The following is a 57,671-nucleotide window of genomic DNA, read 5'->3' on the forward strand; positions in this document are numbered from 1 at the left end:
TACTACAGAAGGATTTGTCAACAAATTAAAGATGATTAAAAGAATGTGTTATGGACGAGGAAGCATAGAACTACTCAAAAGAATGATGATTTGTGTATAAGGCAGCAAAAGTGAACAAGACCCATTCGGATTATATGGGGTAGAAAACCGAAATAGATGCGGTAGTAGTTTCGATTTGGACTAACGGCTTTTGGGGGAATATGACAATAAGGGTAAAGGCGTAAGGAAGAAAATTCCGGGTGGATCTTTTGTCGGATCGGCAAAAGCCCTCTATCTTTGTAAGATTGAAGGAAAAGATATGTCTGAAGGTCGCCGGTTAATAGTAACGATTAATAATCATCCCGTTTTCGGTCCGCTGCTGATCCCGTACCTGGCAAGAGAAGTTTCGCCGGGTGTGCTTGAGGCGGAGGAGAAAGCCACATTTATGGAAGAAGGACGGCTGAATGAGGCCGAGAAAAAGATTATTTCCCTGTCCCAGTGTTATTCCGAAAAGAATTTGATGAATGTGTATTCGAAGGAACGGACCGTGAATGAGTTTCTGTCGAAACTGTCCGACCCTGCCCGTAGAGAGCCCGTGCGGAATTATATCGACCGGAAGCAACGGGAGATTGTCGAGCAGCTTCGGGCTTCATCCATACCTCTGTATATCAGAGAGACGGCTACAAAACTTCTATACGAGCATCACCGGATTTTTATTCCTGTCGCTTTGGCTGAGGCCTCGTTCAGGTTTGAACTGACGGAACAAGTCTTTCGCTACACGGTGGAGTGTGAATTGGAGGGGCGTTCGATTCCGCTGCAAAAGAAGAAACCGGTACTTGTTTTGTGTGCACGGCCCGCCATATTGGTCTTGGGGCGTGATCTGCTTGTCTTCAAACGGATCGAGATGCCGCGGCTGAATCCTTTTCTGGAAAAGACATTTGTGGCAGTTCCCGCTTCAGAGGCGCACCGCTATCTGGAGAAGATCGTCTTGCCGATGATGGTCCGTTATCCGGTCGGTGCTTCGGGCTTCGATATGATAATGGAATACCGGCCCTGTGTGGCGGAACTGTCGGTTTCGCCTTCTGTTTTGGACCGTCCGGTTGTGCAGCTGCGTTTTTATTATGGCGACGCCTGTTTTTCTCCCGGGCAGGCGATGCAACGCTGTTATCCGCGTTTGGAGGAAGAGGAGGGAAAAACGGTAATCCGCTATTTCAAACGTAATCCGGGGAAGGAGCAGGAGTGCCTGGATTTATTGGGCGTCCATGGTTTCGTGCAAGTGGGGGATACACAGTTTTCACGTGCCGGCTGTGTATCGGAATATGCGCTGGTTGAATGGCTTCACGATCATAAAGAGGAGTTGGAGGCTTATTTTACGTTGAATGTCGATGGCGGTTCCGGTATGACCTATTTTGTGGGCGATATTCTTTTGGAACAAGATATTGCGGATACGCCGGACTGGTTCGAAATTCGTATAACCGTCCGGATCGGGGAGTATGTGTTTCCGTTCATCCTTTTCCGGAAGCATATCCTGGAAGGTGACCGTTTGTTCAAACTACCGGACGGGAAGGTGGCTTTGCTGCCGGAAGAATGGTTTGAAAAATATGGCGACCTTTTCAGTTTTAGTAGCGAGCAGGAAGGCAAGTTGCGTGTGCGTAAGGTGTATTTGGGGTTGGTCGACGGGTTGAGAGATAACACTGCTCCGGCCGTTTCGAAAGCGTATGTGGAAAAAGAAGAGATACCGGTCCCTCCCCGGATACGTGCAACGCTCCGCCCTTATCAGCGGGAAGGCTTTACATGGATGGCGCATCTTGCCGCCAATGGTTTCGGGGGCTGTCTGGCGGACGATATGGGATTGGGAAAGACTTTGCAGACCATTACGTTGTTACAATATCTGTATGATCCGTCCGCCCCGGAGGCTGTCCGGCCACAGGAACCGATGCTTCCGTCGTCTTGTCCGGTCGATAAGTTCGGGCAATACGCTCTTTTTGGCGATGAAGAAGAGGAGCTGTCGGCCTCTCCGGTACGGACCGTTGCACAGCCGGACAAGGTGCAAGCCTCTCTCATTGTCGTTCCTGCCTCCCTGCTTCCTAATTGGAAAAGAGAGGTGCAACGGTTCAGCTCTTTGCGGGTATATGAATATGCCGGGGATCAGCGGAGCCGTGAGCCGTGGAAGAAATTCGACCGCTATCCGGTCGTATTGACGACTTACGGGCTGCTGCGCCGGGATATTGAATTGCTGGAAAATTATACCTTCAAATATGTGATACTGGATGAAAGCCAGTATATCAAAAATCCCGACTCGGTCTCTTATCATGCTGTCATGCGTCTTAAGAGCGGCAACCGGTTGGTATTGACCGGAACTCCGATTGAGAATTCGCTGAAGGACTTGTGGGCCCAGTTTAACTTTATCAACCCCGGCTTATTAGGGTCGTTGGCGGATTTCAGGAACCGTTTCATCCATCCGGTTGTAAAAGAAGGCAACGAACGTGCCCGGCAGCGGTTGCAGCAACTGATCCGCCCGTTTTTCCTTCGCCGTACCAAAAGGCAGGTGGCACCCGAACTGCCGCCGCTGATGGAAGAGGTGGTTTATTGCGGAATGTCGGAAGAACAGCAGGATGTTTATACGAAAGAGAAAAATACGTTGCGTAACTCTTTGCTTGAGGAATGGCATAAGAACAAAATTGTCGCTCTGAACGGCATCACCCGTCTTCGGCAGCTTGCCAATCATCCCGGTATGGTTTTCCCGGAATATACGGGAAGTTCCGGGAAGATGGATCAGGTGTTGGAAGCGTATGAGACTTTGTTGAGCGAGGGGCATAAGGTGTTGGTATTCTCATCCTTCGTCACCCATTTGAAACTTTTTGCCGCCGAGTTTGAGAGACGCGGCTGGGAATATGCGTTGCTGACCGGAAGTACGGCGGACCGGGAAGGCGAGATCGCCCGTTTCTCCCGGAATAAAGAGGTCTCCGCCTTTTTTATCTCTCTGAAAGCCGGTGGAGTAGGGCTGAACCTGACTGATGCCGATTATGTCTTTATCCTGGACCCGTGGTGGAACCCGGCAGCCGAAATGCAGGCGGAGAGCCGTGCGCATCGTATCGGGCAACAGAAGCAGGTATTTGTTTTCCGTTTCATCACCTCCGGCACGATCGAAGAAAAAATCCGCCGGTTACAGGAACGGAAAAGCGATCTGTCGGATCGCTTTATCATCGAAAACGATCCGCTGCAACAGTTGACTGATGAGGAGTGGAGGGAACTGATATGAAAAAGCTGCTATTGTTGTTGTGTTTTGTATTCATACGCCAAGTGGTCTATCCTGTTTATTTTAAACATCTTGGTATGAGCGACGGTTTGTCGCAGGTCTCTGTTATGTCGATTTATCAGGATCGTCTGGGACGCATGTGGTTCGGTACGCGTGAAGGTGTCAGCATCTATGACGGGGAACGGATGCGGGTGTATAAAGGCTGGGAGAACCTGGACCCGGAAAGTTCCATAAATGTTTTGCTCGGACATGAATGCGATCATCTCACCGGAAACAGGCAAGGGGATATTTTCTTCAGGACGTGCGATTCGTTGGTAAGGTATGATATCCGGGAAGAGAAATTTTATGTCGTCGGCGGTTGTAAGGCGAAAACGGTTACTTCGGCAAATGGTGACATATGGACGGGCTATGAAGATAGGGTCTGCCGGTATGACGAAAAAGGGGATAGCCTGCAACTTTATGTGAAGACAAACACCCCCGGCATATCCGGCCTGCTGATTTCGGAGAAGAAGATCTGGATCGGGACGTATGAAGGCTTGTATGTGATCGGGGAAGATAAAAAAGTCCGTTGTCTGATTGACGGACCTGAGTTTTACCGCTTATTTGAAAGCTCTACGGGTGAGATATGGGCCGGTTGCCGTACCGGCGGCTTGTACAGGATCACGCAAGACGAGCGGATCACCTGGTATTCGGAGAGCAATCCCGCACCTTTCCATATCGAGAACAGCCAAATACGGAGCTTTGCCGAAGACCGGTTTGGGAATATCTGGTTCGGCACTTTTATGGGACTGCATAAATATAACCCCTACACGGACCGGTTTACGGTATATCAACAGGATCATTTGCCGGGTAGCCTGTCGCACTCTTCCGTTTTCTCTGTTTATATAGATGCGCAGGAAACGATATGGGTCGGTACCTATTATGGAGGTGTGAACTATTTTAATGCCGAAAGGGAAATATTCGCCCATTATACGGATAACCCTTTGCGAAAGGAATGCCTGAATTATTCGTTCGTCGGGAATCTGGCGGAAGATAACGATGGCAACATCTGGATTTGTACCGAAGGAGGCGGATTGAACTTCATGGATCGCAAGACACGAACCTTTAAGTACTTCACTGCCGGCCATCGCAATTCCGTATTGCAGAATAACCTGAAGTGCATCGCGTATGACGGGAAACGGAACCGCTTGTATATCGGCACGCATCACGGAGGACTTACCCGTTACGATATAAAGACCGGTATTTTTCATAACTACCTGGACGATTACAGGGAAGGAGACATAAAGCCGGACGGCATCATCTTCCACACGATGATTCATAACGATAAGTTGTATGTAAGCGCGATGAACGGAACCTTTGTGATGGATCTCGATACGGACCGGTTCCAATGGATATGCAGGAATGCCCAGAGCTTTACGATCGACAGGGAAGAGAATCTATGGATTCTGATCGGGACTTCCTTATACAGGATAGAGCTGGCCCGTCCGGACAATCAGAAACATTATGCTCTGCCCGGTTATGGAATCCGGTTCGAACCGAAACGGATCATGACTACCCGCGACGGGGATATCTATTTCGTGGTTTTGGGAGGCGGGCTGTACCGGTATGACGGACAGACCGATTCCTTTGTCCATTATTCGCAGGAAAGCGGACATCTGTTGAGCAATTATTGTTATAATGTCGCAGAGACCAATTCGGAAGAATTGCTGGTGACCAGTGACAAGGGAGTCACTTTCCTGAATCCTTTCAGCGGAAGTACCCGGTTTGCGACGTTGGGTGCGAACCTGCCGATCACATCCATTGCGGATGGCTGCGGCATTCTGGTGTGCCGGAATAATGAACTTTTTGTCGGAGGAAATGACGGACTGACCTCTTTTTACCGGGAGGATCTCGATAAGACGGAAAAGAATTACTCCTTATATTTTTCAGAGTTGTATATCCATAATAAGAGAATCTATCCGGGAATCGCTTCGGGAGGCATACTGGAGGAGGCTTTTCCTTTCAGCAAATCGATCCGGTTGAACTACAAGCAAAACAATCTGATTATAAACTTCGCTACCACCAATTATATCGATATCCAAAAGAATAATGAATATCAATACCGGTTGGTCGGTTTTGACGATGATTGGGTTTCCACCTCTTCTTCCAGCATTTATTATACGAACCTGGATCCCGGCAAATATACATTGCTGGTCCGTGAAAAGAATCTGTCCCAACATTTGATGAACCGCCGTGAAATTTCTCTGGATATCCAGATCGCCCAACCCTGGTATAAAACGGGTTGGGCGTGGACACTGTATGTCCTGACTGTTTTTACGATCACTTATCTGACTGTACGGATTCTGAATGCCCGGCGCAAACTGGCGCTGTCCCTTGAAAAGGAACGGGAAGAGAAAGAGCGTAACGAGGAGTTGAACCAGGCGAAACTACGCTTTTTTACCAATATCAGCCATGAGTTCCGGACGCCGCTGACGCTTATTATCAGCCAGATAGATATGCTTTTTCAGAGTTCTTCCCTTCCTCCGACCTTGTATAACCGGATTATTAAGATCAGCAAGAATGCCAACCGGATGCGGAATATGATTTCCGAACTGTTGGAATTCCGGAAGTTAGAGCAGAATTATGTCTCGTTGCATGTTTGCGAACAGAACCTGATTCCATTTCTGAAAGATATTTATCTTTCTTATTGCGAGCTGGCGGCACAGCAATCCATTACATTTGATTTTCATCATGCAGAGGAGAATCTGTTGTTATGGTTTGATTCCAATCAGTTGCAGAAAGTGTTTTACAATCTTTTGTCAAACGCTTTCAAATATACGAAGCCGGGAGGTACGATAGAATTGCATGTGTCCTCGGATGAAAATGAGGTCCGTATGAAAGTGATCGATACGGGTATCGGGCTTTCGGCAGATGACGTCTCGCATATCTTTGACCGCTTCTATCAGGCCGAAAACGGGAAACAGGTAGCGGGGGCCAACCCCGGTACGGGGCTGGGACTGGCTTTAAGCAAGAATATCATTCATCTTCATCATGGGGATATCACGGTGCAGAGCCAGGTCGGCTATGGAACGATATTTACAGTCACGTTATTGAAGGGAAAGGTCCATTTTGAAAATGACAAGAATGCGATTCTTCTGGAAAGCCCGGACGAACCGATGATTAAGGAAGAATCTTTGGCGGATTCCATTTCCCCCGAAGAATATGAAGAAATGGATAAAGCTTTTCCGGGTCTGAAAGTCGGCGCTTATAAAGTTCTGATTGTGGAGGACAATGAAGAGCTGCTACAGATATTAAATACGCTTTTTGCCCCTTTCTATCAGGTTATATTAGCCGGGAATGGGGAAGAAGGATTGCGGAAGGCGAATGAGGAAAAGCCGGATCTGGTTGTCAGCGATGTCATGATGCCCTTGATGAGTGGTATGGAGATGTGCATGAAAATCAAGAATAATATCGATTTGTGCCATATTCCGGTCGTCTTGCTGACGGCTCTCGATTCTGTCGAGTATAATATTGAAGGGCTTCAACAGGGAGCGGATGATTATATCAGCAAGCCTTTCCATGCAAAAGTATTGTTGATGCGCTGCAATAATCTGATCCGGAATCGTTTGTTGTTGAAGTCCCGGTTGACAAAACAGGTTGACTTTGATGTGCAGTTGCTGGCTACGACCTCATTGGACCAGCAGCTTTTGAACCGGATTGTGGAGATCGTCGATCAGCGGATGGGAGAACCGGACTTTGATATCAATGCGCTTGCCCGCGAACTGAACATGGGGCGTAGTTCGTTCTTTACAAAAGTCAAGAACCTGACCGGAATGACTCCCAGCGAATTTATACAAAACCAACGCATCAACCGTGCGGCAACCTTGTTACGGGAACGGCCGGATTTGTTGGTGAACGAAATATCGGACCGGTTAGGATTTGCCTCGACTGTCTATTTCAGCCGATGCTTTAAGGCGAAGTTCGGAGTATCGCCTGTTCAGTTCAGGAAAAAAGAGGAGTAAGAACCAGATAAAACTGCTAATAGTTTATATTCAAATAGTTAAATCTTCTATTTGGACTGTGTGTATATAAGAAACGGACGCTTTGTATAGGTTCGTTTGTGTATGCCCGGCTACATTTGCCACCAGAGTTTATCAAAATTTATTAATCTAAATCTACCTATTCATGATGAATGATTTAAACATTCCTTTCTTTAGGAAAACGATGTTTGCAGGAATGGCCACACTGTGCTTGTCGACAGGAGTTACCCAGGCCAATCCGGTTAGTGACGGGGAGGAAGTGACGGAAAAACACGCCGTGGCATTGCCTCAGCAAAAGAAAATGACGATTACGGGAGTTGTGAAGGATGCGCTCGGCCCGGTGGTCGGCGCCAACGTAGTGGAAAAAGGGACCACCAACGGGACGGTTACGGACATGGAAGGCCGTTTCTCTTTGCAGGTATCTTCGAATGCCGTGCTGGTCGTTTCCTATATCGGTTATATAGACCAGACGATTCCGGTGAACGGGAAGAGCTCTTTCACGCTTTTGCTGAAAGAAGATTCACAGGCTTTGGATGAAGTGGTGGTTGTGGGATACGGCACGCAAAAGAAGGTGAACATGACCGGTGCGGTCGCTTCTGTCGATATGAGCAAGATGGTCGACAGCCGTCCGATCACTTCGCTTTCCGCCGGGCTTGCCGGTATGGCTCCCGGTGTTTCCGTAACAGCCGGTAATGGCGGACGGCCCGGTAATGACGGGGCGACGATCCGTGTGCGCGGGCAGGGTACGTTAAACGATTCCAATCCGTTGGTAATCATCGACGGGGTGGAAGCCAGCATGAATAATATCAACCCGCAGGATGTAGAAAGTATTTCGGTTTTGAAGGATGCCGCTTCGTCTGCCATCTACGGTTCCCGTGCGGCAAACGGTGTCATTCTGATCACTACCCGCAAAGGAAAATCCGGTGAAGCGAAAATCTCTTATAACGGTTATGTCACGATGCAGAAAGTGGCGAACCATATCGATTTGGTCTCCAATTATGCCGATTATATGGAATTGTATAACGAAGGGCAGCTCAACAGCGACCTCCCCGCTATCTTCAGCCAGGGGAAAATCGACGAGTGGCGGGCTGCCGGTGACAGTGATCCTGTCAAATATCCGAACTCTGACTGGCAGGACGCTCTGTTCCAGACCGGATGGATGCAGAACCATACGATCAATATCAACGGCGGGTCTGACAAGATTCACTATTATATATCGGGCAATTACATGAAAAATCCCGGTATTATGGAAAATTCCGGATACGAACGTTACAGCGCCCGTGTCAATCTGGATGCGGAAGTAAAAGATTGGTTTACCATAGGTGTCAATGCGTACGGGACGCGTGGAAAAGAGGAGCTGGGATTGTTGAAGACCGAATCGAACGACAATTTCTATACCTATATGCAAGCTACTACGCCGGGTATCTGCTACCAGGCGCCTGATGGCAGGTATGGAGGGGTAAACAACCCGGAAGACGACCCGCAGAGTAGCTCCAACAATGTCTTGAAGATGTTGAACGACGTCAAAGGAAATCGCACGACCAATAACATCGTTTCCCGTTTTTATGCCCAGTTGAGGCCGTTCAAAGGGTTGACGATCGAAGGATCTTGGACCTATGCTTTTTCCGACCAGTTCCTGTACCAGCAACCGGTTTTCCATGATCTGTGGAACTTGTACGACAATACGTTGCAGATTGCCGGAACCGGAGTTTCGAAGGTAATCAACCGCAACAACAAGACTGTCCGTAACAATATGGACGGATTGGTCAGATATGAAACCGACATCGACCGGTTGAATATCCAGGCAACGGTCGGCGCCAGCCAGGAAGCCTATCGTAACAACTGGTTCGAGGCCTCCAAGGAGAAGCTGACCTCTTCGGAACTGACGGAGTTGAATGCCGCCACTGCCAATGCGACGGCGACGGGTACTTACTCCAATTGGTCCATGCGTTCATTCTTCGGCCGGGTCAATTTGAACTGGGACGAGAAATACTTGTTGGAAGCCAATCTCCGCGCCGATGCCTCTTCCCGTTTTGCCCAAAAATATCGTTGGGGCTATTTCCCCTCTTTCTCTTTGGGTTGGCGTATGGAACAGGAAGCCTTCATGAAAGATATCTCATGGCTTAACCAGTTGAAGCTCCGTGCTTCGTATGGTTCGTTAGGAAACAATGCCGTGGGCAACTATGACTATCAGTTGTATTACCAGGCCTCTAATTATGTCTTGAACGACGCCTTGCAGATCGGTATGGCACAACGTGCTCTTTCGAATGCGGCATTGACTTGGGAAACCTCTTATGTCACGAACTTTGGTGTGGACTTCGCCCTGTTCTCTAAATTGAGCGGAACCGTCGATGCTTTCGTCAAAAACACCAAAGGAATTTTGATCGAACTGCCGGCGCCATTGGTGCATGGTAATGCTACCGTTCCTAAATCCAATGCGGCTGAAGTCCGTAACCGGGGGGTCGAGTTGAGCTTGAACTGGAACGACAAAGTCGGTTCTGTCAACTATTTTGTCGGAGGTAATTTCTCATTTGTCAAGAATAAAGTGACGAAGTTCAAAGGTGACGAAATGTCTCTGAACGGAACCAATATGATCCTGGAAGGCGAACCGATCAATGTCCAGTATGTGCTTTCGGTAGACCGGATCATCCAGACCGAAGAAGATATGGCGATAGTGGAAGCGATGGAAGCGAGTAATCCGGATGCCTTCAAACAATACAAGAAGCCGGAATACGGGGATTTCTTATATAAAGATATCGACGGGGACGGATGTATCACTGACAACGATAAGATCAAAGTCGGTAATGGTACCAACCCGACATTCACTTTCGGATTTAATTTCGGCGCCAACTGGAAAGGCTGGGATTTCAGCTGTATCCTGCAAGGTGCTACCGGATTGAAAACCTATTGGAGCGGATTGGATGGCGCCAGCTATTGGCCGCAAGTGCGCCGGGGGAACCAGATCAACAAGACTATTGCAGACGGACGTTGGTATCCGGGCCGCACGGATGCCACTTATCCGCGCCTGTTGAACTATACCGACGGACGCAACCGGGTGGCAAGTGACTTCTGGGTACAGGACAAGTCTTACCTGAGGGTGAAAAACGTCCAGTTGGGATATACGGTCCCGAAACATCTCTCGCAAAAACTCCTGATCGACAACTTCCGTTTATATGTCAGCATCGACAATGCTTTGACCTTTACGGGATATAAGGGATTGGACCCTGAGGTGTCGGGCACGAAATATCCGACTATGCGATTAACAACATTTGGTTTAAACCTTACATTTTAAATAGTTGAAGACATGAAAAAGATCATAATCTATTTGGCGACAATGCTTTTAGCCGCCATGACGTTCACCGGTTGCTATGATTTGGAGACCTATCCGGGAGACAAAGTCAACGAAGGAACATTTTACAAGACCGGCGATCATGCCCATCAAGGCTTGATGGGAATCTATGGCATGCTGCGCCTGAACGAGGCGTACGGTTACCAGTTCTGCTTCGACCATTTGGGAGATATCGCTTACGGGTATAACTATTATATGATGTTCCTGTCGACCTATACAGACCGTGACGGAACGATACAAAATCATTGGCAGACCTTCTATGACGGTGTACATCGTGTCAATACCTTTATACGTTCGGTAAAAGGCATGCGCGGTATCATCACGGACGAACAGATCGATGAGTACGTGGCGGAAGCCAAATTCCTGCGTGCGATGTTCTACTTTTCCTTGACAGATCTTTTCGGTGGGGTTCCCTACTATGACGAATCGACAAATGTCAACGAGGAGTTTATGAACCTGAAGCAACCGAGAAGCAGCCTCGAAGAGGTACGTGCCCGTATTTTGGAAGATTTGGACGAAGCGATCAAGTTCCTCCCTGTCGAACATGCCGCCGGTGAATATGGACGTGCTACTAAAGGTGCAGCCTACGCCCTTCGTGGTAAAGTGCATCTTTATGACAAAGAGTGGCAATCTGCCATCAACGATTTTGAGGAAATCGTCTATAACAAGTCCGATAACTACGGCTATGCCCTCGACGACGATTACGCCCGTGTATTCAAACTCTATAACGGAGCCAAAAGCCCGGAAACGGTCTTCTCGATCCAGAACAAGAGTGGTGTCGGCACCGAGTATGGCATGCAGATACAGGCTCTGATGGGATGTCGTGGCGCTTATGGGAGCTGCTGGAACAATACGGTCCCTTCCACACAGTTGGTGGATATGTATGAGTTTAAGGACGGTCGCCCCTTCAACTGGGATGAGATTTTCCCCGGTTATAATGCCATGTCTCCTGATGAGCGTAAAGAACTTCTCAGTATCGAGATGAAGGAAGGAGGAGCGATCGTGGGACTTCGCGAAGCGGATACAGCCAAGATATTGAGTGCTTATACTTGTCGCGATCCGAGATTGATGGCTACAGTGATTGTCCCTTATTCACACTATATGGGAAATATTGGCCGTACTACTAATGTGGATCTGATCTTTGCCTTGGATCATGACCTGGCTGGAAATGCCAATGGTGGTACGATCCAAAACAACGCAGGTTGGGTCTCTTATCTCTATCGGAAGTTCGTGGCCGAAGGAGACCAGGGCGGTGCGATCAGTAACCGTTTGCATACACCGTTCGCTTTCCCTTTGATCCGCTTTGCCGATGTTCTGTTGATGCTCTCCGAGGCTTATAACGAGGCGGGGCAGTTAGACAAGGCCGTGACCGAATTCAACAAGGTGCGTGCACGTGTCGACATGCCGGGCTTGAACTCCGGTCCCGCATGGATGGCTGTCAGCAGCAAAGAGCAGATGGCCGAACGGATACGCAAGGAGCGTGCCGTCGAGTTTGCCGGGGAAGGACTTCGTTTCAGCGACTTGCGCCGTTGGGGATATGAGGTTGCCCGTAAAGCGCTTGACAATGTCGATGCGGTCAATATCTATGGCGAACCGATCTATACCCATCTGTTTAGCGAACGGGATATGCTTTGGCCTATACCGGGTGTGGAACGGGAACGGAATAAGGAGTTGACACAGAACCCGGGTTGGTAATGATGAGATTGATTCACTTAATAGGTTTATTTTTCCTGTTGTTCTCTTTTACGGTTGCCGGACGGAGTTTTTCTGTCCGGCAACCCGGAAAAGAGTTGCGCCGGCATCCCAGGTTGCTTTTCAGCAAGCAAGAGGAACAAAGGGTTCGTGGTTTATTCGGAACCGAACCACTATTGGATAGCTTGCGTGCCGGCCTGATGAGGGAGGCGGAACGTTTGTTGTCGGTTCCTCCCCAGGAAGATCCTCGAAGGAAAATTAAAAACACGAAAGACATACTGCCTGTCAGCCGTGAACAGGTTTACCGGATGGTCAACCTGGCATTGGCCTATCGGTTGAGCGGAGACAGACGTTTTGCGGAGAAGGCGGAAAAAGAACTGGTCCACGTCTGCAATTTCCCGGACTGGGACCCTGTCCACTACCTGGATGTGGCGGAGATGACGACAGCCGTAGCCATTGGTTATGACTGGCTGTACGATGTATTGGCTCCTTCGGTCAGGCAGTTGGTTGTCCATTCGATCAAAACAAAGGCATTGGACCTTGTCGTCGAGGAATATAAAACCGGAAATGCGGATTCCTGGGCGAAACGCGAAACAAACTGGAATGTGGTATGCAATACCGGCATGGTATTGGGAGCTTTGGCTATTGAAGAGCATGAGCCGGAACTGGCGGAGCACATCATCGGCGAAGCGGTCAGGTACATCCCGAACTGTCTGAAGCATTTTGCACCGGACGGTGTTTGTTATGAGGGACCTGCCTATTGGGGATATACGAACATGTACCTGTCTCTTTTGCTGAAGGCGCTGAATGATAATTTTGGCGAGGACTTCGGGCTTTCGGAAATGGAGGGGGTGGATAAAAGCGTCCTGTACTATATGCACAGCACAAGTCCTTCCGGCAAGATATTCAATTTTGCCAATTCCGGCAGTACGGCTCCTGCGGCAGAACCCATTTACTTTTATTTCAGCCGGGCTTTCCGCCAGCCGGAGGTAGCGACTTTCTACCGGAATGTCTTGTCAAAGACCGTGCAGAGCGAGAATTATTTCAGATTCTACTTCCTGTCCATACCTTGGTACGATACGGCCTCTTCTCCTGCCGATGCCTTGCCGAAACTGAAAGTTTACGAAGGTATCAATGATATTGTCGTGTTCAACGGGAACCGGAATGTCCCTAACAGCCTTTATCTGATCGCCAAGACCGGAGATCCGGATATGGCGCACCAGCAGCTGGATATCGGGACCTTTATCGTCGAGACGAACGGGATAAGGTGGACGGACGATCTGGGGAGCGATAACTATAGTCTGCCCGGATTCTGGGATTACAAGCCGGACGGACAACGCTGGTCGTATTTCAGAAACTCGAATTTCAGCCACAATACGCTGTCGATCGACCATAAACTGCAAAACTCGGCCGGGACAGGCGAGATCAAATGGCAGGATGACAAGGCCGCCCAACCTTTTGTCACGATGGACATGGGCACGGCTTATGCCGGACAGAGCCGTTTTGTCTACCGGACCTTCCGCATGCTCGACGATACCCGCATACTGGTTACAGACAGCGTAGGGTTGCAGAACCCGTCCCAATCGGTGCAATGGTCCGTGATAACTTCGGCAGACGTCGAATGCAAAGGAAATACTGCCGTTCTCAGGAAGGACGGTAAATCTTTTTCCTTGAAGATCACTTCGCCCGGCAATGCTTCTTTTACGGCAAAGACGGCAAAAAGGGGGACGGAGGCGGAGAAGCCGATAGAGGGATATACGATCCTGTCGGCATCGGTATCGGGTGAACCTGTACAGGTTATCAAAGTTCTCCTGTCGGGAGAATAGGTGATTAGTTACATTTAAAATAAATAATATAGATATGGTAAAAGTGAAACATTTAATGGGTATGGTGCTCGGTGTTGCATTGATCTCCTGCGGAGGGACAGAAGACAGATTCGTTGAAGAGAACGTTGCGTTTGCCCATAAACAGATAGGAAAAGAGATCGAGCTGATCGAGGCGAGCGGCAAGTTTATGAACCCGACTACGCTGAACCCGGACGGTTCCGTTTATTATTGTAACCTGGCCGACTGGCGCAGTGGTTTCTTTCCCGGTTCGGTCTGGTATCTGTATGAACTGACAGGAGATGAGAGCCTGTTGCCCCTTGCGAAGAAATATACGGAGGCGGTGAAAGATGCCAAAAATATCAAATGGAACCACGATGTCGGTTTTATGATCTATTGCAGCTTTGGAAACGGCCTGCGTCTGACGGGCGATCCGGAATATAAGGAGGTGATTGTCGAAGCCGCCCGTTCCTTGTCTACCCGCTTCCGCCCGGTGGCAGGGATTATTCAGTCGTGGGACGTGGACAGGGGATGGATTTCCGAACGGGGCTGGGAGTGCCCGGTGATCATCGATAACATGATGAACCTGGAGCTGTTGTTTGCCGCTACACGGTTGTCCGGCGACTCGACTTTCTATAAGGTTGCCGTTTCGCACGTCGACCGTACCATGAAGGAACAATATCGTCCGGACGGCAGTTGCTATCATGTGGTGGATTACAGCATGAAAGACGGTTCCGTACGCAACCGCCATACGGCACAGGGATATGCGCACGAATCGGCGTGGAGCCGTGGACAGGCCTGGGGCATCTACGGTCTGACGCTGTGTTATCGGGAGACGGGAGACCGGAAATATCTCGACCAGGCTTTAAAAGCGGTCCGCTTTATGTTCAATCATAAGAATACACCCGAAGACCTTGTGTTCTATTGGGATATGGATGCCCCGAACATTCCTGACGATTACCGGGATGCTTCGGCTGCTGCTTGTATCGCCTCCGCCTTGTATGAGATCAGTACGATGGATGTGCCTGAACCGCAAACGTATAAGGCATATGCCGACCGGATCATGGAAAGCCTGGCTTCGCCGGCTTACCGGGCTGAATTGGGAACGAACGGAAACTTCTTGCTGATGCATTGCGTCGGAAGCATTCCGCATAATGGAGAAATAGATGTCCCGTTGAACTATGCCGACTATTACTTCCTGGAGGCTTTGAAGCGAAAACGGGATATTGAGCATCAATAGCTTCGTTTTTAAGCTGTTTATAAGAAGCCAAGACCGTTCTATTATTAGGTCAGACAAGGGTGTATCAAGCTGGGGTTTTATTACGTCAGACCGGGTACACCTTTTTTGAAGAATTTGACAATAAGTGCCATCCGTATTTGTTATAATGCAATATCATTTAAAACAATATACAGAAATGGCACGAAAGAAAACTTTACCTTCGTTATCGCTTCTCGAATATGCCAATGCGCGTATCGCACTGAAGAAAAAACTGAACAAGGCCAGTACGGCGGAACTTTATCAGGTAGCCGTCAATCATTTTTTGAAATTTGCGAGAAACGACGGGTTTCGTATGGAAGACCTGAACCGGACTCTGATTTCTGATTTTGCCGCTTATTTGCAATGTAAGGGGTTGGCTGCAAATACGATCAACTCCTACCAGAGCAGTTTACGCGCAATCTATAATGCAGCCTGTTATGATGGACTGTTACGGCCTGTGGAACACCCTTTTAAGGGCTTAAAGCTCAAACGTGAATTTACCGTCAAGCGTGCCATATCCGTCAGGCTCATTCAGAAACTGGCGAGTTTTGAGACTGACGGTTCTCAGAGTCAAGAATTAGCAGTCGACCTGTGCCTGTTCAGTTTTTTAGCTTGCGGGATGCCGTTTGTCGATATGGCCTATTTGACGGCGGACAACATTCGGAATGGTGAATTGGTCTATAATCGTCGTAAGACAGGTGCTCAAATCCGTATGGAAATCACTACCGGCATGTGGCAGATCATTCGTAAGTACACCCCTGCGGATGGGGAAAGGGAGTTTCTTTTTCCCATTCTTCCGTCCGGTTCACCCACCCACTCGCAATATAAACACTGTCTGGCTTTGCATAACAAGGAATTGAAGGAGGTCGGTGACAAACTTTGCATTCCCGTACATTTTACTTCATACGTGATGCGACATAGCTGGGCATCTGCGGCATTGCAATCCGGAGTTTCAGTTGCGATTATCAGTCAAGCCTTGGGGCATAGTTCGGAGAAGACGACACGCTATTATTTAAGTGAATTGGATGTTTCCGAATTGACAAGGGCTAACCGGAAAGTTTCAGGTTCTATCGATTATTTGTTAAATAGAATAGAAAACGGAAACACAACCTTATTTATGAAATAAGGTGAGAAATCCCCTACGAAGTTACAATTAAGCATAAAAATCTGTTCTATTAAACTATTCAGCCTGTTCTAATTTAGCATTTGAAATCTTTATATTCCTGAGAGGAGTTAAATGTAGTTAATTTTCGATTTTAGTATGTTAAAGGAAGAGACGCTGGCAGGAATGCTATGTCTATAAATATCCTATGATCATCAACATAAATTATAATTAAAAATCAGGCAATAAGAAAGTGTGATGACCTTATTTACAGGTAAAAGGCCTTCATAAATGGTATTTCAGTATATAATTTTGTATTACCTTTATTACCAAAATAAAGGTTTTTTATTAATCTAAATAGTTGATTAGCCTATTTCCACAACTGTAAGGTTATCCTTTTTTAGATTAAAATTCCCTTATTTCATAAATAAGTACAAAACTAAAGAATGCAGACTTAACTGATAATCAAAATAGATGAAAAGAAAATTATGGAATTGCAATATTCCTGACTGTATAGGAAACCATAGAAACAGGCCGTGTGGTATCGGATGAATTAAAAGCATCGAATAAGGCCTTGAAATTTGGGAAAAATAATAATAAAATAACAAAGAGTATGATGAGAAAACTTATCGTCATGATGTTCCTGTTAATGATCCCCCTGTCTTTCTACGCACAAGACAGGTTGACCGGGCAAAAAGGTTCGACCGCCGGGATCAAGACCAATATCCCATACTGGGGTACGGCAACTTTCAATGTCGGCGGGGAATTTCGCTTGGCACGTCATTGGAGCTTGGACATAGAAACCGGGCTGAACCCGTTCGACGGAAAGGAGGAGGACGGCAGCTATGGCAAATCTCTCAAACATTGGCGACTCCATCCGGAGATACGCTATTGGTTCTGTGAAACGTTCTACAAACATTTCATCGGGTTGCATGTCCCGTACATATTATATAATGTGTCGGACATCAAAATACTCGGCACTGAAGGCGAACGCCATCAGGGTTGGGGTGCAGGTGCGGGTATCAGTTACGGTTATTCCTGGCTGCTCTCCAAGCATTGGAATTTGGAAGCGACTGTCGGTGTGGGTTACCTCTACCTTGAGTCGGAGAAATATCCTTGTACCAATTGCGGTCGTCGGCAAGAGTATGTCAAGAAACATTATTTCGGCCCAACACAGGCAGCCATCAATTTGATTTATCAATTTTAATACCGTCATCTTATGAAAATGTACAGAACCCTACTGCCCATGTTGGCAGGCTTGCTGGCGGTAACCGCCTCCGAGGCACAGACAATCAAAGTGAAAGACCAAATCGTGGAAAAGGCGGACGGCACATTGATCGTCGGCATGACGCTTGACCTGAGCAAAATAGAAGTACCCTCAAACCGTTGTTACGTTTATACGCCGGTCGTGACGGCGGGCGACAGTGTCCGTGCGCTTACTCCGTTGATTGTCTGCGGTCGTGATCGTCATATACTGTATGAACGTACGGGACGTATGTATGGGACACATAGTGAATATGAACTGCGTCGTGAGAATGGCAAGGAACAGTCTTTCGAATATACCACCCGTACCCCGATGGCTCCCTGGATGAAGAAGTCGGAAGTGGCTCTCGTGACGGATGTCTGCGGTTGCGGTTGGGAAAACTTGATGAACGATCGTTCACCGCTCTTTCCGATCAACCTTGCCGAACCGGTTGTGCTGAAACCGTTACTCGCCTACCGTACGCCCGAAGCCGAAGCGGTCAAAGCGCGTTCGATCGAAGGGAAGGCGTTCCTCGACTTCCCGGTCAACAAGATCACGATCTATCCCGACTACCGCAACAACCCGCGTGAACTGGCCGCCATTCGCTCCACTATCGACGCGGTACGCGACGATCCCTATGCTACTATCACGGAAGTATGGATCAAGGGCTTCGCCTCTCCCGAAGGAACTTATGCCAACAACACTTATCTGGCGGAAAACCGTGCAAAGGCTTTGCGTGACTACGTGAAGAGCCTCTACCGATTCGAACATGCCACGTTCAGCGTCGATTTCGAGCCGGAAGACTGGGAAGGACTGGAAAAGCGGCTGGAGGAGATGAACCTGCCTGACAAGGCGGAACTGCTCGCCATCATCCGTAATCCGGAACCGCGCGATATGGACAAGAAAGAGTTGAAGTTGAAAACATTGAATGGCGGTACGTCTTATAAGATCCTGCTGCGTGACATCTATCCGGCTTTGCGTCACTCGGACTACGTGGTGAAATACAACATCCGTAATTTTACGGCCGAGGAAGCGAAATCGCTCATCTATACCGATCCGAAGAAGCTCAGCCTGAACGAAATGTTTATGGTGGCACAACTCTATGAGGCTGGAAGCGACAAGTATAACGAAGTGTTTGAAATCGCCGTCCGCATGTTCCCCGACGATCCGGTGTCTAACCTGAATGCCGCCAACACGGCGATCCGGACAGGGCAGCTGGACCGTGCGGAAAGTTACCTTGCGAAAGCCGCCGAAGGTGACGAGAAACAATTGGCGTTTGCCTCTGTCCGGATGCTACGCGGTGATCTCGACGGTGCGGAAGCGATCCTGAAAACATTGGAAAACAGCACCGTCTGCGGTGATGCGGCACGTGCGAACCTCGAACAGATCAAGGCGAAGCGTGCGGAATGAGAAATTTTCAAAAAATGATAGGGTATGAACATTGCACATAAATTATTGGTATATGCCTGTGCGGCCGGCGGTCTTTTGTTTGCCGGCTGTTCGGACGAATTTCGGACGGAACGCGACGATGGCGATGACAAGCCGATCGAAGAGAACTATTTCCGTCTGACACTTCATTGTCCGGATGCCAAGGCTCCGCTCACCCGCTCGAACCCCACCGGGGGAGAGAACGGGGACGGCTATGAGCCGGGACAGGACTACGAAACGCGCATTGATGATTTGATGCTGCTCTTTTACCGAGGGACGGATGGGATAAATTCGCCCGCCTCGACGCCGATCGACAAGATCATCTACCTCGACCGCGATGCCATGCTGGGCGATAACCGCACAGAACCGGTGCTGGTGGGACTGCCAGGCGGCTGGTACGACCTGCTGGTCATTACCAACACAGGCAACATCCGCCCGCAGCTCAAAGACTTGACGTTGGGAGGCGTGCGCGACTTCCTGCAAAAACGGGCTTGGATGGAAAGAAACGGCAAGTACTCCCGTTTCGTGATGGCTTCGGACGGCCATCTGGATGAGAAGGTTTACATCTGCGGTGACAATACGATCGACAACCCGGCTTCGGCGACCGTTGAGGTCGAGCGCCATGCGGCACGTATCGACTATCTTCCGGAGCACGATTACTTCGACGTGATGGACCGCATAGGCGGTGCTGCCCGCGTGTCGATTACCGGTGCCATGATCGTCAACAAGCTGGATGCCGGTTCGTATATGATCAAGCGTGTAATCGATGCCGCCCCTGACGGTAGGTTCGGCCCGGCAAACACGCTCGAATACCTTGGGCTGGAGCTGCCCGAATGGGGTGACCACCAGACGAACTACGTGCTCGACCCGTGGAGCCGCTATAAGACGATGGCGAACGTGAACAGCGAGATGTTCAATCCCAACTGGCCGGAGCGTCCCGCTTCGGACGGCAAACCGGTCGAAGCCCTCTATGAAAACTATTTTATGAGTTTCGGTACTTCGGCAGGCAATTGGCGTTTCACCGATGGCATGGGTGAGCGAGTGGGTGAGTGGTATCGCGTGGGCTACACGAAAGAGAACACGGTGGCGCGGGATGATCAGTCGCCTTACTATAGCACCGGAGTTGTGTTTAGGACATTATATGGCCCCAGAAAGTGCCTGTTCTACGATCCCGCTACAGGAGAGGCCGACTACCGTAAAGGGTTGGACGGCTCGCCGTTCACCTTCTTCGCTTTCGGGGGAGCGATTTACGGATCACCCGAAGCGGCGATGCTTGCTTTCACGGAAGGGGCTTTGGACGTGTCGGCCTATGATTTCACGGGCAAGACCTGGAATGACGTGCGGTCGCTGGCGTCGAGTTTGAAGGAAGGCGACCCGACCGGATACCGCCGTTTCCTTTCACGATGGTTGAAAGACAAGGATTTATCGCTTCGTCTGACTTCCGACGAAGCGTCTGCATTGACTTGGAAGAGTTATATGTACACGACATTCGGATATGCTTTACGTGCAGATGGCACGCCGCAAGTCAATCAGGGCGGCAAAGATACGCGCCGTCTGTTGGCACGCTATGGTTTGCATACCTATGTGGACGGTGTTTGCTTCTACACCCATTGGATCCGTCACTCCAACAACAACGCCCCGTCGAAGGGGATCATGGAGTATGCCATCGTGCGCAATAACGTCTACAAGTTGCGTATCCGCGACATTTACGGCTTGGGGAATGACATCCCTTACGAACCGCCGTTCGATCCCGAGCCCGAGGATCCGATAGACCCGGACGATCCTGAAGATCCCGACAATCCGGATCATCCGGACGAACCGGATAACATCGAGATAGAGGTGATAGTCAAGCCTTGGGGACCGCTTCCGGACGAGACGATTTATTTTTAAACAAAAAATAGGAGAACAATGAAATACCATAAGATATTATACCTTTTATTTCCGGTACTGGCGGTTCTCGGCCTCTCCGGACTGACTTCATGCGATTATATCCATGACGAACTTCCTCTTTGCCGGCACACGCTCCGTTTCGTCTACCGGCACAACATCAAACATGCCGACGCGTTTGCCTACGAGATGGTGAACCAGGAGCGTGAAAAGAACGTCCGTCTCTACATCTACGACTGCGACGGCAAGTACCTTTCTTCGCGATTGATCGAGGGCGACGAGTTGAAGAAGAACGAAGTGGACCTCAGCGAATTGGAACCGGGTGATTACCGCCTGCTGGCCTGGGCTGGGCTGAATGAGACGGATTACACCTGGACGGAGCCTGCCGCAGGTTCCTCCATTGACGACTTCCGCATGGCGGTGAAAGCTACAGAAAACCGGGTGGATCGCGAATTGTCGGGTCTGTTTCAAGGCGAACTCGACTATACGGTCCCGGTAGGCGGCGCGACCGACACCGAGTTTCCGCTGGTGAAGAACACTAACAAAATACGCTTCATCCTGATCGATGCCAACCGGGGTACGAAACTGGAGGAAGACGCTTTCAATTTAGTGGTCACCACTACCAATAGTGATCTTGACGCGCAGAATGAACCGCAATCCGCCACGCGCATCACCTGGTTGCCCTATCTGCAACAGGTGGAGACGGTCAAGTCGGCCGACAATGCAATTGTTTCCTATGATGCCGTCTGTACCGAACTGAATACGCTCCGCCTGATCGACAATTCGACCGGCACGCTGAGCGTCCGCTATGCAAGCGAAATAACGCCATTCATCAATGTCGACCTGACAGGTTTGCTGAAACTGACGCAGATCGCTTCGCACAAGTTGCCGGGACAGGAGTACCTGGACCGCCAGGACGAATATGTAATCACCGCCTACGTGGATATCGCCGGCGGACGGGCGCACTGCCTCTACGTGGTAGTGGACGACTGGATTGTCCGCCTCGAAGATGTGACACTTGGTAATGAGGAGATGGGATTATGAAAAACAGATTGAATCAATATAAGCGCTTGCCGTTGCTTGCCGGCCTGTTTGCCCTCATCGCCTTCGGATGCGTGAGCGGCGAACGGGGTGGAAACGGCGATCCCGACCTCCCCGAAATGGTGGAGGTGGACTTACAGGTGGGCGTTTCCGATGTATCGGGGTCGTTGCAGACGAAAGCGAGCGCCGATGATCTGAAACCTTTGGACGGCGAACTAATCCATTCGTTAGTGGTGTTTATCGTGGATGCGTCCGGCAAGGTGGAAAAGAAGTTCCAGCCGGATTTGAGCAACAATACGGGTGCACAAGCAGGCAATCTGGAAAACTGGAAGTCCGGCTCTTTTGAGGTCACCAGAGGAGTGAAACGGATTTATGCTTTTGCGAATTGGGAGTTGCTGAAGGATCACAGTTTTATTTCTACGGCAGAAGGAGTGACATTGGTACCTCCGGATATTGTCGAATGGGAGAATAACTCATTTGATCCGGTTAATAAAAAATTCCTGCCGATGAGTTTTTCCGAGACATGGACAGTCTCTGCGGGGACGAAAAAGATCGAGTTGGTTCGTTTGGTGAGCCGCATGAAAGTTTTTATAAGAAATGAAGCGGGACATGATATAACTATCAACCATTTAAAGATCAGTCCCTTCAATACGAAGTCTTATCTGTTTGGCAAAGACGGGAACACGATTTTGCCAACGACAGGAAACGAATGGAGTATTGTGGATATATTAGATAATGTATCGCTCACAACTACTACTGATGCTCAAGAAGCAAGCTCTGGCTGGATTTATGTGAACGAATCGGCAACGGATAATGGTTTTGAAGTGGCATTGGAAACAATTAGTAAAGGCACCTTTTCTCATGCTACAGATTTTCATGGTGGAACCAAACGTACCTCTTTCGTCAAACGGATCCCGCGCAATCGCGTTTGGAACTTAAGATTGGTATTTGCAAGCTATAAACTGACGTTGGGCATTGAGGGCGAGAATCCGCCTATCGGTGGGTATCCGGATGTAATGACAAATGTCGAAGAGGATACGAACTTAGCATGCGAGATATTCGGAGGCGGTCCGTTTACCCTCGAAATAAAAAAATTGGAATCGTTAGAAAGTGGTAATAATTATGATGTAAATAAATTGGCTTGGTCAATCGGCAATATTAACAATGAAAGTGGTTTGCTGGTCGGTACCCCCTTATTGACTATAAACGGTACAAAAATTACCGGCCGCATGGTTGGTGCTGCCACTGGCGACCAAGATTCTGCAACATTTATTCTGGAGGTGAGAAATACGGAAGAGAACCGTACTTTATCCTTTACAGTGACATTACGGTTTAAGGATATATTCGCTTCTTAAAATCTACTCGATAAGTAGCTATCCGGCTACTTATCGAGTAGATGCTTGTCTACATAGTAAGCAGTCATGCGTCTACTTACTAAATAGATTTCGGTTTGCTTACTAAGTAGATTTCACAATAAAAATAACAAATATAATAACTAAATTAAGAAAACAATGAAACGAAATAAAATAATATATGACAGATGGCTCCGGGTACTCTTCCTGTCGTTCACCCTGTTGGTCGGCGGGGGCGAACGGATGGCTTGGGGCCAAACGGATGATAGACCTTCAATAATACTTCAATATGACTTAAGCAAGCACGATAGTGTATTTGTTGATACAAAAGTTATTTATGTCGTACCTAATAGGGAACGAGTATTGTATATTCCGGAGTTGAGAATTAGCTTACAAACTGCCCATGATAGATATAATTGGTATGTTCATTGGTACATTAAAGGAAAAAATGGTAGTGCTCCACAAGGTCGAATTGCTTTTAAAGAATTTCAAACAACGAAGGATGAAGCGACTAATCAAGGAGGTGATTTTATAGAATCAAGTTATACTACAGAAAATGATTTTGTAAAAGCCAATTGTTCAGATGGAGGATTGGTTTGGTCTGCACGTTTAAAAGAGCATTTTCCTGACAAAGTTAAGAGATATGGAACAGATGCTTCAACAATTTCTTATACTATGTCCAATAATTCCTATACGGATGGGGATACGATTTATTGTGATGTTAGTATTTATAGAGATGGAAATATATTGGGTGATAATAGCTTTGAAAATGCAATTTATACAGAACCGACACTAACTAAACGAACTAAATACATTATTAAAAACGCACAAGAATGTATAACAAAAATAGAGAACAAAGAAATAGAAGAATTTAAGTTTGATTATCCTGCAGAAAGAACAGCAGTAAACTTTGATGGAAGACAAGACAATAAAAATAAGTCATTAAACTTTTCTATGCCATCTTTGCCCAACAATTATTTTTGGAAAAAGTCAGATGGAACGATTGTTCAAGGAAATCAGTTTGAATACAAAGTAGTAAATGGAAAAACGTCTGACTATAAAGTGTTTGGTTTGGTTACTCGTCCTGGCAATATAATCCCTTTTCAACAAACACAAAGACTTTCTTTGGATGATTATCCGACTGAAGGAGAGGATATAGAAGTTCTTGTACGAGCTACGGATCAAAATGGAAACAAAAGTGGAGAATTGGCTAAATTCATATTTCATCCTCTGCAAGGTGTTGGTTTTGAATTAGAAAAGAATATAAAAGATAAAGATGAACGATTTCCAAGAAGAAATAAAAATAAATATAGAAGAATAGGTTGGGTGAATTTTGATTTAGGTGAACCAGTAAAAGAATTAAGTAGTAAGAGTAGTAATGATAATAATATAGCGACTGAACCTTTTGGTTTTTTTAAGGATAATCATACAACATATGGTTTTTTCAATAAAAAGGTATCACCATTGCTTACTAAGGTGACATGGGATGCCATTCAAGAATATGTTTCTACTAGCAATCAAAACATATATGGATTATTTAGAAGTGCAAATGTAGAAGATAAAATTTCAGAGAATTTAAATTTTATCAAGGAAGGAGATTGGTACTATCGCTATACTTGGATTCCTGCTACAGGTAGTGGTAATGATAAAAATCAGTACACTAATACCCCTTTATACGATCGTACTTATCATATATCCCAAGATCCAAAAGACCCCATAAATGCAGGGAAAGAAAAAAATGAGTTAACTCCTCAATATGGACATTTCTATTATATAGATGCATCTAATGAACCTGGGACTATAGTTAAAATTCCGATAGATGGGACAATTTGTTTTAATACGGAGATAACAGTAACAGCCTGGTTGGCAGATATGACTCGGGCTAGTTTAGTAGATAAGACTGAAGTTAATAGAGGGAAGTATCCATTAGCACCGAATATTAATATCTATTTAATAGGTAAAAATAAAGATGAAGAAGATGTTGTTATTCACCGTTTTACCTCAGGAGATGCTTTAGTTGATTATTCAGAAACAACTGCGAATAGTGATTATTTTGACAAAGACGGAACTACTAAAGCAAAGCGAAATAAGAACTTAATGCAATGGCAGCAATTATATTATTCTTTTGTTTTACAACATAATGTTGAATATGAAAATTATTATCTTGAAATTCAAAACAACGAGCCCCACACCGACGGAGCCGACTACGCCATTGATGATATTCGTATTTTCAAAACAATACCGGATATCCAAGTCGTTCAATCAGGAGATCCATGTGATGAAAAGATAAAAACGGTGAAGTTTAAATCGAATTACAATATGCTGTTGTCTAATTTCGGATTGACAGCTAATACAGAAATCGGTGAAAATGAAATTCCGCTAACCTATGCTGAGTTTGAAAAGCTGTCGGAAGATCATTTACTGAAAAAGTATTTAAAGAACAAATACAAGACTCAAAAAAATATAGAAGATGCTCTAAAATATTTTACTACCATTTATTATGCAATTTATGAAGTAAGTGATAACACTGATGCGGAAGGTAGACCGATACCGAAAAGTGAACCAATAACAATCAAATACGGTAATCAAGAAAGCACTTATCGTACATCTTATCTCTCAACCCGTCTGGAAGATATGGCGTGGACTACATGGTCTGAAGAGTCATCTAGTGGTACATTTAAAGCAGATGACGGTTATATAACCTCTGCCAATGTATCCATCAACGGAGAACTTATAGCTAATAAGACCTATATAGCTCGAGTGTCTGAAACACCAATAAAAGGAGATGATTTAGAATGTAAAACTTGTTCATTCTACAATTCTTTTGTTTTGGAAGGTGTTGGTGATCGTATTATTGTAACTAAAGATGATCAATCTGTTGATATTAAAAATATTAAACCAGGAGAGTCATACAATGTAACCGGCACATTAAAATATAATCTACCAGGATCGGATGAATTGCTTCCTATTGAAAAACCTATATTTAACTGGTATTTAGGCACATGGGATGAATTTGTAAAACCTGGAACAATCACTGTTGGGACTGAAAGCTATTCTATTATGGAAGCTTTTAAAGCTGCTTTCCATGATATGAATAATACTAGCGTTAGTAGTGCCATAGAAAATGAATTAAAAAGCAAATTAGGAGAATATACTGATAGTAAAGAAGGACGACTGATATTGAATAAGACATCTTTTGATTTTTCCTTGCCTACCGGCAAAAATATGCAATGGGGAATCATGCTCCCCCGAGCCAAGCAAAATAATATACCGGAAAATGCCGTAATATGCCCTGACCCCCACGAATTCCTTTTAGGCGGAACACCTCCGACCATCGATCCGGGTGATCCCGACGTACCGGATCCTGAAGATCCCGATCCGGACGATCCCAAAGACCCTGATCCAAAAGATCCAGATGATCCGAACAAGCCGGATGAGAATCCATTTGACGGTTCACACGTCCGTTCTGTACGTGTCGGTTTAGTACAAATACAGGATATGCAACAAAATTCCGGTACACTACGTATTCCGATTCATGCCCGTACATCATTGGATGATGAAGAATTCGCAGTAGATAATACTAAAACAGATATTATTGTCTACAAGACTTCGGATAAGGATTGGGATTTAAAACCCACTTCCCCTAAGGTTGTTGCTACTTTGGTGGAACTTGCCGATGACGTAAAACCTATGGATTGGAGAAAGCACTATTTCAAAATCGAGTTTACCGAGCAAGCTAAAGCATTCAAAGAAGGCTTTTGGTATATGGTAGGAATACCTTACATGGTGATTAATAAAAATACTAATGCAAAGAAAGAGTATGGCGACCGTGTTTTCATGCTCACCCTCAAAATCGTCCCCGAATACGTGACGTGGGTGGGAAGCGCAGAAGGTATGCACAACTGGAACAATGACGGACCGAGCCATTGGAGACGGTCTAATGATGGTGAGCTTTATACAACAAATATTGCAAGTGCAAACGGTACACATGATGATGCCTACACCCCGATGCGTTTCACGAAAGTGACGGTTGCCAATAATGGTGCTACCCCATATTTTGCATATCCATATTTATATGAATTGAAGAAAAACACCGGCAATCAGACAAAAGATCCTAAGAACGTCTTATTGAATATGGCTCCGGCAAGTATGGATGCAACTATCGGTGCCGCCACCAAGAATATCGAGTATGATTTGCTTGCCGATCCGGATTATGAAAAGGAATTATTCAAATCTGAAGACGAGTTTACCAATCCGGATAAGTCGCAAGGCCATTCTTACTCTTGTGTCCGCTTCTACGGCAACACCTGCGATGATATCTACATCAAACCCGAATCGGAAATCCTGCATACGGAATACCTGACCTACAACACGGCTCATGTAGATTACGAAATGGAATCGAACCGCTGGTATATGCTCGCATCGCCCTTGAAAGGCGTGGTGTCGGGGGATATGTATTTGCCGACAGGAACAGGTTCTCCAAAGATTGGTAGTTATGCACGCCAGGAAACTCCGGCCTTCGATAAGATCAACTACGATAACACAAACTATACCCGTTGGAAACCAGCCGTCTATATGCGCGGATGGGATAAGACAACGGCTACGGTGGTTCGTCCCGATGGTTCTACAAGAGTTAATTATGGAATTGAAGGCCGTTGGTCGAACCTGTATAACGATGTAGATGTTCCCTTCACACCGGGTACGGGATTTTCGATTGGCACAAAGACGGCTGGTAGTACTACTAATAAAGTGTTGTTCCGTCTGCCCAAAGCTGATAACGAATATACATATTATGGTAGTACGAATGGTAACGGAGACAAGACAACGTTGACCGCCCATCGTACCGGCAACGGCCGTTTCTATATCAGCCCTGATGAAAAAGGTCAGAATGCCGTTACGTCTTGTTTGGTTCCCTTTACCGGTGGTATGTTCGGTAACCCGTTCATGTCACATCTGAATATGAAGAAGTTCTTAGATGACAAGTCACAAAATACTTACTATATCATGACCTCTACAGGTACGACTACTAATATTCTGGGTAATGAATATTCCATCTCGACAAGTGATGACGCAGATCCTAACTTTGTTGCCCCTCTCCAATCATTCATCGTGAAGGATCTACCTACTGCCACTTTCACCACCGCCATGATTGCGAAAGCCCCGACAACCGGAAAACCAGGTTTGCGTTCCGCCACCTCCTCCCCTGCCGATGAACCTCTGCCGCAATTGCGTATCACCGCTACCCGTGACGGTGTTCGTAATACTGCCGTCGTTGCCGGTCTTGTCACCGCATCAGACAGCTATGTGGAGGGCGAAGACGCCGCCTTGCTGATCAACGAGGAAGTAGCTGCACCGCAAGTTTATACTCTTGCCGGCAACCAGATGACGGCTATCAACGTGACGCCGGAACTGGCGGAGATCCCGCTCGGTATCTACGGCAAAGACGCGACCCCGGTAGAGCTTAGCTTCAAGGTGTCGGGCGCCATGAAAAATGTGAAGTTGGTGGACAAGCAGACCGGTAAACGCTATGACGTGACTGACGGCTTGACGCTGACCGTTCCGGGCAATACCTCCGGACGTTACGTATTGAACGGTTCGATCGCCACCTCCAACGAGATCGTTGCCCGTAACCGCATCATCTTCTACAACAGCGCACCCGGACGGATCGATATCTCCTCCGTTGACCTGCTGAACGAAGTGACGGTTTATGACGTTTCCGGCCGCGCCTTGCGCACCTTGCGTAACCTGAACACGCCGACCACCTCCGTCGACCATCTCGCACCGGGCATCTACGTCGTCCGTGCCGAGAGCGGTTCGCAGGTCGTTAGCGAAAAGGTTGAGGTGAAGTAAGCTGCCGAAAAGGATTAAGAATTATATAAAGAGAACACGGAACATCCCGGAAAATAAACCGGAGAAGTTCCGTGTTCTTGTTTTTAATAGACCTGTTATGACAGTTCCATTGCTCTGTTTACAGCATACTTAACGTAAGTTCGATATAACCAAATAAATATCTGCCTGAATAATAGGAATATAACGACAAAAGTGTTAATTCTATAGTCTCAAAACAACATTTAAACGATTACCGCTATGTTCTCAGAGGCTAAAGATCTGTATACGAAGTTTTCTGCAAATCATCTGTCACTCTATCACTATGAAGATTGTATCCATTGATATTCAAGTGTTATAGGAAGTGATACATGGCGTTTTTCTCTATCACTACAGTGTCACTCCTCTATCACTCCTGAACATAGCATTTTTATCATGTAATTGAAAAACAGCACATTGCCTTCTCTTGCTTTTGAAAAAGCATCTAAAAAAAATCAAGCAAACAAATGCAAAAACGAATGTAATAGGTGTTAAATCGGCAAAATACGGTTCTTCATACCACAAAAGACTTCTCTTTTTTTGCAAGAAACAAGCACATAATCCCGCAGACACCCCCATGTCGCCACCCTTTACACCCGGGTGTACCGGCTCTCCACACCCGGGTGTAAAAAGGAGCAACAGGGGAACGTCCGGCAACTAAAGTGCCTTGCCGGATCACGAAAACTACTTGGTTTTACATATTTTATAGTCGTTTTTACATAAAATAATCGAGTCATTTGCAGGAGTGAGAATGAGGCGCTTGTTGTTCGTATTGTTTGCAATATGCTTATATACAGTTATATATAAACGAAATACATGTTTTCCATCAAATTACCTGTAATAGGGTAGTGACACTGTTGTGATACTTTAGTGATAGAGAAAACAGGTATGTATCACTATGGAATAAGCTGAATATCAATTGGCAAAGAGGTATCAGTGATACAGTGACAGAGAAATGGAAAAACTTATATTGTAAGATTCCTTTTTGGTATATTTCATACGATTTCCGAATTTTGGTGCGGTTGCCACGAAGTTGTTGAATGAGCAGTGTCCGGAGTGTTCAATCATTTATTTCGTTATATCGAACTCACGTTACTTACTTTTTTTCGAGATCTTCGATTCTTTTCACCAAAACATCGATCAGGCGGGAGTTTGATTTAACCAACTCTCGCAGATCTTCACTGTTATCCACATTAACGATACTGCTGTCGCGGGTAATCCATACCCGACCGTAATCTCTTTGCGAGTTGTTATAAGTATCTCCGCTTATTTTTGTGAAAAGTTCCGTAGCAGACATATTGAGGACTTCTGCTATTTTATTCAAGCGGGTAAGTGTAAGGTCTGTTTCTCCATATTCAATTTTGCAATATGCACTTGTCGATAAATTGAGTTTTTCGCTCATTTGCTCTTGCGTAAGATTTCTTTCCATTCGCAATAAATGAAGACGTTGCCCTACCAATTTCTTTAAGTCAGCTGTCATATCGTAAAAAATTGAATAATATTTATTTAATGTCGGGCAAATGTAATAATTATTGTGGACATATCCGATTTTGGCATTTGTTATTTTTCTTATTTTATGGATGTACCTGAACGGTTGAACATGAATCCGGCGTTATTGCCGTCAAAAGGATTTATGGTCTTTTCATTTAGGAGTACGGGCTAAAGGGCGGACTCAATTGCCAAAACGTTTATTTGACGTACGGTTGTAGTCGGTTTGCCGTATTATTCTACGGATGGATTGGGTTTGAACATGTGTATTCTTTTTTGATGTCGAGAGGTAGAAAACCTTGTAGTCCGCATAGCCGTTTCGAGAGTCAGTAATAAAGCATCCTGTTTATTATTGTTGAATTTTTCCGGCCCTTGCCCCGTTCTTTTTTATTATTTCGGCAATATTTCGTATATTTACAGCCTATTATGGCTTATGAGCAATTGCCGCAGAGCCTGGGATGATGCAAAAGATTTGGATAGATATATGAGACCGGAAGATATTACTGAACAGGACGATAACGAAGAAATAAAGGATACGGAAGAACAATCGGTTGCTGATGGGGACAGGGATGAAACTGTCGGGACGGAAGCAAGTCAGGAGACACATTCGGAATATAAGATACCGGGCAAATCGGAAAGTCGGGTGTCTTATCATTTGTCGGGGATGTATCAGGATTGGTTCCTCGATTATGCCTCCTATGTGATTTTGGAGCGTGCCGTTCCGCATATCAATGACGGATTGAAACCCGTACAGCGTCGAATCCTGCATTCTATGAAGCGGTTGGACGACGGGCGTTACAATAAGGTGGCGAACATTGTCGGACATACCATGCAGTTCCACCCGCACGGCGACGCTTCCATCGGTGATGCACTGGTACAGCTCGGACAGAAAGACTTGTTGATCGATTGCCAGGGGAACTGGGGTAATATCCTCACCGGCGACGGTGCGGCGGCTCCGCGTTATATCGAGGCCCGCCTCTCCAAGTTCGCGCTGGAAACGGTTTTCAATCCGAAAACGACTCTCTGGCAACTTTCCTACGACGGACGAAACAAGGAGCCGGTGACGCTTCCTGTCAAGTTCCCTTTGCTGCTGGCGCAAGGTGTGGAAGGGATCGCGGTGGGGCTTTCTTCCAAAATACTGCCGCATAACTTCAACGAACTTTTGGATGCGTCCGTCGCTTATCTGCGGGGGGAAGAGTTTACCCTGTATCCCGATTTCCAGACCGGCGGATATATTGATGTCTCGAAATATAATGACGGTGAACGCGGCGGTTCCGTGAAGGTGCGTGCCAAGATCACGAAACTGGACAACAAGACGCTTGTCATCAGCGAGATCCCATATGGAAAGACGACCTCCACCTTGATCGAATCGATCCTGAAAGCAAACGATAAGGGAAAGATCAAGATCAAGAAAGTGGATGATAATACGGCCCGCAACGTGGAGATACTCGTGCACTTGGCTCCGGGCGTCTCTTCCGACAAGACGATCGATGCGCTGTATGCTTTTACGGATTGCGAGATCAGCATTTCGCCGAACTGTTGCGTCATCATGGACAACAAGCCGCATTTCCTGACGGTGAGCGATGTGCTGAAACATTCGACCGACGACACGCTGCACCTGCTCCGTACCGAACTGCAAATACAAAAAGGGGAACTGGAAGAATCGCTCTTCTTCGCCTCCCTGGAAAAGATATTCATTGAAGAACGTATCTACAAGGACAAGGAATTTGAAGAGGCGAAGGATATGGACGAGGCGGTTGCCCACATTGACAAGCGCCTTGACCCGTTCAAACCGCACTTCATCCGCGAAGTGACCCGCGAGGATATCCTGAAACTGATGGAGATCAAGATGGGGCGCATCCTTAAGTTTAATACGGACAAGTGTAATGCGACCATTGCCCAGTATCGGGAAGACATTGCCAAGATCGACGACCATCTGGCGCATATCGTCGATTATACGGTCGACTGGTTCATGATGCTGAAAGAAAAATACGGCAAGAACTATCCGCGCATGACCGAAGTGCGCAGCTTCGACACGATCGAGGCGACCAAAGTGGTCGAGGCGAACGAGAAACTGTATATCAACCGTATCGATGGATTTATCGGGACTGGCTTGAAGAAAGACGAATATGTCTGCAATTGTTCCGACATCGACGACGTGATCATCTTTTATCGTAGCGGTAGCTACAAAATCGTGAAAGTCAGTGAAAAGATGTTCGTCGGAAGGGATATCCTTTACCTCAATGTCTTCAAGCGGAACGACAGCCGTACGATCTATAATGTGATCTACCGGGACGGGAAGGCTGGCTATAATTATATCAAGCGTTTTGCCGTGACAGGTGTGACGCGTGACAAGGAATATGACATTACCAAAGGAACGGAAGGTTCGCGCATCCTTTATTTCAGCGCCAATGCCAATGGCGAAGCCGAGACGGTGAAGGTGATCCTGAAACCGAAACCCCGCCAGAAGTTGCTTGTCTTTGAAAAGGATTTCAGCGAGATTGCGATTAAGGGGCGCGGTTCTATGGGGAACATCCTGACAAAGGCGGAAATACATAAGATCAGCCTGAAGCAGAAAGGAAGTTCGACATTGGGAGGCCGTATGGTCTGGTTCGACCGCGATGTATTGCGCCTGAATTACGATGGGCGCGGGGAAGAGTTGGGCGAGTTCCAGAGTGAGGATCTGATCCTGGTGATCCTTCAGAATGGCGATTTCTATACGACCAACTTCGATCTGAGCAATCATTACGAGCCTAATATATTGAATATCGAGAAGTTTGATGCGAATAAGGTCTGGACGGCCGCCCTTTATGATGCCGATCAAAAGTATTACTACCTGAAGCGTTTCCAGCTGGAGGTCGGAAGCCGTAAGCAGAACTTCCTCGGCGAGAATCCGAAGAGCCGCCTGATGTTGTTGACTGATGAGGCCTATCCGCGGATCGAGGCGGTGTTTGGAGGGCATGACTCTTTCCGTGAACCGTTGGTGTTGGATGCGGAAGAATTTATCGCCGTGAAAGGATTCAAGGCGAAAGGAAAACGTATTTCGACTTTTGATATAGAAACGATCAACGAACTCGATCCCGTCCGTTTTGCCCCTACGTTACAACCGCAGGAGCAAAATGGTGGCGATGAAGAGAATACGGATTCCCTTGCCGGGGAATTGCCCTCCTCGCAAGGGAGCAACTCGGATATTATCGACGAGATTACCGGGCAAATGAAACTTTTCTGAATTGAAAGTTAGAAATTAAAAATTAAAAAAAATACATGTCGGCTTTCGGTTTCCAATTTTCAATTTTCAATTTCCTTTTTCTGGCTTTGCCTCTGATGGCTCAGTCCGTTGAGGACGAAGCGCCCCGCTCGGTCAACGAAAGCACGATGGTCGGGATTGGCGGTTATAACTTGCGGGATACCTATCTCTCGCCCAGTACGGACATCAATTATACGGGTTGGGTGGCGCGTGTCCTCAATGAACGGATGAAGGTCGTGCGGCTGGCAGACTATCACGTGTCCCGCCAGCAACTGATCAACGTGGAGTTCGGTTCGACACGTAACGGCGCGGAGACGGCAAACGAATATGCCGGATTCGTGGATTACAGCTTGGGTTATCATTACCGTTTTCCGCAAGTGCTGCCCGGATTGAAGGCCTTGGCCGGAGCATCCGCACGCCTTGCGGGTGGGTTTATCTATAATACGCGTAACAGCAATAATCCGGTTTCCGGCAAGGCGGACTTCGACGTGAACCTCTCGGCCATGGCAATCTATAATTTCAAGATCAAGGACTTCCCGCTCACATTCCGTTACCAGGCGGAGATACCGTTTGCCGGCGTGCTCTTCTCGGTGCATAAGGGCGAGCCCTATTATTTCTTGACACAAGGCAGCAAGGACGGGGTCGTACGGTTCAGTTCGTTCCATAACAAGTTTGCGATGAGGAACTATTTCACGCTCGATGTGCCGGTGTCCGGCTTTACAGTCCGTGTCGGCTATCTGAACAGCATGTATCGGACGGATGTGAACGGCATTAAGACGCATGTTCTCTCCAACTCGTTTATGATCGGGCTTGTGAAAGAGTTCGTCTCTTTCGGAGGCAAGCGTTTGAAGAGCGAGCGGCATCGGTACAAAAGTGCGGTGTATTTTTGAATGCCGGGGGATTATCTTCCGGCAAAAGATATAAAATTAAAATCATGAAAACAAGCATTATACATTGCCTTCTTCTCTTTTGCTTCCTGTTCTCCGGTTGCGAGAAAGCGACGAAATATAACTCGTCTCCCCGTGAGAACTTCGAGGCGCTTTGGCGTATCATGGACGAGAACTACTGTTTCTTTGCCTTCAAGGATGTGGATTGGGACGACGTGTACGACCGCTACAACCTGCTTGTGGGAGACACGATGAATCAGTACGAACTGTTCGATGTCCTCGGCAAGATGCTTGCCGAGGTAAAAGACGGGCATACCAACCTGATCTCTTCTTTCGACATGTCCCGTTATTGGGCTTGGTATGAAGATTATCCGGCCAACTTTTATAAAGAAATACAGGACAATTATCTCGGTACGGACTATAAGATTGCCGGGGGAATGAAGTACAAGCGTTTGGCGGACGATAAGATCGGATATGTCTATTACGGCAGTTTTTCGAGTGGCGTAGGTGAAAACAACCTCGATTATATGTTTGCGTATTTCAAGGAATGCAAAGGGTTGATATTTGATGTGCGCGACAATGGGGGCGGCTCCATGCTTTATTCCGACCGCATCGCCTCGCGTTTCCTTAAGGAAAGGATTCTGACGGGTTATACGCAGTATAAGAAAGGAAACGGGCATAACGATTTTACCCAGCCCAGTCCGGTCTATCTTTCCCCGTCTGACCGTACCTGTTGGCTTTATCCGGTCGTCGTGTTGACCAATCGGCATTCCTACAGCACCACGAACGATTTTGTCAATGTGATGCGTCTCCTTCCGCAAGTCACGGTCATGGGCGACCGTACGGGAGGCGGTAGCGGTTTGCCTTTCAGTTCGGAATTGCCGAACGGATGGAGTGTCCGTTTCTCGGCCTGCCCGGTCCTGGACGTGAACAAACAGCACACGGAGTTCGGAATCGATCCGGATATTGCGGTAGCCATTACGGGAGAAGATATTATGAAAGGGCGGGATACGATCATAGAGGCGGCGATAGGGTTGTTGTTGGCAAAAAGCGATTCGGCAGAAGCGAAAGCTGCGAAATAAATAAAAGCTAATCTCTACCGTGTTGCGTAATGGTGAGGTCTTCATTATATACGGCGCCGAATGGTTGGTCTTTTGTTGAACCTTAAAAAGAAGCGTCCGGATGAAAGGATGAGGAAAACGAGCCGGTTTCGCCCGCGTCCAAAAACAGCAACTCCCCGTCGTTGCCGGCTGGGGGTTGCTGATGTATGCTGCGGTCTCCTGCTTTTGTTAGCGTGGGAAGGGATCAGAAACGTCTTTTCTTGCGGGCGTCGCGTGCGGCGGCTGTCCGTTTCCACGGGCGGTCGTTGTCGCGTTCGTCTTTGCGGAAGGTGCGGTCCGAACGGTCGCCACCCCGGCGTCCGCCCTCTTTGCCTCCGTCTCGTTTGCCCTTGTAGCCGCCTTCGTTCCGGCCATAGCTTCGTTTGCCGCCACGTCCTTTGCCGTCACCTTCGCCCTTCTTGCCCTGTGCAGGTTCGACGGAGATGCGGCGTCCGTCCACTTCGAACCCGTTCATGCTGTCCATCACGCGCTGTGCTTCACCCTCTTCCACTTCGAAGAAAGAGAAGTTGTCGCGCAGGTCGATCTTGCCGATGCGCACCTTGCCCGGCACGCATTTGTTGACCAGTTCGATCAGTTGGTTCGGATAGAGCCCGTCGGCCTTGCCGAAGTTGAGGAAGAAGCGCGAATAGCCCTCTTCGGCCGCATACGCACGGCGTTCGCCCCGTTCACTGCGGGCAGCGCGTTCATCCACCTGCTGGATCTCGTCGGCATCCTTATAGTAGTCGATCATACGGTTGAACTCCAAGGAAACGACACGCTTGATGATGTCCTCCTTGTCCAACCATTCCAGCTTGCGGTATATCTGGGGCATCAGGGAGGCGATCTCTTCTTCGTTCACCTTCACCTTTTCGATCTGGTCTACGAGGTTGAAAAGCTGCTTTTCGCAGATCGCATGTCCGGTAGGCATTTCGCCTTTCTCGAACTTCTTGTTGATGATTCGTTCGATCTCGCGTATCTTGCCTTTTTCCTTCACGTGGCAGATGGAGATGGAGATACCCGTCTTTCCGGCACGGCCCGTACGTCCGCGGCGGTGCGTGTAGGATTCCACTTCGTCGGGCAGGCCGTAGTTGATCACGTGTGTCAGGTCGTCCACGTCCAGGCCGCGGGCAGCCACGTCGGTGGCGACCAGGATCTGTATGTTCTTGACGCGGAACTTCTGCATCACGTAGTCGCGCTGCGCCTGGCTCAGTTCGCCGTGCAGCGAGTCGGCGTTGTAGCCGTCCTGTATCAGTTTGTCGGCGATCTCCTGCGTCTCCTTGCGGGTGCGGCAGAAGACGATGCCGTAGATGTTCGGGTAGAAGTCGGCGATACGTTTCAGGGCCAGGTACTTGTCCTGCGCACGAACCATGTAGTAGATATCGCGGATATTCTTGTTGCCTTCGTTCTTGTTGCCGATCACGATCTCCTTCGGATTCTTCATGTACTTCTTCGTGATGGCGGCGATCTCTTTCGGCATGGTGGCCGAGAAGAGCAGCATGTTGCGGTTTTCCGGCACTTCGGCAAGGATGGCATTGATGCTGTCGGTGAAGCCCATGTTGAGCATCTCGTCCGCCTCGTCCATGATGACGTTCTTCACCAGGCTGAGGTCCACCGTCTTGCGGTTCATCAGGTCCAGCAGGCGTCCCGGCGTGGCCACGACCACGTGCACACCGCGTTTCAGCGTCTTGATCTGGCTCTCGATGCTGGAACCTCCGTAGACCGGGAGGACCTTCAGGTTGTCGATATACTTGGAGTAGTCGTTCAGGTCGTCGGCGATCTGCAGGCAGAGCTCGCGGGTAGGACAGAGTACGAGTGCTTGGGGCTGATATGTAGTCACATCGATTTTTTGCAGGATAGGAAGGCCGAAAGCGGCTGTCTTTCCCGTACCTGTCTGCGCTAATGCGATTACGTCGTTGTCGTCTCCCAGTAGGAAAGGAATCACTTCCTCCTGTACCGGCATGGGCGATTCGTAGCCCATTTCTTGAATTGCCTTCAGTATTGGTGCGGCAACTCCTAATTCTTCAAATGTTTTCAAAATGTGATATATGTATATATAATAAATTCAGAGTGGGGACAAAGATACGCAAATAATTCGGATACCGGTTAGTTTAGTATGATATCTTTTAATGTATCGCGCTCTTTTTCCGTGAGATGCAACCCGTTTGACAGATATTTGTCGGTCGAACCGTACTCTTTCTTTATCTTATGGAAGGCCAGGTCCAGCCATGTCTCGTTTGCACCGAGCAGCACGGTGATGGTTTCCTGGGCGTCCGTATTGAGATTGCGTGCCATATAGGCAAGGTGGCTCAGGTCTATATGGTTGTTCGAAGCCATATAGTCCTTCATGATCGTTTCTTCTGGTACGTCGAGAGCCGTCAGCAGCATGGCCGTTAGGAAACCTGCGCGGTCTTTGCCTAACGAGCAATTCACGAGGATCGGGTAGTTGTCCTTGTCGAGGAAGACTCTCAGGGCCTTGCCGAACTGTTCGCTGTTGTCCGTCACGTAGCTGATGTATGTATCCTGCATGTACACGAGCCCGTCGCCTTTGCGTATGCGCCCTTCTTCCAGGCGTCGGGCGATCCGGTCTTTGCCTTTTACCGGGATCGGGATGGAGATGATGTTCGCTCCTGTATATTTTTCCGGGGCGAGGGCTATTTCGTCTTCTCCCCGGAGGTCGATGACCGTTTTGATCTTCAGGTTGTCCAGCCGGATGGTGTCGTTGCGGCTAAGCGACTTGAGCTCGCCCGAACGGAATATCTTGCCCCAGCCGGTCATGCGGCCCCCGTGTTCGCTGAAATAGCCTCCTATGTCGCGCAGGTTCTGGACGCTGTCCATCTGTACCGAGCGGGCGCCGACGGTGTGGTAGTATTTGTCGTTGAACGACAGGAGGAAGTATTTGCGGGTGATGTTGTCGTTCGTGATGTAGGTCACCCGTCCGTCGTTGATGTCGGCGTAGCTGCACGGTCGCGACATGTCGAAGGAGTTGGGGGTGTCGGATACGTAAAGTTTCATCACTCCGTCGGTATGGGGGTCCGTTTCCCATTTGATAATATAGTTGCCGATATCGTCACGCAGGCAGATGGCGCGAATCTCAGGTGCTCTGCCGGAACTGCATCCTGACAATAAGGTCACACTGGTGAACAAGAAAAGAATCCGTTTCAATATCATATTTCTACTACTCATGTAAAGCAAAGATAGTGAAAAACATGTGTCTTTACACCCCTTTATCTTCCCGGTTAATGATATTTAAGACTGGGAGAGGTAGGAGGCTGCAAATTCTTTAGAAATGTAATTGTCGTAGCTGCGGCAGACCTCGGTGGCCAGATCGATCCCGCACCGGATGATGTTCGCCCACGTCTGTTGTGGCAGGGTGGCGAGGTCGCGGTGGCGGACATTATATTTTAACAGACCGTAGAGGAGGCCTGCATTGAAGTTGTCGCCGGCTCCGATCGTGCTGACCGGGCGGATGGCGGGCGAATCGAAATGACGGCGCAGGTCGCCGTGGTAGAGGTTCACGCCTCCGGCTCCGTGGGTGGTGATGAAACGGTCGCAGTAGAAACGGATATGGTCGGTGTAGACCTTTTCACTGTCGGCCTCCCCGAAGATATTGAGGAAGTCCTCGTCCGAGCCGCGTACGATATCGGCATATTCGAAGTTCTCGAGCAATGTCGGGGCGAGGCGTATCGCTTCGTGGGCGTGCGCCTTTCGGAAATTCGGATCGTAGTAGAGGATCGCCTTGCGCTGGCGTGCATGGTCGAGGAACTCCGACATCCGCTCCCTGAGCGCGGGGTTCAGCGAATAGTAGGAGCCGTAGATGAAGATGTCGTCTTCGTTGATCTCCGGCAGGGGCACGTCGAGGCGTTGCTTCGGATAATCCTTGTAGAAGGTGTAGTCGGCATTGCTGTCGTCGTCCAGGAACGCGAGCGAGATCGGGCTTTTGCCGTCCGGGAAACGGTCGACATAGCGGGTGGAAAGGTTGTTTTCCTTCATGAAGTCGCGGATGATGTCGCCGACGCGGTCGTTGCCCACTTCGCTGATGAAGGAGACGGGCACTCCGAGGCGTCCTAACGAGACGAGGCCGTTGAAGGTCGACCCGCCGGGAACTGCCGTATGGGGTTGGTTGTTCCTGAATAGGATGTCGAGAATGGTTTCTCCGATGCCGATTACCTTCCTCATGCTGTTTATTGGTTTCCGGTTTTACACTGTTCGCGGCTTTTCGAACCCAAGTAACCGCCGTGATGCCGTTTGGCATAGTCGGGATAGCCGAAGTTGATGCGTTTCATGGTTCCGACTACCAACAAGTCGCCTATCACCGTCATGACCGTGGTCGATGTGGTGGGGGTGAGGCCTAAGGGACAGACTTCTTTCGGCGCACCGGTCGGCAGGCAGATCGTCGCTTCGGCTGCCAGTGGGCTGTCGGGGTTGCCGGTGATAACGATAAACTGCATCTCCGGTACGAGGCCGCGCGTCAACTCCACCAGTTCGAGCAGTTCGCGTGTCTTGCCGGAGTTGGAGATGAGCAACATGACATCGTTCTTGCGGACAATACCGAGGTCGCCGTGCTGCGCTTCGCTGGGATGCAGGAAGTAGGCGGGCGTGCCGGTCGAGCAGAAGGTGGTCGCGATGTTCATGGCGATCTGCCCGGCTTTGCCCATACCGCTGGTGATCAGGTTTCCGCCGAGTTCGTGCACATGCTTCACAATGAGTGTCACAGCCTCTTCATAGCCGCCGGTTATCGGAATATTGCGTACTGCTTCAGCCTCTTGTTGCAGAATAGACGAGATTGCTTCGTTTATCATAGCTTTTAAAATGATTCTATATAGTGTTATGAACTTAACAAAGTACAAAAGTATCTATTTTAATGATACCTGCACATGGAATGACCTATATTTTTGTAGCTTTATTGGGGTTTGACGAACCCTATTGGATTACGGAGTTTGTTGTTCTGTTTGTTTTTCTGTGCCAGTTGCGCCAGGGCGAGGTAGATCTCGTCAAATTTTTCTTCATTTTCTTCTGTGATGTCTTCTAACGCCTCGATCCGGTCTTTTAGTTCTTTGAGCAGGGGCGAGGGAGTGGAGTTGAGCAGGTATTGGCGCATGGCGACGAAAGCACGCACGATCTGAATATTGACGGAGATGGCTTTTTCACTATTTAAAAGGCCCGCTAACATCGCTACCCCGTGTTCTGTGAATGCATAGGACGGTTTCCGCGTTCCACCCCAACTTGATATTCCATTTTGGAATATCAAGTTAAATTCTTCTTTTGTCAATTGGAACATGAAGTCTTCCGGGAATCGATTGATATTCCTTTTGACTGCTTTGTTGAGGTTAGAAGTGGTTACTTCGTACATTTCGGCCAAATCCTTGTCTAAGATAACTCGGAAGCCTCTGATCTCGTAAATCTTACTCTGTATCGTTCGTAATTCCATAGTAAAGGAGTTTTAATTTGAGGGCCAAGGTAGTTAAAAAAAGTCTGTAAACAAATATTTATTGTACTTTTGTGCCCTCTAATGAATGGATAATGGAAAAAGATTACTTCTCACATATTTTACCGAACGGTTTGCGTCTCGTACATCTCCCTGCTTCTTCCCCGGTGTCGTACTGCGGTTTTGCCGTGAATGCCGGGACACGGGATGAGGAGGCGGACGAGTTCGGCTTGGCTCACTTTGTCGAACACATGATCTTCAAAGGGACGGAAAAACGCAAGTCCTGGCATATCCTGAACCGGATGGAGAATGTGGGAGGGGAGCTGAACGCCTATACCACGAAGGAGGAGACTTTCGTCTATTCCATCTTTATGGAGGAACATTTCCGGCGGGCTTTCGAGCTGCTGGCCGACCTGGTGTTTCATTCGCAGTTCCCGGAGCAGGAGATCGAGAAGGAGGTGGATGTGATCCTGGACGAAATCAATTCGTATGAGGACAGCCCTTCGGAACTGATCTTCGATGAGTTCGAGAATTTGCTGTTCGACGGCCATGCGCTGGGACATAACATCTTGGGGGATGAACAGTCGCTGCTCGGTTTCGGCAGCGAGTCCGGCAAGTCGTTTATGAGGCGGTTCTATGCCCCTGAGAACATGGTGTTCTTCTCGATGGGCCGGATTCCGTTCAGGAAGATCGTGCAGATGGCGGAAAGCACCTTGTCGGATATCGCTTTCCCGATGGCGGCGCGTAACCGGACGGCACCCGGTGAGATTCTTCCCGCCAGCCGCCAGATACATAAAGATACCCATCAGGCGCATGTGCTGATCGGAGGACGGGCATACAGCATGCACGACGAGAAGCGCCTGCCGCTGTTCCTGCTGAACAACCTCTTGGGAGGTCCGGGCATGAACAACCGTTTGAATGTCTCTCTCCGTGAAAAGAACGGGCTTGTCTATAACGTCGAATCGAACGTGACCTCTTATACCGATACGGGACTGGCAAGCATCTATTTCGGGACCGATCCGAAGAACAAGGAGAAGGCGATCAGGCTCGTCCATAAGGAACTGGCGAAGCTGCGCGAGGTGAAACTGACCGCAACCCAGTTGGCGGCGGCCAAGAAGCAGGTGATCGGGCAGTTGGGCGTCTCCGGCGATAACCGGGAAGGCCTTTTCTTGGGGTTGGGCAAGAGCTTCCTCCATTATAACCGCTACGACACCCTGCCGGAAGTCTTCGCCAAGGTGGAAAGACTGACCGCCGGAGAGATACGGGAGGTCGCCAATGAGGTCTTTGCGCCTGAACGGTTGTTCAGCCTGATCTATCAATAAGAAGCGTTTACCAGCATTCCGCCTTGTCCTTCAGCTCCGGCAGCTTGTTTTTATCGAATACCGGGCTCTTGATCCCGCTACGTTTCTGTGCCCTGTAATCGTTCAGCAGCAGGAAGGCCTGCTTGCTCAGCAACGAGATGGCGACCAGGTTGCAGATCGTCATGAAAGCCATCATGATGTCTGCCAGGCTCCAGGCGAGTTCCAGGCTTGCCAACGCTCCGAACATCACCATGCCGCCGACCGCCAGGCGGTAGATGTAGAGCACGCTTTTCTTCGGCGTGATGAAACGGATGTTCGCCTCCCCGTAATAGTAGTTCCCGATGATGCTGCTGAAAGCGAACAGAAAGATCGCTACGGCAACGAATATCCCTCCGGCTTTTCCCACTTCGAGCGTCAGAGCATGCTGTGTCAGTTGCACCCCGTTTACCGAACCGTCCAGCGGCGCCCCGCTGAACAGGATGATAAAAGCCGTGCAGGTACAGATCAGCAGGGTGTCGGTGAAAACACCCAAGGTCTGGATCAATCCCTGTTTGACCGGATGCGTGACGGATGCCGTAGCCGCTACGTTCGGAGCCGATCCCATACCGGCCTCGTTGCTGAACAGACCGCGCTTGATCCCTTGCATCAGGGCGGCGCCGACTGTACCGCCTAACGCCTGTTCCCATCCGAAAGCGCTGCCTACGATCAGCTTGATGACGTCCGGCAGTTCCGTGATGTTGAACAACACGATCCCCAAAGCGAGCGCCACGTATCCCAGTGCCATCGCAGGGACGATCACGCTGCTCACTTTGGCTATTCGCTGGATTCCTCCGAAGATGATGGCAAGCGTCAGTACCGTCAGTATCGTACCGATCACTGCCGGATCGAACCCGAACGAGCCCTGCATGGCGGCGCAGATCGTGTTGCTCTGTACAGAGTTGAACGCGAAGCCGAAGGTGACGGAGATCAGGATGGCGAACAGTACGCCCATCCAGTTCAATCCCAACCCGTACCGCATATAGTAGGCCGGCCCTCCGATGAAGGAATCCTTCCCTTTCCGTTTGTAAAGCTGTGCGAGCGTAGACTCGACAAATGCGCTGGCCGAGCCTAAAAGGGCGATGATCCACATCCAGAACACCGCTCCCGGACCTCCTACGGCGATGGCTGTGGCCACCCCGGCCAGGTTGCCTGTCCCGACACGGCTGGCGAGCGATACGGCGAATGCCTGAAAGGATGAGATGTGTTTGTCTCCCTCGTGGGCTTTGTTGGCGGAGTCGCCGAGTACGCGTATCATCTCCCGGAACATACGGAACTGGACAAAACGGGTTTTGAAGGTGAACCGGAAGGCGCATCCCAACAGCATGATAATTAAAACATACGACCATAGGAGGTCGTTAATCTCGCTGATCCAGTTGTTCAGTATTTCCATTTTGGCAGTTTATCGTCTTGATAATTACGTGAATATTAAGCTACAAACCTAAAGAAAATATTTTGTATGGACAAGAATATCCGGATAACCGTACTGAAATATATCTTAATATGCCATATCTTTATCGCTCTCCCGGCTATTATTCTGTAATATTTAAATTCAGCACTCACGCAAATAAATATTTCTGTATCTTTGGGAGGTTTAAATAAGGTATGAAATTATGAAGGCAATAGAACCAAGTCTGATCAAAGACAATTTTATCGAGATCATAGGAAAAGAGTGGATGCTGGTAAGCGCCGGCGACAAGGACAAGTTCAACATGATGACGGCAAGCTGGGGAGGCGCAGGTTTCCTGTGGAACAAGCCGGTTGTGTTTGTCTTTATCCGTCCGGAACGTTATACCCGCGAGTTTGTCGATGCGAAGGGCGCTTTCACGCTTTCCTTCTTGGGAGAAGAGCATAAGGACGCCCACAAGATTTGCGGTTCGAAGTCGGGACGGGACATCGACAAGGTGGCTGCTACGGGTTTGACGCTCCGCTTTACCGATCTGGGTACCCCTTGTTTCGAGGAATCGCGCCTGACGCTTGAATGCAAAACCCTTTACGTGACTAAGATGGATAAGGATCATTTTGTCGATCCCGCCTTATACGAAAAGTGGTACAGCGCCATGGCGGGGAACCCGCACAACGTCTATGTGGCGGAAATACTGAATGCCTGGGAGAGATAAATCGGAAACTTTCTTTATTTTTGCCGGAAACACAACAAAACACTATGTCTGATACTATGTCAATACGTCTATGGGTTATGACGTTGTTATTCTTCGTCCTCCCCCGTTTGTATGGATCGGATCATCCTTTCCCTGCTTTGCGTTTCGGACATATATCGGTAGAAAACGGACTCCCGACGGACGAGGTGCGCCAGGTGTATCAGGACAAGGACGGGTATATCTGGATCGCCACCAATAGTGGGCTGTGCCTCTATGACGGCTATCAGATCAGGACTTTCAAATCGAACCTGCATACGCCCGGACTGTTGAGCAACAATACTATCAACTGCATCACGGATGACAACCGGCATAACTTGTGGATTGCGACCTACGACGGGGTGAACGTGCTGGATAAGACGAACGGGCAGATACGGAAAATCACCTGTCCGGGATTGCAGCGCAGCATAGTGGACCGCCTGCTGGTCACCTCTTCCGACCGTGTGTTTATCGGGACGGAGACGGGTGTATTCGAATATCTTCCCGGGCAGGATTCCTGCATCGCCTTCAAACCCGGTATCGTGAAGGGGTCTGTCAAGGCTTTGGTCGAAGACTCCAGGCGGAACCTGTGGATCGGAACCTGGTCTGACGGTATCTTCCGGTACGACGGGCAGAAGGATGAGGTGTATGCCTATCCGGCGTTGAACGAGTTGAATTCCGCTTTCGGTATATTCGAGGACAGCAAGCAGCGTATCTGGGTCGCTTCGTGGGGCTATGGCTTGTTCCTGCTTGAGAACCCTTATGAGCCGGAGCATTTGGGCTGGAAGCAGTTCCGGCATGACGACAACGATCCGAACAGCCTTTGCTATGATATCGTCTACGACATGGAGGAAGACCTGAATACGGGGACACTCTGGGTAGGGACCCGTGGCGGGTTGAGCGTGCTTTACGACGAAGAGAACGGCCTGTTCCGGAACTACTGTCCGGACAATTCGGATAAGTCCGTACATTATAATGATGTCAATTCCGTATTCCGGGACGACGAAGGGATGATGTGGCTCGGATTGTTGGGAGGAGGGGTGAATACGGTTATTACCCGCAAACCGGAGTTTAGGCTGGACCGGTTGGAGGCGATCGATAACCCGCTGCTTACGAACTCTTCTGTCCGCAGTCTGATGGTGGACAGGGAAGGGCTGCTTTGGATAGGTCTGGGGAGCTGGGGATTCTTCGTCCATGACCGTGCGGCCGGGAGTTATACCCACAATCTGGATTTGCCGGAGTTTAAGAAGCTGGGCCGTCTGCCTACGGTCAATACGATCGTCCAGTCTCCTACTTCGGAGCGGATTTGGCTGGGGACGTATGACTGGGGAGTTGTTTCCTACGACCGGTCGCTGCCTGCCGGCGAGCAGGCGCAGTTGCTTGACTACGGCTCCGCCCCCTGGTTGCCTAACCAGTGCATCTTTTCGATTTGTGAAGACCGGGAACGGAATACTTGGTTCGGTACCCGTAACGGCATATGTGTCCTTATGGCAAACGGCGAGGGTGTCCGGTTCGATTCCGTGAAACTGGATGGCACTTCTGTCAATGCTTATGCTTATCAGGCTATCGTGCAGGATTCGCAGGGGCAAATCTGGACCGGAACGAATAACGGCGGGGTGATCAGGATCACCGGCGATTTGTCGCGGCCGGGTGAAATGTCGTTTGAACGCTATTCTCTCGACGAAGGTAAGTTGATCAGCATTTCCGTCCTCTCTCTCTTTATCGACAGCCGCAAACGTCTTTGGGCGGGGACGGAAGGAGGGGGACTTAACCTCTATGATCCGGAGCAGGACCGGTTCATCCCGGTGCACAAACTTGCCAATTTGCCCGGCGACGCCATCTTCAGCATCCAGGAGGACCGGCAGGGGAACCTTTGGATGGGTACGAACGTAGGTCTGATGAAAGTCCGTATCCCGGACAATCTTTCGGATGTGGCCTACCGCCTGTACACCGTTTCCGACGGCTTGCAGGATAACATCTTTTACCGGAACACGGCTTTTACCGATACCAACGGCGAGATGTTCTTTGGAGGATACCGCGGCTACAACAGTTTTTTCCCCGACCGGATGACGGACGAAGAGACGTTCCCGCCGGTCCGGATTACGGATATCAAAATATATAATCGTTCCTGGTCTCTGCTCGATGCGGAGGAGAAGGAGGAGATATCCCGGCTGGCACCCGATTTTACGGACCGTATCCGGCTGGACTACCGTAAGAATAACTTCAGCATCGAGTTTGCCGCCTTGAGTTTCTCCAATCCCCGGCAGATTAAATATGCTTATAAACTGGAAGGTTTCGATTCAGGCTGGCAGTATGCCGATGCCTCGCATCCTTTGGCCTATTACAATAACCTGAAGCCGGGGACTTACGGCTTCCTGCTCAAATCGACCAATTCTAACGGGACTTGGAACCAGGCAGTTAGGCATCTGTCGGTCGTGATTTTGCCGCCGCCCTGGAAGTCGGGGTGGGCGTATGCCGGCTATGTCCTTTTGTTGTGCCTCTTGGCGTATGCCGCTTACCGGATCGTGCATTACCGGATCGAGATGCAGAACGCCTTGCATCTAAGCAGCCTCGAACAGGCGAAGGCGGAGGAGGTGAACCATTCCAAATTGCAGTTCTTTACGAATATCACGCATGAATTGTTGACTCCGCTCACCATCCTGTCGGCTGCGGTGGACGAGTTGAAGAGGATCAGTCCGCAGAACGAGGAGCATTATCAGGTCATGACGAACAATATCAATCGCCTCATCCGCCTGCTCCAACAGATACTGGAATTCAGGAAGGCGGAGACCGGCAACCTGAAGTTGAAGGTCTCGCAGGGCGACTTAGCTGCGTTTGTCCGCAACAGTGTGGATAGTTTCCGTCCGCTGATCAAGAAGAAGGAGATCTACTTCTCACTGGTCTGCTGGCCCGAACAGTTGCCTGCCTGGTTCGACACGGACAAGGTAGACAAGATCTTGTATAATCTCCTGTCCAATGCCGCCAAATACAACGAGCCCGGCGGTGTGGTCCGTGTGGAGCTGTCGGTCGTTGAACCGGGGAAAGCCGGGATCGTCATAAAAGATAATGGAAAAGGGCTCTCGCCGGAGGCCGTGAAGAACCTGTTTAAGCGGTTTTACGAAGGTGACTATCGCAAGTTCAAGACGATCGGAACGGGTATCGGGCTTTCGCTGACCAAAGACCTGGTACAGTTGCACAAAGGAAACATAACGGTGTCGAGCAAACAGGACGAAGGTACCGCCTTTACCGTGATCATCCCTATCCGTCGTGATTATTATCTCCCCGAAGAGGTCGATGAAAGCATACGGGTTCAGACAACTCCGGCGACTGCCGTTCCTGTCTTGAAGGAACCGGAAACCGAACCGGCGAAACCGGCCGATCACCTCCGGACTCTGCTGTTGATCGAGGATAATGAGGACCTGTTGCATCTGATGGTCCGCTTGTTGAGTCCGACCTACAAGGTCTTTACCGCTACCACCGGAAAAGAGGGGATGGCGATTATCGGCCGGGAAGATATCGACCTAATCGTCTCCGACATCATGATGCCCGAAATGGATGGGATCGAGTTCTGCAAACGGATGAAAGGCTGCCTTGAAACCAGCCATATCCCTATCGTCCTGCTGACGGCGAAGAACCGGGAGGAAGACCGGGCGGAGGCGTATGATGCCGGTGCGGACGGCTTCATTACGAAGCCGTTCAACCTGAGCGTGCTCCACGCCCGTATCAATAATTTGTTGAAGCAGAAGGAACGTGTGTCGGGCGACTTTAAGAAACAGTTGGTGTTCGAGACAAACGAACTCAACTATACCAGCCTCGACGAGAATTTCCTACAGCAGGCGATCGATTGTGTCAACCGCCACCTGTCGGACCCCGACTTCGACCAGCAAGTATTCCTCGATGAAATGGGTACGAGCAAATCCACCCTCTACCGCAAGCTGAAATCGCTTACCGGACTCAACTCTTCCGCCTTTATTCGGAACATCCGCCTGAAGGCAGCCTGCCGGATCATGGAAGAGAAGAAGCATATCCGCGTTTCCGAATTGGCTTATGCCGTCGGCTTTAACGACCCGAAGTATTTTAGTGTCTGTTTCAAGAAGGAATTCGGCATGCAGCCCAGCGAGTATCTGGAGAAGTTTGTGCCGGGCGATTCGGCGCAAAAGGATTTGCAGGAGGGAACGGATTGAGCTTTTATTTATTAGAGGAAGGTTTAATTATGTTTCAAAATGGGATATAATTGCCGATACCTGTTCAAATTTAACGTTTTACTGAGACTTACCTTTTAAAAATATTCTTTTCTTTGTGAAGACCTTCGAACCACAAATAGTGATCTGAAGTTTGATACCAGGAGATACCATAGTTAATCGTTGACGTATTTTAGAAGAAAAATAGGTATATGGATTTACCTGATAAAATGAATGTTTTTTATTATTATGTATAACCTTAAAATTAAATGGTATGCGGAAAATTGCTAAACCAGTTTGTCTGGTTCTTTTATCCACTGCTTTAAGTTCCGGAGTTGCCGTGCGGGCGGAAGTAATACCCCTGCCGGAGGTGAACGTTGCTCAACAGCAGAAGCAAGTGAAAGGTACAGTTGCCGATGCATTCGGACCGGTTGCCGGTGCGGCTGTCATGGTGAAGGGAACGACAAACGGAGTAAGTACCGACATGAATGGTAACTTTGTTTTAACTGACATCAAAAACGGAGACATTATTCAAGTTTCATTTATCGGCTATCTGACAGCCGAAGTCAAGTACACCGGACAAGCCGATCTTACTGTAGATCTGCGCGAAGACACCCAAAAGCTGGAAGAGGTCGTAGTTGTCGGGTATGGTACGCAGAAAAAAGTCAATGTGACGGGCTCTGTTGCCAATGTAGACAACAAGTTGTTTGAGAACCGTCCTATCACCAACGTATCGTCCGGTTTGCAGGGACTGCTTCCGGGTGTGAGTGTCACACAGAGCAGCGGACAGCCGGGTTCCGATACCGGTACGATCCGTGTGCGTGGTACGGGTACGCTGAACTCTGCCGATCCGATGGTGATCGTCGATGGCGTGGAGTCGACCATGAACGATATCGATGCAAACGATATCGAAACAATTTCAGTACTGAAAGATGCGGCTTCTTCGGCCATTTATGGCTCAAAAGCCGCAAACGGTGTTATTTTGATTACTACCAAGCGGGGTAAGTCAGGTAAAGCATCCATCAGCTATTCCGGTAACTTCGGTTTAACGGAAAGCAACCAGTATCCCTGAGTTCTTCACATCCGCCCAGGTTGCCGAGTATTGGAACGCAGCCCTTCAGTATGAAGGTGACAAACCTATTTATACCGCTGATGAGATCCAGAAATACCGCGACGGGTCCGATCCCGTAAACTATCCGAATACAGACTGGCACGATCTTGTTTATAAAACGGCTTTCCAACAAACCCATAACGTAAATGTGAACGGAGGAAACGAGACGGCACGCTATATGGCGTCCGTCGGTTATCAGGGGCAGGACGGTATTATCGATAACTTCAACAAGAATCAGTATAATATGCGTCTGAACCTCGATATGAATCCGATGAAGAATATGGAGGCTAATTTCAGTCTGGCTTATACGCAACAACGCATTAACTCGCCGGTCGGTGCGTATGACACCGGTGACGTAGCACAGATCCTGCGTCTTTTGAACCGTATTTCCCCGATGGTGGTAGGCCAGTATGACGACGGAACCTATGGCGCCGTATCCGACGGTAACCCGCTTGCCTGGATCCAAGAAGGTGGAACCCAGAACCTGAAGAACCACAACCTATTGGCAATCGGTTCTCTTAAATATACTTTTATTCCGGGACTCTCTTTGAAAGCGCAGGTAGCTTACAAGTTGTATATGGAAGACAAGGACAAATATTCCAAGCGTATCCAGTATAACCCCTCTTATGCACAGGGTACGACGGCCAAGGAAATCACCAATATCTCCTACGACCGTATAACGGCCGATATCACCCCGGAATATAAGAAATCCTTTGGCAATCACAACTTGAATCTATTGGCAGGTTTCCATTCCGAGCTCTATACATATAAAAAAACGTATGCTTATCGTAAGGGGTTCCCGAATAATTCTCTGCCCGATATCAATGCCGGTTCGGCTTCTACTGCCAAAGCGGAAGGGTATAACCAGCAGTTGGCGATGATCTCCTGGTTTGGCCGTATCAACTACGACTATGCCGGTAAATATCTTTTCGAAGCGAATATCCGGCACGACGGTTCGTCCCGTTTCTCTAAAGATAACCGCTGGGGTACTTTCCCGTCCGTATCTGCCGGATGGCGTATTTCGGAAGAAGGTTTCTTCGACGGACTCCGTGAGAAAGTCAATAACCTGAAAATCCGTGCTTCTTGGGGTAAGTTAGGTAATCAGGAGATTTTGGACGGCAATGGTAATTCAAGCTACTATCCGGCCATCTCTATCATGACGCTCGGTAAGGACTACGTGTTGGGTAACTCACTGGCATCAGGCGCCCATACCTATTATGCCGTCAACTCGAATCTGAAATGGGAAGAAACGACCAGTTGGGGAGCAGCTGTTGATGTAGCGTTGCTCGACAAGATTACGTTCACTGCCGAATATTATAACAAGACGACTTCCGGTATTTTGATGAAGATGAACACTGGCGCCATTTACGCTTTGGACAGCTATTGGGCAAACCTGGCAAAGATACGCAACAGCGGTGTCGAACTCTCTGTAAACTATAACGACCAGTTCGGTAAGGTTGGCTTCAATTTCGGTGGTAATGTCGCCTTCAACAAAAACCGCGTACTGGATATCGGAACCAATGAATATGAGTATGTGACCGGTATCGACAACTATACGGCTGTCAACTGGGTAGGCCATCCGATGAACAGTATCTATGCTTATCAAACTGCCGGCATCTTCAATGATCCCGAAGAGATGGCGAAGTGGCCGGAATATGCTTTCACGACGAAGGAGCGCCGCTTGGGTGACGTTAAATATGTCGATACCAACAAAGACGGCAAGATCACTCCTGACGACCGTACGATCCAGGGCTCAACCGACCCGAAAGTTGCATTCGGTTTCCACATCGGACTTAATTACCGCAATTTCGACCTGGTTGCATTCTTCCAGGGGGCAGCCGGCGTTTCCCGTATAATTTCGGAAGGACGCGGCGGACTGAGTGCTTCTACCTCCAAACCGAATGCCTTGTGGCTCGACAGTTGGACACCCGAAAATACGAATGCCGAATATCCGCGTCTGGCAACTCCTAACGCCGATATCAATACGGAACAATCCGATATCTGGGTTCCCAATGCCTCTTATCTTCGTATGAAAGACCTGCAGATTGGTTATACCTTCCCGAAAGCGCTTCTCAGCAAAGTCGGCATTTCCCGCCTGCGCCTCTATTACAGCGGACAGAACTTGTTCACCATCACCGGAATGTTGAAGGGATGGGATCCGGAAGCTCCTGCCGGCCGTGGTAATGCTTTCCCGCAGACGGTTGTCAACTCAGTGGGTGTTAATCTTACTTTCTAACCATTTAAAGAGATTCAAAAGATGAAAAGAATTTTGATTTATATAACGATTGCACTGTCGCTTCTCATGTCAAGTTGTTCCGATTTCCTTGACCGGTATCCGACAGACTCATTGTCTCCCGCTACTTTCTGGCAGACGGAAGACGATGCCTACCTGGCTATGGTAGGATGTTACAATTTGCTCGAACCGATTTACGGCGGTTATAACATGATGTATTGGGATACCGCTTCGGACAACCTCTTCAACTACTTCTCATGGGAAGGTTATAAACCGATTGCCAACGGAAACATGCAGCCCAGTGATGCCGGTACGGACTTCTTCAAGTTCCTCGATATCCGTTCCTGCAATGAATACCTGGCAAACGAGGGCAAGATTGAATGGGGCTCGGTGGAAAAACAAAACCAGTATAAGGCGGAGGTACGTGCAATCCGTGCCATGCTTTACTTCTGGAAGACGGAACAATATGGCGATTATCCTTTCTTCACCGATGTTCCTGAAACACCGGCGGATGCTTTATTGCCGCGCACCGATGTAAATACGATCCGGGAGTTCATTGTTTCCGAACTGAAAGACTGTCTACAGTATTTGCCTGACCGCAGTGGAACGGAAGAAGGCCGTATCAACAAGCAGGCTGCCGAAGCTGTCCTGATGCGCTACTACTTGTATCGTGGCGATTATGCCAATGCGCTCAGCTATGCCAAATCTATACAGAGCAGCGGGCAGTTCTCTTTGCCGGCCATGAGCTATGCGGAGGCGTTTCTGGTAGCCAACCAGTGCAATTCCGAAACGATCCTGAGCCACACTTATCTGGAAAATACGGCTAACAAACTGTATCTGCCCCCGTTTATGCCGAATATGATCGGCGGATGGTCATCTGTCGTTCCGACCGTCAACCTGGTTGAGGCTTACGAAATGAACGACGGACGTACGATCGAAGAAGCGAAGGCCGACGGCGACTATGACGAATCCAATCCGTTTGTCAACCGCGACCCGCGTTTGCGTGCGACCGTCCTCTATCCGGGACAGATCTACGACGACGGCTACAAGTCGACTCCTGACGGATGCTATAACTCCCTGCGTGCCCTTTTCTCCGACGGATCGAAGAACAACGACTATGGTAATAATGCCGATAATGCCAGCAAGACCGGTTTGCAGGTGAAGAAGTTCCTGCAGAACCTGACCCAGTTTGGCGATGTGAACAGTGCAACCATGCATTTCCCGATTTTCCGCTATGCTGAAGTCCTGCTGACAATAGCTGAATGTGACATCGAACTGAACCAGAATATGGACGAAGCCATCGAATGCATGAATCTCGTACGTGCCCGTGCCGGTATGCCGAATGTCAACACTGCGAAATATAACAGCCAGAGCACCTTGCGCGAGTTGGTTCGCCGTGAACGCCGTGTCGAGTTTGCCAGTGAGGGCCTTCGCCGTTCCGACCTGAAACGTTGGGGATTACTGACGAAGACTTTGAGCGGCTTCGAGATCCTTCGCTATGATGGCGATGTGACTAAGCATCTCAATGCAGAAGGCGATTACGATGTGAAGATCACAGGCAAGAATGTCGTTAGCGGTGAAACCTATAAGTTCCAGAAACATAACGAACTGTTGCCGATACCGCTTACACAGATGGAAATCAACAAGAACCTGAAACAGAACGAGGGTTATAATTGATACTATTCCTTCGGGCTAAGCCTCTGTGAAGGTGTCAAGTCCTGTTTACCGGACGCAGATCATGCAGGTGTACGTACAGCCTATACTGTGCATTCTGTCTTGTCTGCGTCCGATTTATGAAAGAAAACGTAGTAATCCCCGAAGAATATTTTTATATTCGGGACGATTTTAAGGAGGAACCCTGTTTCGGGCTCTGTTTCTTTACGATATAATTTTAATACTATGATTCAGAATACTGTCGCAACAAAGAAGAACCTGTTTGAATTCTTCCTGCCCCTGCTGCTTTTCCTCTTTTCACTGGCAGCCTGCGGACCGGACGATAAGGAGGCGAAAGCGGAAAGTCGGGACTATCCTGCTATTTTCCCCGATTATACCGGTGTGACAGTTCCATATAACATCGCACCCCTGAATTTCGGTGTGCCCGAAGCCAAGGAAATAAAGGTAGTCGTCAAAGTAGACGGAAACGAGCTGGCACGGTTGCAGGGGGGAGCGTGTGTGAAGTTTCCTGAAAAAGATTGGAAAGAATGGCTTCGTCATTATGCCGGGAAAACCCTCGATATGACAGTCTCCGTCTGGACCGATGAAGATCCCGGAGGCATCCGTTATACATCCTTTCCGGTGCATATCGCGACAGGCGGCATCGACCCCTGGATCGCCTATCGCCTGATAGAGCCGGGTTACGAACTGTGGAACCGGATGGGAATCTACCAGCGTGACCTGACCTCATTTGAAGAAAATGCGATTGTGACGAACCGTGAGAATCATGATGGCTGCATCAATTGCCACTCTTTCTGCAACTATTCGCCAGACAACTTTATGTTTCATGCCCGTGGCGTGAACGGTACGACCGTGCTGGTCCGTGACGGTCAGCCCGCCCGTCTTGACCTGGTGAAAATGGAGCCCAACAAATCCGGGACTTATCCGATGTGGCATCCTTCGGGCCGCTACATTATTTTTTCTTCCAACGACACGCACCAGGCGTTCTATCACTTCGGGCACATGCCGGTAGAAGTGTACGACTTGTCTTCAGACCTGATGATCTATGATGTGGTCCATAACCGGGTCTTGACCGATCCCCGTTTTACAAACCGGGAAAATATGGAAACCTTCCCCGCCTTTTCCCCCGATGGGAAAGAGGTCTATTTCTGCACGGCCCCGACCCGGAAAATGCCGATGGAGTATAAATCACTGAAATATGCCCTTTGCCGGGTAGGCTTCGACGAGCAGACCGGACAATTGCTCGGACAGGTCGATACGCTCTATAATCCTGCGACTGCGGGAGGAAGCGTCTCTTTTCCCCGTCTCTCTCCTGATGGGAAATTCCTGCTTTATACCGAAGCCGCTTGTGCCACTTTCCCCATCTGGCATGCCGAAGCCGATCTGAAAATGATCCGCCTTGCTGACAATAGGGAGATGGACACATCTTCCCTCAATAGCGATGATACGGAAAGCTACCACTCTTGGTCGTCCGACGGGCGTTGGGTACTCTTTAGCAGCCGGCGGCTGGATGGCCGCTACACCCGCCTTTTCATCGCAGCAGTGGATGAGAACGGCTGTTTCGGCAAGCCATTTCTCCTGCCCCAGGAAGACCCGGAGCACAACACTTTGCGGATGAAATCCTATAATATACCGGAGTTTATCCGGGGAGAAGTAAAACTGGACAAAGGGAAAGTCTCTTCCCTGTTTGATATCGAATAGAAAACATGAAAAAGAAGAACGACATAAAGACGAAGCGGATCGGGCTGGCATGGCATTACGGACTCTTGCCTCTTGTCTGGCTTTTATGGTATTTTTTGTATCCGGAAACGATTGGCAATGTGGAGGCAGAAAGCTTTTTCGTGTGGACGCCCGACTATGTGGACGCAAAACTCTCCGGGGGAGTGGCCGGGATATTGTCGCTTGCTTCCGGTTTCTTGTCCCAGTTTTTCCGTTGGCGCGAAGGAGGTGTGTTGATCCAGACACTCCTTTTCGGCTGTATGTTGGGCTTGTCTGACCTGTTGTCCAGCCGTTTGCGTTGCCGGGAGTGCGCTTGGTTCTCGTGGGTGGTTGCCGGGCTGTTCCTTTGCCTGCAATTACATTGGGGGCGGCTTGAACCGGCTTTAGGTGTTTTGGCGGGGTACGGGCTTCTCGTGTCGTGTGTCGTCCTTCTGCCGGAACGTTTTCGCCTTGCCATCCCTTTGCGCTTGTTGCGGATCTCGAACCCGAAAATACATTATGGGCTGTCTGCTGCCATCATACTGTCTGTCTTAGTCCTGTTCGCCCTATCCCCGTCGGCGCACGACCGGGAAAAAAGGATTGCTGTCAAGCAGGCGGCAACGGCGACCGCCTGGAATGCCGTTCTCCGCTATATTACGCCTGCCGAGGCCTTGCACGATCCGATGTTGCAGCGGTACACCCTTCTGGCATTTGCCGGGATGGATAAACTGGCGGAGAATCTGCCGAGATTCCGCCTGTCTTCGCCTGACAGTTTCTATTTCTATTTGCCGTCCACACCTGAGGAACGCTATTTCAATGCTTTATTTTATCGTTCTCTGGGCTTGTATAACGAGTATGTGCATCAACTCTCCGAGGTAGCTATCCAATATTCGGACGGGATGACTTTCGGTTGCCTCCGGCAGATAACAGACGGTTATCTGAAGATGGGGAATGTCCGTCTGGCAAAGAAGTACCTGACCCTGCTGAACCGCTCCACCTGTCATGCGGGATGGGTACGGTCGCGGTTGGCTCTCTTGGATGCGTTGAAAGAAAAGCCGGTGGAGACGCCGGAGAAAAGCTATTTCGATATTTTCATCGGTTCCTATCCTTTCCTGCACGAGATGGAACTTTTGTTGAAGGAAAACCCTCATAACGCCCGTGTGAAAATGTATTTTGAAGCCGCTTCCGGCCTCTAAACCTATGGATCTGCGGCTTAGACGATGCCCAGTTCGCGGAGCATCTGTTCCGTGTGCGTCAGGAAATATTTCGTCAGTTGGTAATGTTCCGTTTCTTCGAAAGAAGCCAGGCGGGCACCGTCTTCGTCTATGTTGTAGATGTCGGCTCCCGGATAAGCCATCAGTATCGGAGAATGGGTGGAGATGATGAGCTGGCATCCCTGGTCCACCAACTCTTTTATCCGTACGAGCAGCGACAGTTGGCGCTGGGGGGAAAGGGCGGCTTCCGGCTCGTCGAGGATATAGAGCATGTTCCGTTCTCCGTAGTTGAGGAACGTGCTGAGGAAACTTTCACCGTGCGACTGTTCCAGCAGGCGTCGTCCTCCATAGCGTGCCATGGAGTAGTCGCGCCCGTATTTGAGGATGTCGCGCATCGATTGGGCATCGATCTCGCGGGCATGGTCGAAAAAGGATTCGGCACGGAAAAAGAAATGGTCGTCCGGCTTGCGCACTTCCACTAAGCGAATCTGGTCGGGCAAGACATTGGCGAGGACCTTGTGGCTCTCGTCTCCATCGTTCAACATGCCTTGTAAATCTTCGTTGCGCCGCTCATATTTATACATGACGGCCTCTAACAAGGTCGATTTGCCGATCCCGTTTTCTCCCACTAAGAACGTGACGGG

Annotated in this window: 32 protein-coding genes (1 of these 32 running past the window's edge); 24 read left to right on the forward strand and 8 right to left on the reverse strand. The window is 48.8% G+C overall.

Annotated elements, in window-relative coordinates; translation table 11 throughout:
• Positions 1 to 298 precede the first annotated feature (298 nt).
• From ACW6QF_RS14615 to ACW6QF_RS14675, 13 genes are all read left to right on the forward strand, one after another.
• A complete protein-coding gene (locus ACW6QF_RS14615) occupies positions 299 to 3,241 on the forward strand; it encodes a DEAD/DEAH box helicase (protein WP_456088354.1) in 2,943 nt (980 codons plus the stop codon).
• Positions 3,242 to 3,315: 74 nt separating this feature from the next.
• The gene (locus ACW6QF_RS14620) at positions 3,316 to 7,239 is read left to right on the forward strand and encodes a hybrid sensor histidine kinase/response regulator transcription factor (protein WP_456088355.1); all 3,924 of its coding nucleotides are present in this window, start codon (positions 3,316 to 3,318) and stop codon (positions 7,237 to 7,239) included.
• 163 nt (positions 7,240 to 7,402) lie between these two features.
• Complete coding sequence (locus ACW6QF_RS14625) at positions 7,403 to 10,549, forward strand: SusC/RagA family TonB-linked outer membrane protein (protein ID WP_456088356.1); 3,147 nt, start codon at positions 7,403 to 7,405, stop codon at positions 10,547 to 10,549.
• A gap of 12 nt (positions 10,550 to 10,561) precedes the next feature.
• Positions 10,562 to 12,301, forward strand: a complete 1,740-nt coding sequence (locus ACW6QF_RS14630) for a RagB/SusD family nutrient uptake outer membrane protein (RefSeq protein WP_456088357.1) — start codon at positions 10,562 to 10,564, stop codon at positions 12,299 to 12,301.
• On the forward strand, positions 12,301 to 14,124 hold the full coding sequence (locus ACW6QF_RS14635; RefSeq protein ID WP_456088358.1) for a heparinase II/III domain-containing protein: 1,824 nt from the start codon (positions 12,301 to 12,303) through the stop codon (positions 14,122 to 14,124). The genes ACW6QF_RS14630 and ACW6QF_RS14635 overlap by 1 nt, the downstream gene beginning before the upstream one ends.
• 55 nt (positions 14,125 to 14,179) lie before the next feature.
• Positions 14,180 to 15,361, forward strand: coding sequence for a glycoside hydrolase family 88 protein (locus tag ACW6QF_RS14640; RefSeq protein ID WP_456088388.1), 1,182 nt, complete (start codon positions 14,180 to 14,182; stop codon positions 15,359 to 15,361).
• Between the two features lie 175 nt (positions 15,362 to 15,536).
• Entirely contained in the window at positions 15,537 to 16,505 is a 969-nt protein-coding gene (locus ACW6QF_RS14645) for a tyrosine-type recombinase/integrase (RefSeq protein WP_456088359.1), read from the forward strand.
• Between the two features lie 592 nt (positions 16,506 to 17,097).
• Entirely contained in the window at positions 17,098 to 17,688 is a 591-nt protein-coding gene (locus ACW6QF_RS14650) for a DUF3575 domain-containing protein (RefSeq protein ID WP_456088389.1), read from the forward strand.
• A gap of 12 nt (positions 17,689 to 17,700) precedes the next feature.
• Positions 17,701 to 19,134, forward strand: a complete 1,434-nt coding sequence (locus ACW6QF_RS14655) for a DUF3868 domain-containing protein (protein ID WP_456088360.1) — start codon at positions 17,701 to 17,703, stop codon at positions 19,132 to 19,134.
• A gap of 24 nt (positions 19,135 to 19,158) precedes the next feature.
• Positions 19,159 to 21,042, forward strand: a complete 1,884-nt coding sequence (locus tag ACW6QF_RS14660; protein WP_456088361.1) for an Mfa1 family fimbria major subunit — start codon at positions 19,159 to 19,161, stop codon at positions 21,040 to 21,042.
• A gap of 18 nt (positions 21,043 to 21,060) precedes the next feature.
• Positions 21,061 to 22,083 carry a FimB/Mfa2 family fimbrial subunit gene (locus ACW6QF_RS14665; protein WP_298550075.1) on the forward strand — a complete coding sequence of 341 codons (1,023 nt, stop codon included), beginning with the start codon at positions 21,061 to 21,063 and terminating at the stop codon, positions 22,081 to 22,083.
• Positions 22,080 to 23,435 carry a hypothetical protein gene (locus tag ACW6QF_RS14670; protein WP_456088362.1) on the forward strand — a complete coding sequence of 452 codons (1,356 nt, stop codon included), beginning with the start codon at positions 22,080 to 22,082 and terminating at the stop codon, positions 23,433 to 23,435. The genes ACW6QF_RS14665 and ACW6QF_RS14670 overlap by 4 nt, the downstream gene beginning before the upstream one ends.
• Before the next feature lie 156 nt (positions 23,436 to 23,591).
• On the forward strand, positions 23,592 to 29,282 hold the full coding sequence (locus ACW6QF_RS14675) for a T9SS type A sorting domain-containing protein (RefSeq protein WP_456088363.1): 5,691 nt from the start codon (positions 23,592 to 23,594) through the stop codon (positions 29,280 to 29,282).
• 1,111 nt (positions 29,283 to 30,393) lie between these two features.
• On the opposite strand, the gene ACW6QF_RS14680 is transcribed toward ACW6QF_RS14675, so the two are convergent.
• Positions 30,394 to 30,777 carry a helix-turn-helix domain-containing protein gene (locus tag ACW6QF_RS14680; RefSeq protein ID WP_298553866.1) on the reverse strand — a complete coding sequence of 128 codons (384 nt, stop codon included), beginning with the start codon at positions 30,775 to 30,777 and terminating at the stop codon, positions 30,394 to 30,396.
• 492 nt (positions 30,778 to 31,269) lie between these two features.
• Between ACW6QF_RS14680 and ACW6QF_RS14685 the strand changes: the two genes are divergently transcribed.
• Genes ACW6QF_RS14685 through ACW6QF_RS14695 form a run of 3 tightly spaced genes read left to right on the forward strand, consistent with a single transcriptional unit; the run spans position 31,270 to position 36,001 of the window.
• Positions 31,270 to 34,014, forward strand: coding sequence for a DNA gyrase/topoisomerase IV subunit A (locus ACW6QF_RS14685; RefSeq protein ID WP_456088364.1), 2,745 nt, complete (start codon positions 31,270 to 31,272; stop codon positions 34,012 to 34,014).
• A 35-nt stretch (positions 34,015 to 34,049) separates the two neighbouring features.
• The gene (locus ACW6QF_RS14690) at positions 34,050 to 34,922 is read left to right on the forward strand and encodes a DUF3316 domain-containing protein (RefSeq protein WP_456088365.1); all 873 of its coding nucleotides are present in this window, start codon (positions 34,050 to 34,052) and stop codon (positions 34,920 to 34,922) included.
• Positions 34,923 to 34,966: 44 nt separating this feature from the next.
• Positions 34,967 to 36,001 (forward strand): S41 family peptidase, encoded by a 1,035-nt coding sequence (locus ACW6QF_RS14695; RefSeq protein WP_456088366.1) that lies wholly within the window; start codon positions 34,967 to 34,969, stop codon positions 35,999 to 36,001.
• Between the two features lie 223 nt (positions 36,002 to 36,224).
• Here the strand turns inward: ACW6QF_RS14695 and ACW6QF_RS14700 are convergent, their stop codons facing one another.
• From ACW6QF_RS14700 to ACW6QF_RS14720, 5 genes are all read right to left on the reverse strand, one after another.
• Positions 36,225 to 37,997, reverse strand: a complete 1,773-nt coding sequence (locus ACW6QF_RS14700) for a DEAD/DEAH box helicase (RefSeq protein ID WP_298554137.1) — start codon at positions 37,995 to 37,997, stop codon at positions 36,225 to 36,227.
• Between the two features lie 125 nt (positions 37,998 to 38,122).
• Positions 38,123 to 39,187: a tyrosine-protein phosphatase gene (locus ACW6QF_RS14705; RefSeq protein ID WP_456088390.1), complete on the reverse strand. Its 1,065-nt coding sequence runs from the start codon at positions 39,185 to 39,187 to the stop codon at positions 38,123 to 38,125.
• A 78-nt stretch (positions 39,188 to 39,265) separates the two neighbouring features.
• A complete protein-coding gene (locus ACW6QF_RS14710; protein ID WP_456088367.1) occupies positions 39,266 to 40,195 on the reverse strand; it encodes a carbohydrate kinase family protein in 930 nt (309 codons plus the stop codon).
• Between the two features lie 5 nt (positions 40,196 to 40,200).
• The gene (locus ACW6QF_RS14715) at positions 40,201 to 40,818 is read right to left on the reverse strand and encodes an SIS domain-containing protein (protein WP_298554140.1); all 618 of its coding nucleotides are present in this window, start codon (positions 40,816 to 40,818) and stop codon (positions 40,201 to 40,203) included.
• Positions 40,819 to 40,919: 101 nt separating this feature from the next.
• Positions 40,920 to 41,447, reverse strand: coding sequence for an ORF6N domain-containing protein (locus tag ACW6QF_RS14720; protein ID WP_456088368.1), 528 nt, complete (start codon positions 41,445 to 41,447; stop codon positions 40,920 to 40,922).
• A 92-nt stretch (positions 41,448 to 41,539) separates the two neighbouring features.
• Between ACW6QF_RS14720 and ACW6QF_RS14725 the strand changes: the two genes are divergently transcribed.
• Positions 41,540 to 42,766, forward strand: coding sequence for a M16 family metallopeptidase (locus ACW6QF_RS14725; protein WP_456088369.1), 1,227 nt, complete (start codon positions 41,540 to 41,542; stop codon positions 42,764 to 42,766).
• Between the two features lie 7 nt (positions 42,767 to 42,773).
• Here ACW6QF_RS14725 and ACW6QF_RS14730 read toward each other — a convergent pair whose 3' ends face one another.
• Positions 42,774 to 44,174 carry an alanine/glycine:cation symporter family protein gene (locus tag ACW6QF_RS14730; RefSeq protein ID WP_456088370.1) on the reverse strand — a complete coding sequence of 467 codons (1,401 nt, stop codon included), beginning with the start codon at positions 44,172 to 44,174 and terminating at the stop codon, positions 42,774 to 42,776.
• 220 nt (positions 44,175 to 44,394) lie between these two features.
• Between ACW6QF_RS14730 and ACW6QF_RS14735 the strand changes: the two genes are divergently transcribed.
• The 7 genes from ACW6QF_RS14735 to ACW6QF_RS14765 all read left to right on the forward strand — a co-directional run bounded on the left by ACW6QF_RS14735 (position 44,395) and on the right by ACW6QF_RS14765 (position 57,009).
• Positions 44,395 to 44,901, forward strand: coding sequence for a flavin reductase family protein (locus ACW6QF_RS14735; RefSeq protein WP_456088371.1), 507 nt, complete (start codon positions 44,395 to 44,397; stop codon positions 44,899 to 44,901).
• Positions 44,902 to 44,957: 56 nt separating this feature from the next.
• A complete protein-coding gene (locus ACW6QF_RS14740) occupies positions 44,958 to 49,100 on the forward strand; it encodes a hybrid sensor histidine kinase/response regulator transcription factor (protein WP_456088372.1) in 4,143 nt (1,380 codons plus the stop codon).
• A gap of 271 nt (positions 49,101 to 49,371) precedes the next feature.
• Positions 49,372 to 50,169, forward strand: a complete 798-nt coding sequence (locus ACW6QF_RS14745; protein ID WP_456088373.1) for a TonB-dependent receptor plug domain-containing protein — start codon at positions 49,372 to 49,374, stop codon at positions 50,167 to 50,169.
• A complete protein-coding gene (locus ACW6QF_RS14750) occupies positions 50,162 to 52,444 on the forward strand; it encodes a SusC/RagA family TonB-linked outer membrane protein (protein WP_456088391.1) in 2,283 nt (760 codons plus the stop codon). The genes ACW6QF_RS14745 and ACW6QF_RS14750 overlap by 8 nt, the downstream gene beginning before the upstream one ends.
• Before the next feature lie 21 nt (positions 52,445 to 52,465).
• Entirely contained in the window at positions 52,466 to 54,118 is a 1,653-nt protein-coding gene (locus tag ACW6QF_RS14755; protein ID WP_456088374.1) for a RagB/SusD family nutrient uptake outer membrane protein, read from the forward strand.
• A gap of 222 nt (positions 54,119 to 54,340) precedes the next feature.
• A complete protein-coding gene (locus tag ACW6QF_RS14760; RefSeq protein WP_456088375.1) occupies positions 54,341 to 55,816 on the forward strand; it encodes a TolB family protein in 1,476 nt (491 codons plus the stop codon).
• Between the two features lie 5 nt (positions 55,817 to 55,821).
• Positions 55,822 to 57,009, forward strand: coding sequence for a DUF6057 family protein (locus ACW6QF_RS14765; protein WP_456088376.1), 1,188 nt, complete (start codon positions 55,822 to 55,824; stop codon positions 57,007 to 57,009).
• A gap of 17 nt (positions 57,010 to 57,026) precedes the next feature.
• Here the strand turns inward: ACW6QF_RS14765 and ACW6QF_RS14770 are convergent, their stop codons facing one another.
• On the reverse strand, positions 57,027 to 57,671 hold the 3' portion of the coding sequence (locus tag ACW6QF_RS14770) for an AAA family ATPase (RefSeq protein ID WP_456088377.1). It continues 123 nt past the right edge of the window; 645 of the gene's 768 nt are visible here — the last part of the coding sequence; its start codon lies beyond the right edge, outside the window; it ends in the stop codon at positions 57,027 to 57,029.

The sequence above is a fragment of the Parabacteroides sp. genome, assembly GCF_977054455.1.

Coding starts and splice junctions, on each gene's coding strand:
- ACW6QF_RS14615 (WP_456088354.1), top strand. CDS start 299: ATGTCTGAAGGTCGCCGGTTAATAGTAACGATTAATAATCATCCCGTT.
- ACW6QF_RS14620 (WP_456088355.1), top strand. CDS start 3,316: ATGAGCGACGGTTTGTCGCAGGTCTCTGTTATGTCGATTTATCAGGAT.
- ACW6QF_RS14625 (WP_456088356.1), top strand. CDS start 7,403: ATGATGAATGATTTAAACATTCCTTTCTTTAGGAAAACGATGTTTGCA.
- ACW6QF_RS14630 (WP_456088357.1), top strand. CDS start 10,562: ATGAAAAAGATCATAATCTATTTGGCGACAATGCTTTTAGCCGCCATG.
- ACW6QF_RS14635 (WP_456088358.1), top strand. CDS start 12,301: ATGATGAGATTGATTCACTTAATAGGTTTATTTTTCCTGTTGTTCTCT.
- ACW6QF_RS14640 (WP_456088388.1), top strand. CDS start 14,180: ATGGGTATGGTGCTCGGTGTTGCATTGATCTCCTGCGGAGGGACAGAA.
- ACW6QF_RS14645 (WP_456088359.1), top strand. CDS start 15,537: ATGGCACGAAAGAAAACTTTACCTTCGTTATCGCTTCTCGAATATGCC.
- ACW6QF_RS14650 (WP_456088389.1), top strand. CDS start 17,098: ATGAGAAAACTTATCGTCATGATGTTCCTGTTAATGATCCCCCTGTCT.
- ACW6QF_RS14655 (WP_456088360.1), top strand. CDS start 17,701: ATGAAAATGTACAGAACCCTACTGCCCATGTTGGCAGGCTTGCTGGCG.
- ACW6QF_RS14660 (WP_456088361.1), top strand. CDS start 19,159: ATGAACATTGCACATAAATTATTGGTATATGCCTGTGCGGCCGGCGGT.
- ACW6QF_RS14665 (WP_298550075.1), top strand. CDS start 21,061: ATGAAATACCATAAGATATTATACCTTTTATTTCCGGTACTGGCGGTT.
- ACW6QF_RS14670 (WP_456088362.1), top strand. CDS start 22,080: ATGAAAAACAGATTGAATCAATATAAGCGCTTGCCGTTGCTTGCCGGC.
- ACW6QF_RS14675 (WP_456088363.1), top strand. CDS start 23,592: ATGAAACGAAATAAAATAATATATGACAGATGGCTCCGGGTACTCTTC.
- ACW6QF_RS14680 (WP_298553866.1), bottom strand. CDS start 30,777: ATGACAGCTGACTTAAAGAAATTGGTAGGGCAACGTCTTCATTTATTG.
- ACW6QF_RS14685 (WP_456088364.1), top strand. CDS start 31,270: ATGAGACCGGAAGATATTACTGAACAGGACGATAACGAAGAAATAAAG.
- ACW6QF_RS14690 (WP_456088365.1), top strand. CDS start 34,050: ATGTCGGCTTTCGGTTTCCAATTTTCAATTTTCAATTTCCTTTTTCTG.
- ACW6QF_RS14695 (WP_456088366.1), top strand. CDS start 34,967: ATGAAAACAAGCATTATACATTGCCTTCTTCTCTTTTGCTTCCTGTTC.
- ACW6QF_RS14700 (WP_298554137.1), bottom strand. CDS start 37,997: ATGGGCTACGAATCGCCCATGCCGGTACAGGAGGAAGTGATTCCTTTC.
- ACW6QF_RS14705 (WP_456088390.1), bottom strand. CDS start 39,187: ATGATATTGAAACGGATTCTTTTCTTGTTCACCAGTGTGACCTTATTG.
- ACW6QF_RS14710 (WP_456088367.1), bottom strand. CDS start 40,195: ATGAGGAAGGTAATCGGCATCGGAGAAACCATTCTCGACATCCTATTC.
- ACW6QF_RS14715 (WP_298554140.1), bottom strand. CDS start 40,818: ATGATAAACGAAGCAATCTCGTCTATTCTGCAACAAGAGGCTGAAGCA.
- ACW6QF_RS14720 (WP_456088368.1), bottom strand. CDS start 41,447: ATGGAATTACGAACGATACAGAGTAAGATTTACGAGATCAGAGGCTTC.
- ACW6QF_RS14725 (WP_456088369.1), top strand. CDS start 41,540: ATGGAAAAAGATTACTTCTCACATATTTTACCGAACGGTTTGCGTCTC.
- ACW6QF_RS14730 (WP_456088370.1), bottom strand. CDS start 44,174: ATGGAAATACTGAACAACTGGATCAGCGAGATTAACGACCTCCTATGG.
- ACW6QF_RS14735 (WP_456088371.1), top strand. CDS start 44,395: ATGAAGGCAATAGAACCAAGTCTGATCAAAGACAATTTTATCGAGATC.
- ACW6QF_RS14740 (WP_456088372.1), top strand. CDS start 44,958: ATGTCAATACGTCTATGGGTTATGACGTTGTTATTCTTCGTCCTCCCC.
- ACW6QF_RS14745 (WP_456088373.1), top strand. CDS start 49,372: ATGCGGAAAATTGCTAAACCAGTTTGTCTGGTTCTTTTATCCACTGCT.
- ACW6QF_RS14755 (WP_456088374.1), top strand. CDS start 52,466: ATGAAAAGAATTTTGATTTATATAACGATTGCACTGTCGCTTCTCATG.
- ACW6QF_RS14760 (WP_456088375.1), top strand. CDS start 54,341: ATGATTCAGAATACTGTCGCAACAAAGAAGAACCTGTTTGAATTCTTC.
- ACW6QF_RS14765 (WP_456088376.1), top strand. CDS start 55,822: ATGAAAAAGAAGAACGACATAAAGACGAAGCGGATCGGGCTGGCATGG.